The 55,909-nt window shown below is 68.1% G+C and carries 52 protein-coding genes and 1 pseudogene (2 of these 53 running past the window's edge); 14 read left to right on the forward strand and 39 right to left on the reverse strand.

What is annotated here, in order from left to right:
- The 5 genes in view from ACTPOE_RS03380 to ACTPOE_RS03400 are tightly spaced (at most 32 nt apart) and all read left to right on the forward strand, a layout consistent with a single transcriptional unit that may run on beyond the window.
- Window positions 1–1,391: the 3' portion of a PAS domain-containing sensor histidine kinase gene (locus tag ACTPOE_RS03380; RefSeq protein WP_458870800.1), read on the forward strand. The gene continues 361 nt to the left of window position 1, outside the view; only the last 1,391 of its 1,752 coding nucleotides appear in the window; its start codon lies beyond the left edge, outside the window; it ends in the stop codon at window positions 1,389–1,391.
- Complete coding sequence (locus tag ACTPOE_RS03385; RefSeq protein ID WP_458870801.1) at window positions 1,388–2,011, forward strand: response regulator transcription factor; 624 nt, start codon at window positions 1,388–1,390, stop codon at window positions 2,009–2,011. The genes ACTPOE_RS03380 and ACTPOE_RS03385 overlap by 4 nt, the downstream gene beginning before the upstream one ends.
- 1 nt (window position 2,012) lies before the next feature.
- Window positions 2,013–2,867, forward strand: coding sequence for a bifunctional methylenetetrahydrofolate dehydrogenase/methenyltetrahydrofolate cyclohydrolase FolD (gene folD, locus ACTPOE_RS03390; protein ID WP_458870802.1), 855 nt, complete (start codon window positions 2,013–2,015; stop codon window positions 2,865–2,867).
- 32 nt (window positions 2,868–2,899) lie between these two features.
- Window positions 2,900–4,987, forward strand: a complete 2,088-nt coding sequence (locus tag ACTPOE_RS03395; protein WP_458870803.1) for a M3 family metallopeptidase — start codon at window positions 2,900–2,902, stop codon at window positions 4,985–4,987.
- Window positions 4,984–5,565, forward strand: a complete 582-nt coding sequence (locus ACTPOE_RS03400) for an SCO family protein (protein ID WP_458870804.1) — start codon at window positions 4,984–4,986, stop codon at window positions 5,563–5,565. Before ACTPOE_RS03395 ends, ACTPOE_RS03400 begins: the two co-directional genes overlap by 4 nt.
- A gap of 4 nt (window positions 5,566–5,569) precedes the next feature.
- Here the strand turns inward: ACTPOE_RS03400 and ACTPOE_RS03405 are convergent, their stop codons facing one another.
- The 4 genes and pseudogenes from ACTPOE_RS03405 to ACTPOE_RS03420 form a co-directional block, all read right to left on the reverse strand.
- A complete protein-coding gene (locus ACTPOE_RS03405) occupies window positions 5,570–6,967 on the reverse strand; it encodes a dihydrolipoyl dehydrogenase (RefSeq protein ID WP_458870806.1) in 1,398 nt (465 codons plus the stop codon).
- 74 nt (window positions 6,968–7,041) lie between these two features.
- Window positions 7,042–7,242: a heavy-metal-associated domain-containing protein gene (locus tag ACTPOE_RS03410; protein WP_458870807.1), complete on the reverse strand. Its 201-nt coding sequence runs from the start codon at window positions 7,240–7,242 to the stop codon at window positions 7,042–7,044.
- An 85-nt stretch (window positions 7,243–7,327) separates the two neighbouring features.
- Complete coding sequence (locus tag ACTPOE_RS03415) at window positions 7,328–7,525, reverse strand: helix-turn-helix transcriptional regulator (protein WP_458870808.1); 198 nt, start codon at window positions 7,523–7,525, stop codon at window positions 7,328–7,330.
- A 5-nt stretch (window positions 7,526–7,530) separates the two neighbouring features.
- Window positions 7,531–7,644 (reverse strand): annotated as a pseudogene (locus tag ACTPOE_RS03420) (VOC family protein); the annotation flags it as partial.
- A 154-nt stretch (window positions 7,645–7,798) separates the two neighbouring features.
- On the opposite strand from ACTPOE_RS03420, the gene ACTPOE_RS03425 reads away from it, so the two are divergent.
- Both ACTPOE_RS03425 and cueR read left to right on the forward strand, forming a co-directional pair.
- Entirely contained in the window at window positions 7,799–10,069 is a 2,271-nt protein-coding gene (locus ACTPOE_RS03425) for a heavy metal translocating P-type ATPase (protein ID WP_458870809.1), read from the forward strand.
- A complete protein-coding gene (cueR, locus tag ACTPOE_RS03430; RefSeq protein ID WP_458870810.1) occupies window positions 10,062–10,544 on the forward strand; it encodes a Cu(I)-responsive transcriptional regulator in 483 nt (160 codons plus the stop codon). The genes ACTPOE_RS03425 and cueR overlap by 8 nt, the downstream gene beginning before the upstream one ends.
- On the opposite strand, the gene ACTPOE_RS03435 is transcribed toward cueR, so the two are convergent.
- The 9 genes from ACTPOE_RS03435 to ACTPOE_RS03475 all read right to left on the reverse strand — a co-directional run bounded on the left by ACTPOE_RS03435 (window position 10,505) and on the right by ACTPOE_RS03475 (window position 21,434).
- Window positions 10,505–11,086 carry a nitroreductase family protein gene (locus ACTPOE_RS03435; protein ID WP_458870811.1) on the reverse strand — a complete coding sequence of 194 codons (582 nt, stop codon included), beginning with the start codon at window positions 11,084–11,086 and terminating at the stop codon, window positions 10,505–10,507. The genes cueR and ACTPOE_RS03435 overlap by 40 nt on opposite strands.
- Window positions 11,087–11,105: 19 nt before the next feature.
- A complete protein-coding gene (pdxJ, locus tag ACTPOE_RS03440) occupies window positions 11,106–11,834 on the reverse strand; it encodes a pyridoxine 5'-phosphate synthase (RefSeq protein ID WP_458872742.1) in 729 nt (242 codons plus the stop codon).
- Window positions 11,831–13,258 carry an efflux transporter outer membrane subunit gene (locus ACTPOE_RS03445; protein ID WP_458872743.1) on the reverse strand — a complete coding sequence of 476 codons (1,428 nt, stop codon included), beginning with the start codon at window positions 13,256–13,258 and terminating at the stop codon, window positions 11,831–11,833. Before ACTPOE_RS03445 ends, pdxJ begins: the two co-directional genes overlap by 4 nt.
- Complete coding sequence (locus ACTPOE_RS03450; RefSeq protein ID WP_458870812.1) at window positions 13,258–16,425, reverse strand: multidrug efflux RND transporter permease subunit; 3,168 nt, start codon at window positions 16,423–16,425, stop codon at window positions 13,258–13,260. Before ACTPOE_RS03450 ends, ACTPOE_RS03445 begins: the two co-directional genes overlap by 1 nt.
- 47 nt (window positions 16,426–16,472) lie before the next feature.
- Window positions 16,473–17,759, reverse strand: coding sequence for an efflux RND transporter periplasmic adaptor subunit (locus ACTPOE_RS03455; RefSeq protein ID WP_458870813.1), 1,287 nt, complete (start codon window positions 17,757–17,759; stop codon window positions 16,473–16,475).
- 152 nt (window positions 17,760–17,911) lie between these two features.
- On the reverse strand, window positions 17,912–18,460 hold the full coding sequence (locus ACTPOE_RS03460; protein WP_458870814.1) for a TetR/AcrR family transcriptional regulator: 549 nt from the start codon (window positions 18,458–18,460) through the stop codon (window positions 17,912–17,914).
- Between the two features lie 205 nt (window positions 18,461–18,665).
- Window positions 18,666–19,460: an ABC transporter ATP-binding protein gene (locus tag ACTPOE_RS03465; RefSeq protein ID WP_458870815.1), complete on the reverse strand. Its 795-nt coding sequence runs from the start codon at window positions 19,458–19,460 to the stop codon at window positions 18,666–18,668.
- A gap of 27 nt (window positions 19,461–19,487) precedes the next feature.
- Window positions 19,488–20,375, reverse strand: a complete 888-nt coding sequence (locus ACTPOE_RS03470; RefSeq protein ID WP_458870816.1) for an ABC transporter permease — start codon at window positions 20,373–20,375, stop codon at window positions 19,488–19,490.
- A 90-nt stretch (window positions 20,376–20,465) separates the two neighbouring features.
- Window positions 20,466–21,434: an ABC transporter substrate-binding protein gene (locus ACTPOE_RS03475; RefSeq protein ID WP_458870817.1), complete on the reverse strand. Its 969-nt coding sequence runs from the start codon at window positions 21,432–21,434 to the stop codon at window positions 20,466–20,468.
- A gap of 480 nt (window positions 21,435–21,914) precedes the next feature.
- Here ACTPOE_RS03475 and ACTPOE_RS03480 point away from each other — a divergent pair, with 480 nt between their 5' ends.
- Window positions 21,915–22,952 carry an IS630 family transposase gene (locus tag ACTPOE_RS03480; RefSeq protein ID WP_458870376.1) on the forward strand — a complete coding sequence of 346 codons (1,038 nt, stop codon included), beginning with the start codon at window positions 21,915–21,917 and terminating at the stop codon, window positions 22,950–22,952.
- A gap of 18 nt (window positions 22,953–22,970) precedes the next feature.
- On the opposite strand, the gene ACTPOE_RS03485 is transcribed toward ACTPOE_RS03480, so the two are convergent.
- The 11 genes from ACTPOE_RS03485 to aroC all read right to left on the reverse strand — a co-directional run bounded on the left by ACTPOE_RS03485 (window position 22,971) and on the right by aroC (window position 35,550).
- Complete coding sequence (locus ACTPOE_RS03485) at window positions 22,971–23,678, reverse strand: phosphoribosylanthranilate isomerase (protein ID WP_458870818.1); 708 nt, start codon at window positions 23,676–23,678, stop codon at window positions 22,971–22,973.
- Complete coding sequence (locus tag ACTPOE_RS03490; protein WP_458870819.1) at window positions 23,675–25,342, reverse strand: TRAP transporter large permease; 1,668 nt, start codon at window positions 25,340–25,342, stop codon at window positions 23,675–23,677. Before ACTPOE_RS03490 ends, ACTPOE_RS03485 begins: the two co-directional genes overlap by 4 nt.
- Window positions 25,343–25,344: 2 nt before the next feature.
- Window positions 25,345–25,956 (reverse strand): TRAP transporter small permease subunit, encoded by a 612-nt coding sequence (locus tag ACTPOE_RS03495; RefSeq protein WP_458870820.1) that lies wholly within the window; start codon window positions 25,954–25,956, stop codon window positions 25,345–25,347.
- A gap of 393 nt (window positions 25,957–26,349) precedes the next feature.
- Window positions 26,350–27,168: a tRNA pseudouridine(38-40) synthase TruA gene (gene truA, locus ACTPOE_RS03500; RefSeq protein WP_458870822.1), complete on the reverse strand. Its 819-nt coding sequence runs from the start codon at window positions 27,166–27,168 to the stop codon at window positions 26,350–26,352.
- Window positions 27,169–27,239: 71 nt separating this feature from the next.
- Window positions 27,240–28,877: a type IV pilus assembly protein FimV gene (locus tag ACTPOE_RS03505; RefSeq protein WP_458870823.1), complete on the reverse strand. Its 1,638-nt coding sequence runs from the start codon at window positions 28,875–28,877 to the stop codon at window positions 27,240–27,242.
- 77 nt (window positions 28,878–28,954) lie between these two features.
- Window positions 28,955–30,085: an aspartate-semialdehyde dehydrogenase gene (gene asd, locus ACTPOE_RS03510; protein ID WP_458870825.1), complete on the reverse strand. Its 1,131-nt coding sequence runs from the start codon at window positions 30,083–30,085 to the stop codon at window positions 28,955–28,957.
- Between the two features lie 52 nt (window positions 30,086–30,137).
- Window positions 30,138–31,214, reverse strand: coding sequence for a 3-isopropylmalate dehydrogenase (gene leuB / locus ACTPOE_RS03515; RefSeq protein WP_458870826.1), 1,077 nt, complete (start codon window positions 31,212–31,214; stop codon window positions 30,138–30,140).
- Window positions 31,215–31,335: 121 nt separating this feature from the next.
- Window positions 31,336–31,992, reverse strand: coding sequence for a 3-isopropylmalate dehydratase small subunit (leuD, locus tag ACTPOE_RS03520; protein ID WP_458870827.1), 657 nt, complete (start codon window positions 31,990–31,992; stop codon window positions 31,336–31,338).
- Between the two features lie 9 nt (window positions 31,993–32,001).
- On the reverse strand, window positions 32,002–33,405 hold the full coding sequence (leuC, locus tag ACTPOE_RS03525) for a 3-isopropylmalate dehydratase large subunit (protein ID WP_458870829.1): 1,404 nt from the start codon (window positions 33,403–33,405) through the stop codon (window positions 32,002–32,004).
- 151 nt (window positions 33,406–33,556) lie between these two features.
- A complete protein-coding gene (locus tag ACTPOE_RS03530) occupies window positions 33,557–34,372 on the reverse strand; it encodes a M48 family metallopeptidase (RefSeq protein ID WP_458870830.1) in 816 nt (271 codons plus the stop codon).
- Window positions 34,373–34,491: 119 nt separating this feature from the next.
- Window positions 34,492–35,550, reverse strand: a complete 1,059-nt coding sequence (gene aroC, locus ACTPOE_RS03535; RefSeq protein WP_458870831.1) for a chorismate synthase — start codon at window positions 35,548–35,550, stop codon at window positions 34,492–34,494.
- A gap of 211 nt (window positions 35,551–35,761) precedes the next feature.
- Between aroC and ACTPOE_RS03540 the strand changes: the two genes are divergently transcribed.
- Window positions 35,762–37,414, forward strand: coding sequence for a methyl-accepting chemotaxis protein (locus tag ACTPOE_RS03540; protein WP_458870832.1), 1,653 nt, complete (start codon window positions 35,762–35,764; stop codon window positions 37,412–37,414).
- A gap of 66 nt (window positions 37,415–37,480) precedes the next feature.
- On the opposite strand, the gene ACTPOE_RS03545 is transcribed toward ACTPOE_RS03540, so the two are convergent.
- Entirely contained in the window at window positions 37,481–37,894 is a 414-nt protein-coding gene (locus tag ACTPOE_RS03545; protein WP_458870833.1) for a MerR family transcriptional regulator, read from the reverse strand.
- A gap of 199 nt (window positions 37,895–38,093) precedes the next feature.
- On the opposite strand from ACTPOE_RS03545, the gene ACTPOE_RS03550 reads away from it, so the two are divergent.
- On the forward strand, window positions 38,094–38,972 hold the full coding sequence (locus ACTPOE_RS03550; protein WP_458870835.1) for an EAL domain-containing protein: 879 nt from the start codon (window positions 38,094–38,096) through the stop codon (window positions 38,970–38,972).
- 36 nt (window positions 38,973–39,008) lie between these two features.
- Here the strand turns inward: ACTPOE_RS03550 and ACTPOE_RS03555 are convergent, their stop codons facing one another.
- Together ACTPOE_RS03555 and ACTPOE_RS03560 are read right to left on the reverse strand one after the other, a co-directional pair.
- Window positions 39,009–40,487: a protein adenylyltransferase SelO gene (locus tag ACTPOE_RS03555; RefSeq protein WP_458870836.1), complete on the reverse strand. Its 1,479-nt coding sequence runs from the start codon at window positions 40,485–40,487 to the stop codon at window positions 39,009–39,011.
- On the reverse strand, window positions 40,480–40,845 hold the full coding sequence (locus tag ACTPOE_RS03560) for a DUF2069 domain-containing protein (protein ID WP_458870837.1): 366 nt from the start codon (window positions 40,843–40,845) through the stop codon (window positions 40,480–40,482). Before ACTPOE_RS03560 ends, ACTPOE_RS03555 begins: the two co-directional genes overlap by 8 nt.
- 51 nt (window positions 40,846–40,896) lie before the next feature.
- On the opposite strand from ACTPOE_RS03560, the gene ACTPOE_RS03565 reads away from it, so the two are divergent.
- A complete protein-coding gene (locus tag ACTPOE_RS03565) occupies window positions 40,897–42,153 on the forward strand; it encodes a YihY family inner membrane protein (protein WP_458870838.1) in 1,257 nt (418 codons plus the stop codon).
- 36 nt (window positions 42,154–42,189) lie between these two features.
- Window positions 42,190–42,651: a CBS domain-containing protein gene (locus ACTPOE_RS03570; protein WP_458870839.1), complete on the forward strand. Its 462-nt coding sequence runs from the start codon at window positions 42,190–42,192 to the stop codon at window positions 42,649–42,651.
- Window positions 42,652–42,831: 180 nt separating this feature from the next.
- Here ACTPOE_RS03570 and dusA read toward each other — a convergent pair whose 3' ends face one another.
- Complete coding sequence (gene dusA / locus ACTPOE_RS03575) at window positions 42,832–43,761, reverse strand: tRNA dihydrouridine(20/20a) synthase DusA (RefSeq protein ID WP_458872744.1); 930 nt, start codon at window positions 43,759–43,761, stop codon at window positions 42,832–42,834.
- 244 nt (window positions 43,762–44,005) lie between these two features.
- On the opposite strand from dusA, the gene ACTPOE_RS03580 reads away from it, so the two are divergent.
- Window positions 44,006–44,980: a homoserine kinase gene (locus ACTPOE_RS03580; RefSeq protein WP_458870840.1), complete on the forward strand. Its 975-nt coding sequence runs from the start codon at window positions 44,006–44,008 to the stop codon at window positions 44,978–44,980.
- The gene (locus tag ACTPOE_RS03585; RefSeq protein ID WP_458870841.1) at window positions 44,977–45,759 is read left to right on the forward strand and encodes a BPSS1780 family membrane protein; all 783 of its coding nucleotides are present in this window, start codon (window positions 44,977–44,979) and stop codon (window positions 45,757–45,759) included. Before ACTPOE_RS03580 ends, ACTPOE_RS03585 begins: the two co-directional genes overlap by 4 nt.
- On the opposite strand, the gene ACTPOE_RS03590 is transcribed toward ACTPOE_RS03585, so the two are convergent.
- The 11 genes from ACTPOE_RS03590 to ACTPOE_RS03640 form a co-directional block, all read right to left on the reverse strand.
- Window positions 45,717–46,124 carry a DUF192 domain-containing protein gene (locus tag ACTPOE_RS03590; RefSeq protein WP_458870843.1) on the reverse strand — a complete coding sequence of 136 codons (408 nt, stop codon included), beginning with the start codon at window positions 46,122–46,124 and terminating at the stop codon, window positions 45,717–45,719. The genes ACTPOE_RS03585 and ACTPOE_RS03590 overlap by 43 nt on opposite strands.
- The gene (locus tag ACTPOE_RS03595; RefSeq protein ID WP_458870844.1) at window positions 46,124–46,981 is read right to left on the reverse strand and encodes a type II secretion system F family protein; all 858 of its coding nucleotides are present in this window, start codon (window positions 46,979–46,981) and stop codon (window positions 46,124–46,126) included. Before ACTPOE_RS03595 ends, ACTPOE_RS03590 begins: the two co-directional genes overlap by 1 nt.
- Window positions 46,982–47,067: 86 nt before the next feature.
- On the reverse strand, window positions 47,068–47,913 hold the full coding sequence (locus tag ACTPOE_RS03600; RefSeq protein WP_458870845.1) for a type II secretion system F family protein: 846 nt from the start codon (window positions 47,911–47,913) through the stop codon (window positions 47,068–47,070).
- Window positions 47,901–49,769 (reverse strand): ATPase, T2SS/T4P/T4SS family, encoded by a 1,869-nt coding sequence (locus ACTPOE_RS03605; protein ID WP_458870846.1) that lies wholly within the window; start codon window positions 49,767–49,769, stop codon window positions 47,901–47,903. Before ACTPOE_RS03605 ends, ACTPOE_RS03600 begins: the two co-directional genes overlap by 13 nt.
- Window positions 49,766–51,265, reverse strand: a complete 1,500-nt coding sequence (locus tag ACTPOE_RS03610) for a type II and III secretion system protein family protein (protein ID WP_458870847.1) — start codon at window positions 51,263–51,265, stop codon at window positions 49,766–49,768. The genes ACTPOE_RS03605 and ACTPOE_RS03610 overlap by 4 nt, the downstream gene beginning before the upstream one ends.
- A complete protein-coding gene (gene cpaB, locus ACTPOE_RS03615) occupies window positions 51,262–52,335 on the reverse strand; it encodes a Flp pilus assembly protein CpaB (RefSeq protein ID WP_458870848.1) in 1,074 nt (357 codons plus the stop codon). The genes ACTPOE_RS03610 and cpaB overlap by 4 nt, the downstream gene beginning before the upstream one ends.
- Complete coding sequence (locus ACTPOE_RS03620; RefSeq protein WP_458870850.1) at window positions 52,332–53,060, reverse strand: hypothetical protein; 729 nt, start codon at window positions 53,058–53,060, stop codon at window positions 52,332–52,334. The genes cpaB and ACTPOE_RS03620 overlap by 4 nt, the downstream gene beginning before the upstream one ends.
- Entirely contained in the window at window positions 53,057–53,776 is a 720-nt protein-coding gene (locus tag ACTPOE_RS03625) for a hypothetical protein (protein WP_458870851.1), read from the reverse strand. Before ACTPOE_RS03625 ends, ACTPOE_RS03620 begins: the two co-directional genes overlap by 4 nt.
- A gap of 1 nt (window position 53,777) precedes the next feature.
- Entirely contained in the window at window positions 53,778–55,091 is a 1,314-nt protein-coding gene (locus ACTPOE_RS03630; protein ID WP_458870853.1) for a hypothetical protein, read from the reverse strand.
- A gap of 1 nt (window position 55,092) precedes the next feature.
- Window positions 55,093–55,323 carry a hypothetical protein gene (locus ACTPOE_RS03635; protein WP_458872745.1) on the reverse strand — a complete coding sequence of 77 codons (231 nt, stop codon included), beginning with the start codon at window positions 55,321–55,323 and terminating at the stop codon, window positions 55,093–55,095.
- A gap of 364 nt (window positions 55,324–55,687) precedes the next feature.
- On the reverse strand, window positions 55,688–55,909 hold the end of the coding sequence (locus ACTPOE_RS03640) for a fumarylacetoacetate hydrolase family protein (RefSeq protein ID WP_458872746.1). 477 nt of this gene lie beyond the right edge of the window; 222 of the gene's 699 nt are visible here — the last part of the coding sequence; its start codon lies off the right edge, out of view; it ends in the stop codon at window positions 55,688–55,690.

Consider the following 55,909-nt stretch of genomic DNA (forward strand, 5'->3'; position numbering starts at 1 on the left):
TCGACATGCAGGGCCGTATCGCCTACGTGAATCCGGCTTTCTGCCGCATGATCGGCTGGAACGAGGCCGACCTGATCGGCCGCACCGCTCCCTTCCCCTACTGGCTGCCGGGGCGCCACGACCACCACCGTGAAACCCTGGCCCAGTTGCTGTCGGGACGCACCCCCAGCAGCGGCCTGGAAATCGAGGCCCAGCGGCGCGACGGCTCGCGCTTCACCGCGCGCATGTACGTCTCGCCCCTGCGCGACCCCAAGGGCGAGCAGATCGGCTGGATGACCTCTATGACCGACATCACCGAGCCCAAGCGCATCCGCGAAGCCTTGACCGCCGCGCACGAGCGCTTCATGACCGTGCTCGAAGGGCTGGACGACGCGATCTCCGTCGTGGCGGACACGCCCGAAGGCCTGGAGCTGCTGTTCGCCAACCGCACCTACCGGCGCCTGTTCGGCGCCCAGACCGGCGGCCACGCGGAACTGCTGGGCGGGCGCCTGGGCCGCTTCACCGACGAGACCATGGAACTGTTCTCGGCCACGGCCCAGCGCTGGTTCGAGGTCCACCACCGGATGCTGGCCTGGACCGATTCCCGCCGCGTGCGCCTGCAGGTGGCGCGCGACATCACCGAACGCCGCAAGCACGAGGAAGAATCCCGCGTACAGCAGGAAAAGGCCCAACTCACCAGCCGCCTGACCACGATGGGGGAAATGGCCTCGTCCCTGGCGCACGAGTTGAACCAGCCGCTGACAGCCATCAGCAATTACAATATGGCGGCCGTCGCGATGATCAAGTCGGGCAAGGCCTCGCCCGAATCCCTGCTCCAGGCCCTCGAAAAGGCCTCCCAGCAGGCCGAGCGCGCCGGCAAGATCATCAGCCGCATCCGCGAATTCGTGAAGCGCAGCGAGCCGCGCCGCCAAGCCGTGGGACTGGGGCGGATCGTGGAAAACGCCGTCGGCTTCGCCGACATCGACGCTCGCAAGCGCCGCATCGAGATCGTCCAGAACCTGCCCGACCCCATGCCCGAAGTCCTGGCCGACCCCATCCTCATCGAGCAGGTGCTGCTGAATCTGCTGAAAAACGGCGTAGAGGCCATGGAACACAGCGAATGTCGCAGCCTGCACGTCCGGATCACCGACCAGCATCCCCTGATCGAGATCGCCGTCATCGACCGCGGCCACGGTCTGCGCAATCCGGAAAGGCTGTTCGAGCCCTTCTACAGCACCAAGTCCGAAGGCCTGGGCATGGGCCTGAACATCTGCCGCACCATCATCGAATCGCACCACGGACGCCTGTGGGCCAGCCCCAATCCGGAAGGCGGGACCATCTTCCGCTTCACCCTGCCCAAGGCCCCGCCGCGTCCCCAGACCACGGAAATCACGGAGGAACAGCACGCATGAGCGACATCCAAATCCCCAGCACCATCTATATCGTCGACGACGACGAGGCGGTCCGCGATTCCCTGCGCTGGCTGCTCGAGGCCAACGGCTACGCCGTGCGCAGCTTCGCCGGCGCCGAGGAATTCCTCGCCGCCTACGATCCCGAACAGGTCGGTGTCCTGATCGCCGACATCCGAATGCCCGGCATGAGCGGCCTGGAACTGCAGGAATCCTTGATCGCCCGCAAGGCTCCGCTGCCCATCGTCTTCATCACCGGCCACGGGGACGTGCCGATGGCGGTCTCCACCATGAAGAAAGGCGCCGTCGATTTCCTGGAAAAACCCTTCAACGAGGCCGATCTGCGCGCTCTGGTGGCCGGCATGCTGGAACAGGCTCGCGAGCGCGTGCGCGAGGCTCACGCCCAGCGCGACCAGCAAGCCGTGCTCGGACGGCTGACGGCTCGCGAGCAACAGATGCTGGAACGCATCGTGGCCGGCCGCCTGAACAAGCAGATCGCCGGCGACCTGAACATCAGCATCAAGACCGTCGAGGCCCACCGCGCCAACATCATGGAAAAGCTCGAGGTCACCACTGTGGCCGACCTGATGAAGATCGCCCTGGCCCGCGCCGAGGAAGCCTGACATGGACGCCCGCATCATCGACGGCAAGGCCCTGTCCGCCCGGGTGCGCGGCGAGGTGGCCGAACGCGTGCGCGCGCTCAAGGCCCAGGGTGTCACCCCCGGGCTGGCAGTCGTGCTGGTCGGCGAGGACCCCGCCTCCCAGGTCTACGTGCGCAACAAGGCCGCCGCCTGCACGGCGGCCGGCATGCATTCGCGCGTCATCCCGCTGGGCGCCGACACGTCCGAAGGTGAACTGCTGGACGTGATCGAGACCCTCAACACCGATCCGGCCATCCATGGCATTCTGGTGCAGCTACCCCTGCCCGGCCACATCGACACCGGCCTGGTGATCGAGGCCATCAGCGCGGCCAAGGACGTGGACGGCTTCCATGTCAGCAACGCCGGCCTGCTGATGACAGGCCGCCCCCTGTTCCGCCCCTGCACGCCCTACGGCGTGATGAAGATGCTGGAATCGGAGAACGTCCCCTTGCGGGGCGCCGAGGTCGTGATCGTGGGCGCCAGCAACATCGTCGGCAAGCCCATGGCCATGCTGCTGCTGGCGGCCGGCGCCACCGTGACGCTGTGCAATTCCAAGACCCGCGACCTGGGCGCCCAGACCCGCCGGGCCGATGTGCTGGTGGTGGCCACGGGCCGGCCCGGCATCGTCACCGGCGACATGGTCAAACCCGGCGCGGTGGTGATCGATGTGGGCATCAACCGGCTCGAATCCGGCAGGCTCGTCGGCGACGTGGATTTCGATTCGGCCGCCACCGTCGCATCCGCGATCACCCCGGTGCCCGGGGGCGTGGGCCCCATGACCATCGCCATGCTGCTGGTCAACACCGTCGAAGCCGCCGAACGCACGCTGCAGGCTTGAAAAACGGGGGCACCGCCCCCACCTTGGCTCGCATGAACAGTACCCGAACCGCCGGCAATCCCCTCCTCGTCCCGGCCGAGGCATTCGTGGACTACGGCGCCGTCCGGCCCGAGCACATCGAACCCGCCGTGCGCGAGCTGGTCGAGGCCTCGCGCGCCGCGATCGAGGCCGCTGCCGCGCGCACGGATCCGCCCGACTGGAACAATCTGGTCGAGGCCATCGAGGATCCGTCCGAGCGCCTGCATCGCGCCTGGGCCATCGCCGGACACCTGAACAGCGTGGTGAACACGCCGGACCTGCGCGCCGCCTACAATGCCTGCCTGCCGCTGATGAGCGAGTTCTCCACCTGGGTGGGACTGCACCGCGGCCTGTACGAACGCTACCGCGCACTGGCGGCAAGCCCGTCGTTCGCCGGCCTGTCGCCGACCCGCCGCCGCATCGTCGAGCTGGCGCTGCGCGACTTCCGCCTGAGCGGAGTCGAACTGGAAGGCGCCGCGCGCGAGACCTACGCTCGCAATGCCGAGCTGCAGGCGCAGGTATCCCAGAAGTTCTCCGAAAACGTACTCGACGCGACCGACGGCTGGTCCCTGCTGATCACTGACGAGACCCGCCTGGACGGCCTGCCCGCGGACGTGGTCGCCGCAGCCGCCCAGGCCGCCAGATCGGCGGGCGAATCCGGCTGGAAGCTGACGCTGCACATGCCCTGCTACCTGCCGGTCATGCTGCATGCCCGGGACCGCGAACTGCGCCAGACCCTGTACCGCGCGCACGCCACGCGGGCCTCGGACCAGGGCAATCCGGCTTTCGACAATTCCGAATCCATCGAAACATTGCTGGCCCTGCGCGCCGAAGAAGCCGCCCTGCTGGGCCACGCCGACTTCGCCAGCCTGCGCCTGGAGACCCGCATGGCCGACAGCGCCGGCCAGGTGCTGGATTTCCTGCGCGAGCTGGCCGCCCGCGCCCGGTCCAGCGCACGGCGCGACCTGGACGAATTGCGCGCATTCGCCGCCCGCGAGCTCGGACTCGCCCCCCTTGAACCCTGGGACATCGCCTACGCTTCGGAACGCCTGCGTGAAAACCGCTATGCCTATTCCGACGAAGAATTGCGTCCCTACTTCACGGAATCCCGGGTGCTGGACGGCCTGTTCCAGGTGATTCGCACCCTGTTCGGCGTACGCCTGGAAATCACCGACGCGCCTGCCTGGCACGCCGACGCGCACATCTACCGGGTGCTGGACGCCGAAGGCCGGGAGCTCGGCCGCCTGGGCATGGACCTGTACGCCCGCCCCGGCAAGCAGGGCGGCGCCTGGGTGGACAGCGAGCGCAGCCGCCGCGCGCATGACGGACACCTGCACACGCCGCTGGCCTGGCTGACTTGCAATTTCCCCTCGCCGCAGGACGGTCGCGAAGCCCTGCTGTCCCACGACGACGTGATCACCCTGTTTCACGAAAGCGGCCACGCCATGCACACGCTGCTGTCCCGGGTGGACGACCCGGGCGCCGCCGCCTTCGCCGCCGTCGAATGGGACGCCATCGAGTTGCCCTCCCAGTTCATGGAAAATTTCTGCTGGGAATGGGATGTGCTGCAGTCCCTGACCCGCCATGCGGACACCGGCGAGCCCCTGCCCCGCGACCTGTACGACCGCATGATCGCCGCGCGCAATTTCCAGAGCGGCCTGCAGACCCTGCGCCAGGTCGAATTCGCATTGTTCGACATGCTGATCCACACGCGCTCCAGCGGCCTGTCGATCAGCGAAGTCCTGGACACCCTGGACCAGGTCCGCCAGGAAGTCGCGCTGCTGATCCCGCCCGCCTGGCACCGCTTCCCGCACGCCTTCTCGCATCTGTTCGCGGGCGGCTACGGCGCCGGATACTACAGCTACAAGTGGGCCGAGGTCCTGTCGGCCGACGCCTTCGCCGCCTTCGAGGAAGCCGCCCGGCCCGGCCCGGACGGCACGCGCGACGTATTCGATCCGGCCACCAGCCGCCGCTACCTGGACGAGATCATCGCCGTCGGCGGCTCGCGCCCGGCGGCGGAGTCCTTCCGCGCGTTTCGCGGTCGCGATCCGAGCATCGATGCCTTGCTGCGGCATAGCGGCTTGCTGGAAGAAAGCGCATGACTCCGGTCCGGCGCCTGCTGATCACACTGGGACTCTGGCTGGCCGGCACGAGCCTGGCGCTGGCCGCCGTCCATCCGGTGCGCGGCTTCCTGCCGGACCTGAAGTTCTCGCTGCAGGGCGCGGGTGGCGCGACCGTCACGCAGCGGGCCTTCGCCGGCAAGGTGGTGCTGATGTTCTTCGGCTATGCCAGTTGCCCGGACATCTGCCCCACGACCATGGCGCAGCTGGCCCAGGTAACCGAGGCCCTGGGCCCCAAGGCCGACCAGGTGCGCATCCTGTTCGTCAGCGTCGATCCCCATCGGGACACGCCCGACATCCTGCAGACCTACGTGGACCAGTTCGATCCCCATGCCATCGGCCTGACGGGCGATGAACAGGCCATCGCGGCACTCGCCCGGCGCTACCGGGTCGCCTACCAGATCGAACGTCCCGACCCTCGACATCCGGACGCCCCCTACGAGGTCGCCCACAGCCGGGGGATCTACGCCTTCGACCAGCAAGGCAAGGCCGTCTGGCTGGCCTCGGACGGCGAATCCCGGGAAGAACTGTTGGCCGCCCTGAAACCGCTGCTGAACTGAACCTTCAGGATACTTGCCGCGCGGCGTCGCGCAGCGCCGTGCGGATGCCTTCTTCAATCGTTGGATGGTAGAACGGCAGTTTCAGCATGTCCGGCACCGTCAGTTCCATCTGCAGGGCCCAGGCCAGCAAGTGGGCGACGTGCTCCGCGTCCGGCCCGACCATTTCCGCGCCCAGGAAGCGCCGATCGGATTTCCGCATGTAAACGCGCAGCAGCCCCTGGTTGCGCTGCATGACGCGCGAACGGCCCTGGCGCGTCCAGTCGACCTCGCCGATGGCGGCCGCGTCCGGATCGTCCAGCGCCGCATGGCCGCCGCCCACCTGCATGATCTGCGGATCGCTGAACACCACGGCCATGGGCGCGCGGCGCGGCAGCGCCCGCACGTCGGGCCAGGCGGCCGCGTTGCGCCCGGCCAGGCGGCCGTCGTCGGACGCCTCATGCTGGATGGCGTGTCGGCCGGTGACGTCGCCCGCCAGGAACACCGGCTGGCCATGGACCTGCAGCGTGGCCGGATCGAAATGCGGCCGGCCGCGCTCGTCCAGCGGCATCGTGGTGCGCTCCAGACGCAGCGAATCCAGGGCCGGGTGGCGGCCCGCCGTCAACAGCACGCAGTCGAAACGTTCGACGGTTTCCGGCCCGCCGTCGGCCGACCAGCCCACCACGGCCTGGTCGCCTTCGCGGCGTACCGTCGTGACCCGGGCCTGTTGGACCAGGGACAGTTCCGGCGCCAGCAAGGCCACCGCGGCCTCGCGTATCTGGGGATCGGCCAGGTGCGCGAAGCTGCCGGAGCGGTTCAGCACCCGCACCCGCACGCCCAGGCGCGCCAGCGCCAGGCCCAGTTCGACGCCGATCACGCCGGAGCCGACGACCAGCACGCTGCGCGGCAGGTCGCGCCAGTCGAACACATCGTCATTGACGATCGCCAGGTCGCCCAATGGCCGGTACAGGTCCGGCACGTTCGGCCGGGTGCCGGTGGCCAGGATGATGCGCCCGGCATGCACTTCGCGGCCGTCGGCGGCCCGCAGGACGCCATCGCGCAGGAACTCCACGGAAGCATCCAGCCGGTGCTCCGGCGGCATGGCCTCCACATCATCGACCACGAAGCCCACGAAACGGTCGCGTTCGCGCCGCACCCGGTCCATCACGGCCGCGCCGTCCACCCGCGGCGGGCCATCCATGCGGATGCCGAAGCCGTCCGCATGGCGCATGTCGGCCACGGACTGGGCCGCCGCGATCAGCAGCTTGGACGGCATGCAGCCCACGCGCGCGCACATGGTGCCATGCGGTCCGCCTTCGATCAACAAGGGTTTGAGGCCCGCCTTGAGGACCTCGCGATAAGCCGGCAGGCCCGCCGAACCGGCGCCGACGATGGCGACGTCGCAGTCAATGTGGTGTGCATTCATAGGTGGACCGCCTGCTGAGCGAAGGAGAGGAAGGCGGCAAGCCGGGAGACTTGCCCTGTGAGGGTGCCGCTCGATCAGGCCGGTTGAACGTCGTAGCCTTCCTCGGCGATCGCCGCGCGCAGCGCCGCCGCGTCCGCCGCCGATTCGATCGTGACGCGGTGCGCGGCCAGATCCGTGTGCACGGTCGCGTCCGGCGCCACGTCCTGCACGGCCCGGGTGATGGTCTGGACGCAATGGTTGCAGGTCATGTCGGAAACGATGAATTCGGTCTTCATGGGGAAGGCTCCTGGAAAGAGATGTCAGCCATCTTAAACCTTGTCCCTGTGGGAAGCTCAAGCCCCGGACGGGCGGAAGCAACGCTCAAGCCACGGCCAGCTTCAGTTTGCCCACCCCGTCCAGATCGACGTGCTGGCGCGCCACCCACAGGTCATGCGCATCCTGCATGGCAAACCAGCTTGCCGCGACGCCGAGTTTTTCGGCAAGCTCCCGGCCGCTGATGCCGTTGGGCTCCAGATAGATACCGGAGATGAACTCGCCGGGGTGCGGGGGATTGTGCATGCTCTCGACACTTCGATCAGGTTCCGATCCGGATCCCGGAAGTACACCGAGGTGATCCTGCCCGTCGCGCCCGTGCGCGGCACCGGGCCGTCGAGCACCGGCACGCCGCAGGCCCGCAGGTGGGGTGGTCGAGTCTGCCGATGCGAATCGTCATTTCTTTTCCATGAGTTTGGAGGTGCGGCACCCGGATCGGCCGGTTTCGCAATACTCCCTTGACCTTACCACAAGGTCAAGCCTCATTCTAAAATCCTCGTCATGAACCGGAGTCCGACCATGTCCGCCCTGCCCGCCCCGTCCTCCCTCGATCTGGAGGTCGAAGGCATGACCTGCGCCTCCTGCGTGCGCCGGGTCGAAACGGCTCTGTCCAAAGTCCCCGGGGTGTCCCAGGCCAGCGTCAACCTGGCCACGCGCCGCGCCCACGTCACCCTCGCGGCCGAGGGCGTCGATCCCCGGGCACTGGTCGCCGCCGTGGAAAAACGCGGCTATCAGGCGCAGGTGCTCAGCCGCGAAGCCCCCTCGCCGCCCACGGACGACGCGGGCGAGGACGCCGCCGCCGGCCGGCGCTTCTTCCTGGCCCTGCTGCTGACGCTGCCGGTGTTCCTGGTCGAGATGGGGGGGCACCTGATTCCCGCCCTGCACCACGGGATCCAGACCCTGGTCGCTCCCCGCACGCTGGCCTGGATCGAGTTCGTGCTCGCCACCGCCGTGCTGGCCGGGCCGGGCCGAGCCTTCTTCACCCGGGGGTTCAAGGCCCTGTGGCACCTGGGACCGGACATGAACACGCTGGTCGCCCTGGGCGCGGGCAGCGCCTGGCTGTATTCCTCGCTGGTGACGGCCGCGCCCGCCCTCTTCCCGGACGAGGCCCGCCACTTGTATTTCGAGGCCGCCGCCGTCGTCGCCACGCTGATCCTGCTGGGCCGCTGGCTGGAAGCCCGCGCCCGGGGCCGGGCCGGTTCCGCCATCCGCCATCTGATCGGTCTGCGACCGCGCACGGCCTGGGCGCGACGCGGCGGCGACTGGGCCGAGCTGCCGATCGATGCGCTGGCCGTCGGCGACGAGGTGCGTGTGCGGCCCGGCGAGAAGATCCCGGTCGACGGCACGGTCGTCGAAGGCGAGTCCTGGGTGGACGAGTCCATGATCACGGGCGAGTCCATGCCGGTCGCGCGCCGCGCGGACGACCGCCTGATCGGCGGCACGATGAACACGCGCGGCGGCCTGGTGATGCGCGCCACGCAGGTCGGCGCCGACACGGTGCTGGCTCACATCATCCGCCTGGTCGAGCAGGCCCAGGGCGCCAAGCTGCCGATCCAGCGTCTGGTGGACCGGGTCACCGGCTGGTTCGTGCCGGCCGTGATGGGACTGGCCGTGCTGGCCTTCCTGGGCTGGCTCCTCTGGGGGCCGGAGCCCCGGCTGACGCACGCGCTGATCGCCGGAGTGGCGGTGCTGATCATCGCCTGCCCCTGCGCCATGGGACTGGCGACGCCGATCTCGATCATGGTGGCCACGGGCCGCGCGGCCGGCCTGGGCATCGTGTTCCGCCAGGGCGACGCGCTGCAGCGCCTGCGCAACGTCCGGGTCGCGGCCTTCGACAAGACCGGCACGCTGACCCTGGGGCGCCCGGCGCTCAGCGACGCGCTGCCCCTGGATGGCCTGGACCGCTCCGCCCTGTTGACGGCGGTGGCCTCCGTGCAGAGCGCCTCGGAACACCCCATCGCGCATGCGCTGATGGAGGCGGCCAAGGCCGAAGCACTGCCCCTGACGCCGGTGGAAGGATTCACGGCGCTCACCGGCGCGGGCGTGCGAGGCCGGGTCGAAGGCCACGACTGGCTGCTGGGCAACGAGGCCCTGATGCGCGGCCACGGAGTGCCGGTCGAGGACTCCGTCACAGCGCGGGTCCAGGCACTGGCCAGCCAGGGCAAGACAGTTTTCCTGGCGGCGCGCGACGGCCAGCCGGCGGGGATTCTGGCGGTGGCCGACACGCTGCGGCCCGGCGCCCGCGAGGCCATCGACCGCCTGCATGCACTGGGATTGAAGACCGCGCTCATCACCGGCGACCACGAGGCCGCCGCCCGGGCCGTGGCCGGGGAGCTGGGCATCGACATCGTCCACGCCCAGACCCTGCCCGAGCACAAGGCGGAACTGCTGCGGGCGCTGCGGCACGATGCCGGCGCCCTGGCCTTCGTGGGCGACGGCATCAACGACGCGCCCGCCCTGGCGACCGCCGACGTGGGAATCGCCATCGGCCAGGGCACCGACGTCGCTATCGAGTCGGCCGACGTGGTACTGATGAACGAAGACCTGAACTCGGTCGCCCGCGCTGTCGCGCTGTCGCGGCTGACGCTGCGCAACATCGGCCAGAACCTGTTCTGGGCCTTCGCCTACAACGCCGCCCTGATCCCGGTGGCGGCCGGCGCCCTGTATCCCTTCACGGGGCTGCAGCTCTCGCCCATGCTGGGGGCTGGCGCCATGGCTCTGTCCAGCGTCTTCGTCGTCTTCAACGCCCTGCGCCTGAAATGGCTGCCCTTGGAGAACCGCCGTGGCTGAATTCCACCAGCGCCACGCCGATGCCCCCGTCCGGGAACTGCTCACGATCGGCGAGACGGCCGCCCGCACCGGGCTGAGCCCCAAGATGATCCGCTACTACGAGCAGGAAGGCCTGCTCGTCCCGCAGGCCCGCAGCGCCGCCGGCTACCGGCAATATGGCGAGGCCGACTTGCATGCGCTGCGGTTCATCCGCAGCGCGCGCGACCTGGGGTTTTCATTGAAACAGATCGCGGAACTGATCGGCCTGTGGCGGGACCGCGGACGCGCCAGCGCGGAGGTCAAACGCCTGGCCCTGGCGCACATCGAGTCGCTGGAGGCCAAGGCCGCCCTGCTGCGCGACATGGCGGCGACCCTGCGCGAACTGGCGCAACGCTGCCATGGTGACGACCGGCCGGACTGCCCGATCCTGGAAGGCCTTGAAGAGTGCGCGCGTGCTCAGGCGCCGGGCACGGGGGCGTGCCACTCGGATACATGATCCCGCCAGTCCGGCCGCTCGATCGGGCCGGGCGCGTCGATGGGCGTGCCGATGGCCAGGTAGCCCATGAAGCGTTCGTCCAGGGGGTCAAAGCCCAGGGCTTCGCCCACGCCATCCAGGTAGGTGCCGATGCCGGTGCTCCAGAAAGCGCCCAGGCCCAGGGCATGGGCGGCGTTGAGCATGTTCATCGCCGCCGCGCCCACGGCCAGCAGGCTTTCGTGTTCGGGGATTCGGCCGGCAGGGTCCGGACGGCAACCCAGGGCGATCACCAGCGGCACCTTGGACAGCCACTTGCGGGCATTGTCCACTTTCGACTGCGACAGGGGCTCGCCCGCGACGACGCCGGCCCGCACACCTACATCCACCAGGGAGGGCACGTCGGTGCCGCGCACCAGGACGAAGCGCCAGGGCTTGACGGCACCATGATCGGGTGCGCGCAGGGCGGCCTGCAGGATCAGGTCCAGTTGCTCGTCGGTCGGACCGGGCGCCTGAACGAACTTGACCGACCGGCGACCGAGGAGGACATCGAAGAAGGGGGACATGGGGACAGGCTCCAGGACGCTATGGACAGGATGCCCGGATCATCAGGGCCTTCATGCGCCGGATGGCCGGTTCCCAGCCGTCGAACACGGCCTGGGCGACGATGGCGTGGCCGATGTTCAGTTCCGAGATGCCCGACAGAGCGGCGATGGGTTCGACATTGTCGTAATGCAGGCCATGGCCGGCGTTGACCCGCAGGCCCTCGCCCACCCCGACGGCGATGGCGGCGCGCAGACGTTCCATCTGGGCGGCCCGCGACCCGGCGTCGGGCGCGTCGGCGTAGGCGCCGGTGTGCAGCTCGATCACCCGGGCGCCCGCGCGCGCGGCGGCGGCGATCTGATCGGCCTCGGGATCGATGAACAGGGACACGCGGATACCGACGTCGTGCAGCCGCGCCACGGCGGACGCGACTTCGTCGTAGCGGCCAAGCACATCCAGGCCGCCCTCGGTGGTCAGTTCGCGCCTGTTCTCCGGCACCAGGCAGACGTCCCGGGGACGGATGTCGCAAGCGATCGCCAGCATGTCCGGGGTGATGGCGCATTCCAGGTTCATGCGCGTGCGCAGGATCGGCCGGATGGCGCGCACGTCGGCGTCCTGGATGTGGCGCCGGTCCTCCCGCAGGTGCAGGGTGATCAGGTCGGCCCCGGCGTCCTCGGCGCGCAAGGCGGCCTGCACAGGGTCGGGGTATGTCGTCAGGCGCTGCTGGCGCAGGGTGGCGACGTGGTCGATATTGACACCCAGTTCCATCAGGATGCCCCCGACAGGTCATCGGCCGACCAGCCCCCGCCCAGCGCCTTGTACAGCTCGACGCGGTTGAACAGCGCATCGGTGCCCAGTTGGATGAACTGCTGCTGCACGCTGTACAGAGCGACCTGGGCGGACTGCACCTGCAGGAAGCTGTCCACGCCGGTCTCGTAGCGGACTTGAGCCAGCTTGAGAGCCTTGAGCGCGGATTCCTCGGTGGCGCGCAGCGCGTCGAGCTGATTGCTGTAGGTGGCCTCGCCCGCCAGGCCATCGGCAACCTCGCGGAACGCGGTCTGGATGGCTTTCTCGTAGGCCGACACGGCGATGTTGTTGCGCGCCTTGGCCAGGTCCAGGTTGCCCTTGACCCCGCCCGAGAACAGCGGCATCTGGATCTGGGGCGAGAACTGCCAGTAACGGTGGCTGCCGCCGAATAGCGCGTCGAGCTCGGGGCTGGCGAAGCCCAGCAGCCCGGTCAGGGAGATGCGCGGGAAGAAGGCCGCGCGGGCGGCGCCGATCTGGGCGTTGGCCGCCATCAGATCATGTTCGGCCCCCACAATATCGGGACGGCGCTCCAGCAGTTGCGACGGCAGGCCGGCGGGCAGCGAATGCAGCAATTGCTCGCGGCCGAACGGCCGGGGTTCCGGCAGGCCATCGGGCACCGGCGCGCCCAGGATCAGCTGCAAGGCATTGCCGGCCTGGGCCATGGCGCGCTCGGTAGCGATGCGGTCGGCGCGCACCGTATCGTACTGGGACTGGGCCTGGGCCAGGTCCAGGTCGGAGGCGACCCCCACGTCGAAACGGGACTGGACCAGGTCCAGCGTGCCCTTGCGGGCCTCCAGGGTCTTGTCCATCAGGTCGTGCAGGACCTGGGCCGAACGCAGGCGAAAGTAGGCCTCGGCGGTCTGGGCGATGAGCCCGAGCTGCACGGTGCGGCGCGCCTGGTCGGTGGACAGGTAGGACTGATAAGCGGCCTCGCTGAGATTGCGCACGCGGCCGAAGAAGTCCAGCTCGAAGGCCGTCATGCCCACGCCCGCGACGTAGCTGCGGCTGACGGACTTGGCGTCGGCGCCGCCGTTGCGCATGTCGGCCGGCGTGCGAGTGACCTGCCCCGAGCCCTGCGCGCCGATGGTCGGCAGACGATCGCTCTGGGCGATGCCGAACTGGGCGCGGGCCTCTTCGACCCGATCCACGGCGATGCGCAGATCGCGGTTGTTCTTCAGCGCCAGTCCGATCAGGGCCTGCAGCCGGGGATCCTGGAAGAAATCCCGCCAGGCTGGCAGCGCGGCCTGGTCCGCGTCGGCGGCTGTCACCGGGAAGCGCTCGGGCACCGGCGCGGCCGGCCGGTGGTAGGTGGGCGCCAGCGAGCAGGCGCCCAGCGCCAGGCTCAGCGTGGAGACGGCCAGGACACGCGCGGAGAGACGTCGATTCATCATGTCCGTTCTCCCGCGCCGGACTCGTCGGTGGAGGGGATGTGCGGCGCCTGGTGGCCCAGCAGTTTCGGTTTGGTCTTGAACAATTTCAGAATCACCACGAAAAAGGTCGGCACGAAGAGTACGGCCAGCGGCGTGGCCGCCAGCATCCCGCCCAGCACGCCCAGGCCCACGGCGTTCTGGCTGGCCGCGCCCGCGCCGCTGGCGGTCACCAGGGGCACCACCCCCAGGATGAAGGCGAAGGAGGTCATCAGGATCGGGCGGAAACGCAGCCGCGCGGCCTCGATGGCCGACTCGGCCAGGCCCGCGCCGCTGGCGTACAGGTCCTTGGCGAACTCCACGATCAGGATGGCGTTTTTAGCCGCCAGGCCGATCACGGTCACCATCCCGACCATGAAATACACGTCGTTGTCCTTGCCCATCAGGCTGCTGAGCAGCACGGCGCCCAACATGCCCAGAGGGACGGCCAGCATCACCGACAGCGGGATGGCCCAGCTTTCGTACAGGGCGGCCAGCACCATGAAGACCACCAGGATCGACAATCCCATCAGAATCGCGGACTGGCTGCCAGCCTGGATTTCCTGATAGGACAGCCCGGTCCACTCATAGCCCAGCCCGGACGGCAGCTGGGTGATCAGGCGCTCCATTTCGGCCATGGCCTGCCCGGTGGAGTAGCCCGGCGCGGCCGAACCGCCGATCCGGATGGATTCATAGCCGTTGTAGCGCACGACCTGGACCGGACCCCGGGTCCATTCCAGAGACACGAACGAAGACAACGGCACCATGTCGCCATTGGCGTTGCGCGCGTTGAGCCGCAGGATGTCGTCCGGGTTCATGCGGGCGCTCTGCTCCGCCTGGACCCAGATGTTCTGCACCCAGCCCTGGTTGGTGAACTTGCCGACATAGGCCGAGCCGATCGCCGTGGAGATCAGGCTGGCGGCCTCGGAAAAGTCCACTCCCAGGGCGGCGGCCTTGGCGCGGTCGATTTCCACCTTCAGTTGCGGGCCCGCGCCCAGGCCGGTGATGCGCGTACCGGTCAGGATGGGGCTTTGCGAGGCCAGCTGCAGCAACTGCTGGGTGGCGGCCTGCAGAGCATCGCTGCCCACGCCGCTGCGGTCTTCCAGGCGCAGGTCGAAGCCCGAGGCATTGCCCAGCGAGGAAATGGCCGGCGGCGTGATGGAAATCACCATGGAGTCCGGCAGGCCGAACAGCAGCTTGCCCATAGCGGTGCCGGAAATCGCCTGCGCCGAGTCGGCCGGCCCCTTGCGTTCGGAGAAGTCCTTCAGGGGTACGAAGGCGATGGCGGCGTTCAGGCCGTTGCCGTTGAAGCTGAAGCCCTGGACAGCGATGATGTTGGCCACCTGCGGCAGGGCCATGAAGTACTTTTCAACCTGCCCGATGATTTCCACCGTGCGGTTGGACGAGGCTCCCGAGGGCAGTTCAATATTGGCGATCACGTAGCCCTGGTCCTCTTCAGGCAGGAACGACGTGGGCAAGCGCACGAACATCCAGCCCATCACGCCCACCAGCAGGGCGAAGACCAGCATCATGCGGAACGTGCGCTTCAGGCTGCGCGTGACCCAGCGGGTATAGCCCTGCGTGGAGCGCTCGAAGCCGCGGTTGAACCAGCCGAAGAAGCCGCCCTTGGACTCATGGTGGCCCTTGGGAATGGGTTTGAGCAGGGTGGCGCACAGCGCCGGGGTGAAGCTGAGCGCCAGCAGCGCGGAGAACAGGATGGACACCGCCATGGCCACGGAGAACTGGCGGTAGATCACCCCCACCGACCCGGACATGAAGGCCAGCGGCAGGAACACCGTGGTCAGCACCAGCGTGATCCCGACGATGGCGCCGCTGATCTGCGGCATGGCCTTCTTGGTGGCTTCGCGCGGCGACAGGCCTTCCTCGGCCATGATGCGCTCGACGTTCTCCACCACCACGATGGCGTCGTCCACCAGGATCCCGATGGCCAGCACCATGGCGAACATGGTCAGCACGTTGATGGAGAATCCCAGAGCCAGCATCACGGTGAAGGCCCCCATCATCGCCACCGGCACCACCAGCGCGGGGATGAGCGTGTAGCGCACGTTCTGCAGGAACACGAACATCACCACGAACACCAGCACCATGGCCTCGAACAGGGTATGGACCACTTGCTCGATGGAGAGGTCGATATAGGGCGAGGTGTCGTAGGGAATCTGGTAGGTGATGTTGTCGGGGAAGAATCGGGACAGCTCGGCCATCTTGGCCTTGGCCAGCTTGGCCGTTTCCAGGGCGTTGGCCGAGGGCGTCAGCGACAGGGCGAAGGCCGCCGTGGGCTTGCCGTTCAGACGGGCGCCGAACTGGTAGTTGTCCGAGCCGAGTTCGACCCGGGCGACATCACGGATGCGGACCGAGGAACCGTCCGGATTGGCCCGCAGCACGATGTCGCCGAATTCCTCCGGCGTGGTGAGCTGTCCGTTGACGGTCAGCGGCGTCACCGTGCGTTGGGTGTCCGGGTTCGGAGGAGAGCCCAGGAGGCCGCCGGAAATCACCAGGTTCTGCGCCGCCAGGGCATTGTTGACCTGGGACATGCTCAGGCCATAACCGACCAGTTTCTGCGGATCGACCCAGACGCGCATGGCGCGGCTCGCGGCGAACAACTGGAATTTGCCCACGCCCTTGATTCGCGACATCGGGTTCTGGATGTTGCGCGTGATGTAATCAGCCAGGGCGTACTGGTCGACGGAGCCGTCCTTGGACGATAGCGTGACCACCATCAGGAAGCCGGAATTCGACTGGCTGACCTTCAGGCCCTGTTGCGTCACGGCCGCTGGCAGCTTGGCCGTCGCATTGGACAGGCGGTTCTGCACATCCACCTGGGCCAGGTCGGCATTCGTACCCGGCGCGAAGGTGACGGTGATCCCGGCCTGTCCGTTGGAATCGCTGACCGATTCGTAGTACAGCAGACCCTTGGCCCCGTTCAGCTCGTTTTCGATGACGCTGGCCACGCTGGTGGCGACCTCGGAGGCCGAGGCGCCCGGATAGGTGGCGTTGATGTTTACCGTGGGCGGTGCGACATCGGGGTACTGTGACACCGCCATGTTGGGAATGGCCAGGATGCCGGCCAGGGCGATGGCCAGCGCCACCACCCAGGCGAAGATCGGTCGTTCGATGAAAAACTGTGGCATGAGAGCTCGCGTGGAATCCGGAGAAGTATCGGGCGGCCGGGGCCGGATCAGTGGGTCTGGCCGTCGGCGGGCTTGTCACCCGCGGGCTTGCCGCCGGCCTGCTGATCGCCGGCGGGCTTTTCAGCGCCGGGCTGGCCGCCCGCCGCGGGCGGCTGCGCGCCGCCCTGCCCCGCCGAGCCGCCCTGGGCCTGGCCTTTCCAGGGCATGGGCTGGACCGGGGCGCCGGGACGGACCTTCTGGAAACCCTCGACCATCAACTGGTCGCCCGCCTGGATGCCTTGATAGATGATGTAGCCCTTTCCGGTGCGCGGGCCGACCTGGACCGGCGTGAAGGACGCCTTGCCGTCCTTGATCAGGACGACCGTGCTGTTGCCGTCGGCGGTACGCTGGATGGCCTGTTCAGGCACCACCAGGGCCTGCTGGTCCACGCCCTGGACCAGGCGCACGCGCACGTACAGGCCGGGCAGCAGGATCTGTTCCGGATTGGGAAACAGCGCCCGCAGGTTTACCTGCCCCGTGCCGGGATCGACGGCCACGCCCGAGAACAGCAGCTTGCCGGGATGGCGGTAGGTATTGCCGCCTTCCAGCAGGACTTCGGCCCGGGCGTCTCCGTTGGCGTCCGGCTTGACGATGCCATCGGCCATCTGGCGGCGCAGGGTGGCGATCTGCGCCACCGGCTGGGTGATGTCCACGTAGACCTGGTCCAGGCGGTGCACGGTCGCCAGCGAAGTGGCGGACGTGGCGCTGACCAGCGCCCCGACGGTGACCTGGGCCTTGCCGATGGTGCCGTCGATGGGCGAGGTGACCCGGGTGTAGTCCAGGTTGATCTTGGCCGATTCCAGCGCGGCCTGGGCGGCGGCGACCGCGGCATCCGCCTGACGCGACTGGGCGACGGCGTTGTCGTAATCTTGCTGGCTGACCGCGTGCTGCTTGATGAGCGCGGTGTAGCGCTGCGCCAGCAGGCGCGCGGTGTGCGCCGACGCCTGGGCGTTCTTCAATTGTGCGGCGGCCTGGTCGCGGGCCGCCCGGTACGGAGCGGGATCGATGGTGAACAGCAGCTGGCCGGCCTTGACCGTGCTGCCCTGCTCGAAGTCGATGGACTGGACGATGCCGTTGACCCGTGCGCGAATCTCGGCGTCCTCGATCGCCTGCACTCGGCCCGGAAGTTCCGTGTTGACGACCGCAGCCTGGGGCTGGACCTGAATCACGCTGACCGGGACCTTCATGCCTTCCATCCCCTGCTGCGGCTCGCCCGAGCAGGCGGCCAGGGTCAGCAACGACATCAGCGCCAGCGGCCGCAGGGCCCGGCCGGCGGACAGTCGATTAAAGGCCATAAGAAAAGCTCCAGAAATGTTGATTTTTCGATTGGATGAAGCGAAAGATGGCCGCCCGGTCATACGGAAGCCGGGATCACCGGCTCCGCGGGCAAGCCAAAAGTATAAAGGGAAAACCTTGAAATCCGGTGGGCTGCGCACGGACTCATGCGTCACTCTCCATCCGCCGCGAAACGGTCCACCAGGATGAGGACCCGGCGCTCCAGCACCTCCAGGCGGGGCCTGTCCTTGATCTGGCCTTCCAGGGCCAGCATGAACACCAAGGCGACCTCGATGTCGTCGAAGACCCGATTCAGGCATTCCAGCAGGCAAGCGCGGTGCTGTCCGGCAACTTCCGGGCTCAGGCCCTGGCAGACTTCCAGGAATTCGCCGGACATCGGCGCGGCTTCCATTTCGAACCAGGGTTCCAGCAGCACGCGCCGGCAGACCCCGAACAGGCGTTCTCGCGGGGATCCGGGCGCCCGCACCACGTCCATGGCCAGCGGCAGGCGCGACAGCATCCAGTCGTCGAAGACCTGCATGAAGAGGTCTTCCTTGTCCTTGAAGCTGCGGTAAAGCAGTGTGCGGGAGATCCCCGCGCGCTGGGCGATGTCGCCCAGGGAACTGCGGGAAAAGCCGAAATTCAGGAAGCACCAGCGCGCCGCGTCCAGTATCCTGGCGCGCCGCGCGGTCAAGGCTTCCGAACTCAGCTTGGGGGACATCGGCGCATTTTGACAATAAGTGCGTTTTTTGTCAATTTGATTTTAATGTCCACGTCGCCGCTTGCAAGCGGCTCCGATTCGGCAGGCACAAAAGGGTCAGCAGTGACCCTTTCTCAAGCCGGCACAGCCCTCCACGTCGCCGCTTGCAAGCGGCTCCGATTCGGCAGGCACAAAAGGGTCAGCAGTGACCCTTTTGTGTCCAGCCTCATCCAAGCAGCAGTGTATCGTCTGCGAGTTCCTCGCCGCGCACTCTCTCGAACATGGCGAGCAGGTCGGGGACTTCCAGCCCGCGGCGGGTGTCGCCCGAGACGTCGAGGACCACCCTGCCCTGGTGCAGCATGACAGTCCGGTCGCCCACGTCCAACGCCTGGCGCATGCTGTGGGTGACCATCATCGTGGTCAGGCCGTGCTCGGCCACGATGCGGGCGGTCAGGTCGAGCACGAACTGGGCGGTGCGAGGATCCAGCGCCGCCGTGTGTTCGTCCAGCAGCAGGATGCGCGAAGGGCGCAAGGCAGCCATCAGCAGACTGACGGCCTGGCGCTGGCCGCCCGACAGCAGGCCGATCCGGTCGGTCAGTCGGTTCTCCAGCCCCAGCCCCAGCATGCTCAGGCGTTCGCGGAACAGCACGCGCATTTCCTCGCGCACGGCCTGGCGCAGGCTGCGGAACTGGCCCCTGCCCAGAGCCAGGGACATGTTTTCCTCGATGGTCAGGTTCTCGCAGGTGCCCGCCATCGGATCCTGGAAGACGCGCGCGACCTTGCGCGCACGGTCCCAGACCGGCTGGCGGGTGACATCCTCGCCGTCGATCAGGACGGCGCCGCTGTCCACGCCCTGCTCGCCGGAAATGGCGTTCAGGAAAGTGGACTTCCCGGCGCCATTGGAGCCGATCACGGTGACGAACTGGCCCGCCGGGATGTCCAGCGACATGCCGCGCAGGGCCTGAGTTTCGATCGGCGTGCCGGGATTGAAGGTGAGATGCAGGTTCTGGGCGCTCAGCATGTCGGGGCCTCTTTGTGTGAACAGGCCCTAGGCCCTCTTTTTGCGCAGGCGCTGCTTGGCGAGCGGGATCACCAGGGCGACCGTGACCAGTACGGCCGTGACCAGGTTCAGGTCCTGGGCCTTCAGGCCCACGAAGTCCGCGTTCAACGCCAGCGCGATGAAGAAACGATAGAGCACGGCGCCGATCACCACGGCCAGCGTCGCCACCATCAGGCGTCGGCTGGGCAGGACGGATTCGCCGATGATGACGGCGGCCAGGCCGATGACGATGGTGCCGATGCCCATGGAAATGTCCGCCCCGCCCTGCGACTGTGCGAACAGCGCCCCGGCCAGGCCGCACAGGGCATTGGAAATCGCCATGCCCAGCAGGACCATGTTGTCCGTGCGGATGCCCTGGGCGCGCGCCATGCGCGGGTTCGAGCCGGTCGAGCGCATCGCCAGGCCCACCTGGGTGGCGAAGAACCAGTCCAGCAGCAGTTTGGCGATCACCACCAGCGCCAGCAGGATCAGCGGCCGGGCGACATAGTCCTCCAGGCCCTCGGGCTGCAGCACGGTGAAGACAGTGGGATCAGTGATCAACGGCACGTTGGGCGCGTCCATGACGCGCAGATTGATCGAATACAGGGCGATCATCATCAGGATGCTGGCAAGCAGGTCCATGATCTTCAGCCGCACGTTCAGCCAGCCCGTCACCATGCCGGCGAAGCCGGCGGCCAGGGTGGCCGCGCCGGTCGCCAGGAAGGGATCCGTACCATGGTGGATCAGGATGGCGGCCGTCGCGCCGCCCAGCGGAAAGCTGCCGTCCACCGTCAGATCGGGAAAGTTCAGCACGCGGAAGGAAATGAGGACACCCAGCGCGACCAGGCCGAATATCAGCCCGATCTCGAGGGCTCCCCACATGGAATAGATGGACATGGAATGGAAATCCCTGGATGCGGCCGAGGGAAGCCGCCATGACGGCCGGGCCGCCTGAAGGCGGCCCGGGGAGGTGAAACGCGCGAAAAGTTACTTGACGACCTGGGCGGCCGACTTGACCAGGGCGTCGGACAGGGTCACGCCCTGCCGGGCAGCCGCGCCAGGATTGACGTAGAGTTCGAGCTTGGAGCTGGTCTCGGAGGCGATGGCACCGGGCTTTTCGCCCTTCAGGACGCGCACCACGAGCTTGCCGGTCTGCACGCCCAGGTCGTGGTAGTTCACGCCCAGGGCGGCGATGGCGCCGCGCTTGACGCTGTCGGTGTCGGAGGCCACCAGGGGGATCTTGGCGGAATTGCCGACCTTGACCAGGGATTCGTAGGCCGACACCACGTTGTTGTCGGTGTTCGTGTAGATCACGTCCACCTTGCCCACCAGGCTGCGGGCGGCGGCGCCCACGTCCACGGTGCGGGCGGCGGTGGCTTCGACCAGGCTCATGCCCGATTGCGGCAGCAGCTCGCGCAGGCGTTTGACCACGACCACGGAATTGGCCTCGCCGGGGTTGTAGACCATGCCGACCTTCTTGGCGTCGGGCACGACTTTCTTGATCAGGTCAACCTGCTTTTCCAGCGACAGGGCGTCGGACACGCCGGTGACGTTGGTGCCCGAAGCTTCCCACCCCGGCACGAGCTGGGCGGCCACCGGATCGGTGACGGCGGAATAGACCACCGGAATGGTCTTGGTGGCGGCGACCACGGCCTGGGCCGAGGGCGTGGCGATGGCGACGATCACGTCGGGCTTGTCGCCCACGAATTTGCGGGCGATCTGGGCTGCGATGGCGGTATTGCCCTGGGCCGTCTGGAATTGCCATTTCAGGCCCTTGGCCTCGGTGTAGCCAGCGGAAGCCAGAGCTTCGTGCACGCCGTCCTTCACGGCATCGAGGGCGGGATGCTCGACGATGGAGGTGACCGCCACGGATTGCGCCTGGGCCTGCGCGGCGGCCAGCGCGCCGGCCACGGCGGCGGCGCCGGCGAGCTTGCGAAGGACGGAATGCAGCTTCATGAAGGAACTCCTTTGAATGGGGGCGATGCCGGGTCGTGTCCGGATCGGGCAATGCGGCGTCCAGTCTACCCGCCGGCATCAATATTTTCTGCAAGGGATATCCCTGCGGCGGCAATTATTGTAGCTTGGACACGAAATGGCGAGGCTGCTTGAGCACATAATACCAATATAGAAGAGAAAAGCAGGATCGCATGCCAAAAAACGACCGACAAGAAATTTCGACGTCAGAAAAATCCGTCTCGACCGGTGATTGATGCCCCGGGATTCGGACGCAACTCAGCGGATCCGGCGCTTTTCCAATCAGCGCCGGATAGCCCCCGGTATCCTTGTCTGACTAATTCGCACACTCGCCTTCGGCGTCTGGACTCGCCCTGCCGCGTTGCCATCCGGATCTGAGTATCCTAACTAATCGAGCAGGACACTATAGATCAGGCCCATAAATAGATTGAAATTCTGTCGATCTGATGCGATGCTTTGCGGATGGAAAAAGATGATGCAAGAAAGCTCAGTCCGGCCGAGCAGCATGAGAGGCGTCGGCAGGTGATTCGTGCGTACAAACGCGGACGAAGCAAACCTCAGATCGCCGTTGACGTTGGGCTGAGTCACACGGCGGTGAGCAAGGTGATCGCACGCTATGAGGCGGGGGGGATGCTGTCGCTGGCACCCCGTCGGCGTGGCCGTCGCCGTGGCGAGGATCGCGCACTGACCGCCGAGCAGGAACAGACGGTGTGCCGCATCATCTGCGACAAACGCCCCGAGCAGCTGAAGATGGACTTTGCGCTGTGGAGCCGTGCGGCGGTTATGCAGCTGATCGAGCGCGAGTGTGGTGTGACGCTGCATGTGCGCTCGGTGGGCAAGTATCTGGCCCGCTGGGGCTTCACCCCGCAGAAGCCGATCAAGCGTGCTTACGAGCAATCGCCCGCCGCGGTGCAAACCTGGTTGGAGGACACGTATCCGGCCATCGCCGAACGTGCCAAGGCCGAGGGCGGCGAGGTCCACTGGGGTGACGAGACGGCGCTGGTGAACACCGACGTGCGCGGTCGCAGCTATGCGCCCAAGGGCAAGACTCCGGTGGCGATGGCCATTGGCGGGACGCGGCAGAAGCTGTCGATGATCGCCAGCGTCACCAACCAGGGCAAGGCACGCTGGATGATCATTGATGGCGCGTTCAATCACGAAAAGTTGATCGAGTTCTTCGAGTCGCTGGTCCAGGATGCCGGGCGCAAGGTGTTTCTGATCCTGGACAACCTGGGCGTGCATCACTGCAAGCCGGTGAAGGCGTGGTTGGCCGCACACTCCGATCAGATGGAAGTGTTCTATCTGCCCAGTTACAGCCCCGAACTCAATCCCGAAGAACGCTTGAATGCCGATCTCAAACACGTCATCGGGCGCAAGGTTCCGATACGCACGAAGGCCAAACTACGCGCCGCTGCAGAAGAGCACATGCAAGTCGTCGCCAGCGAGCCGGCACGTGTCAAAGCCTACTTCCAAGACTTCCACGTCAAATACGCTGCGTAAAACTGTTTGAGGGCCGGATCAATAGGACGTCCGTGCGGCATCGGCGGCGCGCACCGCCCGCATGAACGCCCGGATGCGCTCCGGATCCTTGATCCCGGGCGCCGATTCCACCCCGCTGCTGACGTCCACGGCGAACGGCGCCAGGGCGGCGATCTGCGCGCCCACCGTTTCCGACTTCAGACCGCCCGACAGGATCAGGGCCGGCGCGCCCCCGCCCCGGGGCACCTCGGCCAGCAAGGCAGTGTCGAAGCCGCTGCCGCTGCCTCCATAGCCGGCGCTGTAGCTGTCGAACAGCCAGCCGGCGGCCTGGCCGTGGGCCATGCAGGCCCTGGCCAGGCCGGCCGCCGTATCCATCCCGGGCGATCCCGCCCGGAAGGCCTTCACGTGGCGCACACCGAAGCCGCCGCAGAAATCGGGCGATTCCTCGCCATGGAACTGCAGCAGGTCGGGATGCACGGCCTCGATCACCCGGTTCACCATCCCGGCGTCGGGATTGACGAACAGGGCCGTGACACTGACGAAGGCCGGTACCCTGACGCGCAAGTCGGCCGCCAGGTCCGGTGTCAGACAGCGGCGGCTGGGCGGGTAGAAGACCAGCCCGATGGCGTCGACGCCGGCCTCCACGGCCGCGGCCAGGTCCTGCGGACGGGTCAGCCCGCAGACCTTGACGCGCGTGCGCCGGGATCCGGCCACGGCGCTCCCGGGCGATGCGACCGGCGTGCTCATTGGAACGCGGCCCCCGCGTCGCCCGATCCGTAGCCGTCCTGGCCGTAGGCGCTGTCCTGGCCGAAGGTGACGCCGGCCGGATCGACGGTGGGCGCATCGCTCTTGTAGTGGGTCACCATGCCGGGGAAAGCCAGCACCGCGCCCACCATCAAGACCTGGATGATGATGAACGGAATCGAGCCCCAGTAGATCTGGGCCGTGGTGACTTTCGGGATCAGCGCGCCGGTGACTCGGTCGCGGTAATCTTCCTTGGGCGCGACGGAGCGCAGGTAGAACAGCGCGAAGCCGAACGGCGGGTGGATGAAGGAAGTCTGCATGTTCACCGCCAGCAGCACGCCGAACCAGATCAGGTCGATACCCATCTTGTCGGCCACGGGTCCCAGCAGCGGCACGATGATGAAGGCCAGTTCGAAGAAGTCCAGGAAGAAGGCCAGGAAGAAGGTCATCACGCTGACCACGATCAGGAAACCGACCTCGCCGCCTGGCACGTGCAGCAGCAGTTGTTCAACCCAGAGGTCGCCGTTGATGCCCCGGAAGCTGAGACTGAAGACTGTCGAGCCCACCAGGATGAATACCACGAAGCAGGACAGCCGGGCCGTGCTTTCCATGGCCTGGCGCAACTGCCTCATGGAAAAACGGCCGCGCGACACCGCCATGATCAGTGCCCCGATGGCGCCCATCGCGCCGCCTTCGGTGGGCGTGGCCACGCCGATGAAGATCGTGCCCAGCACCAGGAAGATCAGCGCCAGCGGCGGAATCATCACGAACACGACCCGCTCGGCCAGGGCCGACAGCAGCTTCAGGCGCAGGAACCGGTTGGCCAGGGCCATCGCCAGGGCGGCGGCGCCCCAGATCAGCAGCACGATGACGACGCGTTCGTCGACCGGCACGTCGGTGTGGGCGCGGAAATAATAGTCCGAGCCCCAGTAGGCGGTCGCGGCCGCGATCAGGGTCAGGAAGGCCAGGGACCGCAGGCCGCGCCGCCCACGCGCGTCGACGAAGCCGCGCGCCTCCGGCGGCAGAGCCGGCACGTGGCCGGGCCGCACGATGGCCACCAGGAAGATGTACACCATGTAGGCTCCGGCCAGCAGCAGGCCCGGCAGCATGGCGCCCCGGTACATGTCGCCGATGGAGCGCCCGAGCTGGTCGGCCAGGATGATCAGCACCAGCGAGGGCGGAATGATCTGCGACAACGTCCCGGACGCGGCGATGACGCCGGAAGCCAGACGCCGGTCATAGCCGTAGCGCAGCATGATGGGCAGCGAGATCAGGCCCATGGAGATGACCGATGCCGACACCACCCCGGTGGTCGCCGCCAGCAGCGCGCCGACGAACACCACCGCGATCGCCAGCCCGCCGCGCAGCGGGCCGAAGAGCTGGCCGACCGTGTCGAGCAGGTCCTCGGCCATGCCGGACCGCTCCAGGATCAGGCCCATGAAGGTGAAGAAGGGCACGGCCAGCAACGTGTCGTTGCCGACGATGCCGAATACCCGCTGGGGCAGCGCCTGGAAGAGCAGCGGGCTCATCAGGTTCAGATCGATGGCCACCAGGCCGTAGAGCACGCCGGTGGCAGCCAGGGAGAAGGCGACCGGAAAGCCCAGCAGCAGGAACACGATCAGGTTGAAGAACATGATCGGCGCAAGATTGTCGACGAGGAATTCCATGCTCAGCGTCCCCGTGCCGGTTGTTCGAGGTCGGCCCGCCGCTGGGCCAGGATATCTTCCACCAGGGCTTCCTCGTCGCTCTTGCCGCTGGAGACTTGCATCGGATTGGGGCATAGACCGCGCAGAAAACCGATGCACTTGACCAGATGCGACAGCCCCGCCAGGATCAGCAGGGCGAAGCCGACCGGGATCAGGAGTTTCGCCGGCCAGCGGATCAAGCCCTCGGTGTTCGAGGACAATTCATGGGTGATCCAGGATTCCCAGAAGAAAGGGATCGACAGCCAGAACACCAGACAGGCCGCCGGCAACAGGAAGAACAGCACCCCGAAGATCTCGATCCTGACCTGGGTGCGCTCGGGCAGCTTCTGCGACAGGACGTCCACCCGCACGTGCTCGTTGCGCAGGAAGGTGTAGCCCGCCGCCAGCAGGAAGATGGCCCCGAACAGATACCACTGCAATTCCAGCCAGGCATTGGAGCTGAGGCTGAACAGCTTGCGCATTACGGCGTTGCCGGCGCTGACCACGGCCACCACCAGCACCAGCCAGGTGATGGCCTGGCCGACGAGCGTGTTCAACGCATCGATCCACCGGGATATCGTCAGGAGAGGTTTCATCGTGCTTCCATGAAACAGGGAACGGAACGGCGCGGGCTTGCCCCGTTCGCAATCAAATCGCTCAATTCTATACGAAGCACCAAACAGGCCACCTCGGGAATCGCCCGGATGAGATTGGACATGAAATGGTCCCTGCGGACCATTTCATGCCTATCGAATCCGAGCGGCATGCAGGCCGCGAGGTGGGGAGATGCCACGGCTGAAGAATGGTCCCTGCGGACCATTTCATGCCTATCGAATCCGAGCGGCATACAGGCCGCGAGGTGGGGAGATGCCACGGCTGAAGAATGGTCCCTGCGGACCATTTCATGCCTATCGAATCCGAGCGGCATGCAGGCCGCGAGGTGGGGAGATGCCACGGCTGAAGAATGGTCCCCGCGGACCATTTCATGCCTATCGAATCCAAGCGGCATACAGGCCGCCCAGGTGGTGGCACAGAGCTTCCCGAGCCATGCGCTGCGGCAGCACCGTATCCGGATACTCCGCATGAGCCAGATACAGGCCATCGGGCATGAAGGTGGGCGCGGCCCGCCGCCGGTCGCGGTCGTGCAGCAATTCGGCCACCCATTCGGGCGGGCGGCGACCTCGCCCCACCATCACCAGCACGCCCATCAGGTTGCGCACCATGTGGTGCAGGAAGGCATTGGCGCAGAACTCGAACACCAGGAAATCCCCGCTGCGCCGGATCTCCAGAGCCCGCAAAGTGCGCACCGGGCTGGCCGCCTGGCACTCGGACGAGCGGAAGGCGCTGAAATCGCGCTCGCCCACCAGCAGGGCGGCGGCGGCGCGCATGGCGTCGTCGTCGAGCCTGTCGTGCACCCAGCCGACCCGGCCGTGCAGGATGGGAGAACGAACCGGAGCGCTGCGCAGTATGTAGAAATAGGTGCGGGTGCGGGCATCGAAGCGGGCGTGGAAATCGCCGGGGACGGCGCAGGCCCACTGCACGGCCAGACTGTCCGGCAACAGGGCGTTCAGCCCCCGCACCCAGGATTCGTCGCGCCGAACGGCCGCGGTGTCCAGGTGCACGACCTGCTGCAGCGCATGCACGCCGGCGTCGGTGCGGCCGGCACAGACGGTCGGCACGGCGGGCGCTGCCAGGAATCGGCGCAACGCCGATTCCAGGGCGTCCTGCAAGGTCCGGCCGCCTGGTTGGGTCTGCCAGCCCTGCCAGCCCCGGCCGTCGTAGCTCAGCCCGAGCGCGATGCGTCCCATGAGGATCGGTTTCCGATGTGCGCGGCGGTACGGATGGACGGCCGGCGCGGCCGCCCATCGCGCGCCTCCGGTCAGCTCTGCGGCGGGCGCGATTCGCCCGATTCGAGATTCAGGTCGATGTCCTGGATCCGCTCGCGCACCATGGACTCCGTCACCCGGGGGCTGGCGTCGGCCTCGTCCCGGGCGGCGTTGGCCCGACGCAGCAGCCAGGCAATGATGAGCACGATCAGGGCCAGCAGGCCCGTCATCACGCCCAGCAGATGATCCTGGAGCCAGGAGGCCCGGTGCTGGGCGCGCTCGGAAGGCCGCAGCTCGGCAGCCTGGACAGTCGGACTGGCCGCGTCCGCGGCGGCGGAGCCCGCCGAAGCGGAGGAAGCGGCGGGGGCCGCGCTCCCGGAGCCCACCGCGACATTCGCGGGCGCGCCCCCCGAAGTGGAGGCGGCTCCGGAGCTGGAAGCGGCCTGAGTCCCCGCCCCGTCCGCGCGAGCGGCGTTCTGCTTCGAGGCCGCCGCGCCGGACGAACCGGAAGCTCCGGCTTCCCCGCCCGCCGCGACCGCACCGTCGGCCTGAGCGGCGGCTTCCTGGCTGGCCTCGCTGATCGCGCTGGCGATCTCCTGGATCGAATGGCCGATGGCCTCGGCCCCCTGGGCAGCGGCGTTGCGCGCGGCCTCGCCCTGGGACTGGAGGGCCTGGTTCAGGTTCTGCACGTTGCTCTGGAGTTGATCGACCCGGGATTCGGCATCCTTCAGGGCATGCCCCCGGGCCGTGCGGGCATCGACGGCCGCGTCGGCGCCATTGCGGCCGGATTCGGTCAGGCGCAGGCGATCGCCCGTCGCACCGGCAGACCTGGCGTCGGTCCGGGATTCGTCCCGCGAGACGGCGCCCGCCGAGGCCTGGCCCGCGTCCGCAGCGGCCGCCGTTCCAGCCAGGCGCCCGCGCATCCGGGCGAAGGCGGCGGCCTGAGCCTGAAACTGGCGCCGGGCTTCGGCGTCGGAAATCGACAGCATGTCGTTGACGTCCGGCACCGTCAGCGATGCGCCCGCGCGCACCAGGTTGACGTTATCGTGGATGAAGGCTTGCGGATTGGCGCGCTGCAGCGCCATCATGAGCTGGTAGATGGAGACGCCATCGACCGCGTGGCGGCGGCTGATGGCGAACATCGTGTCGCCGCGGCGCACAGTGATGGCGCCGGCCGGCACCCGCCGGGTGCTGGTGTGCGGCGCGGCGGCTCCCACCGCGGTCGTCGACGCCCCGCCCTGTTCCGCTGGCTGCACGGCGGCGGACGAGGTAGCGGCCCGGGCCGGCCCGGGCGCCACCAGGGACACCTGGTAGCGCTGGTCGCCGGTGGCCGTGCGCACGTCCAGCAGCAGATCCGCCAGGTTGCCGGAGAAGGCCTGTCCCGAGCCGACGCGCAGGACGCGGCGGCCACCGGACCGGACGTCCGCGCCGACAGAGACGGACAGGCTGTCGAGCGACACCGGCGGCGTGAGCCCCGCCTGGACCCAATCGGCGGCCGGCGCAGGCCGGGCGGACAGGGCCTGCAGGTCGGCGTCCGTCAGGCCGGATACCGGCACCAGGATCAGCAGCGGCTCGCCCGCTCCCGAGGCCAGGCGCGCATGGCCGAATGTCGCGGCCTGGACCACCCCGCCCGTCAGGAAGGCCAGCGCCAGGGCGCCGGCCGCCAGGCGGCCCGCGGAAGTCCGGCGCATCACGCGCGCCGGGTTCGGGAGGTTTCGGATCGAAGGGGCGGCGTGGGCATGGGGGTTTTTTTCCATTCTTTTATCGTTCAGAGTTCGCCCAGGGCGATGCGCAACATGCGGCGCAGGGGTTCGGCGGCGCCCCACAGCAGCTGGTCGCCGACCGTGAAGGCGCTGAGGTATTGGGGACCCATCGACATCTTGCGCAGGCGCCCCACGGGGATGTCCAGCGTGCCGGTCACCGCCACGGGAGTCAGATCCCGCATGGAGGATTCACGATCATTGGGCACCAGACGAGCCCAATCGGTGCCGGTGCGCACCGCGTCGTTGATCTCATCCAGGGGAACATCGCGCCGCAGCTTGATGGTCAGCGCCTGACTGTGGCAGCGCATGGCGCCGATCCGCACGCACAGACCGTCGACCGGCACCGGATCTGAGCCGAAGCCCGGGCCACGCCCGAGGATCTTGTTGGTTTCCGCGCCGCCCTTCCATTCTTCGCGCGACATGCCGCCGCCCAGATCCTTGTCGATCCAGGGGATCAGGCTGCCGCCCAGGGGCACGCCGAAATTTTCCCGGGGCAAGTCGGCGGATTTCTGGGCCTGCAGTACGCCTCGGTCGATGTCCAGGATGGCGGACGCCGGATCGGCGAGCTGATCGGCCACGGCCTGGTTCAGCAGGCCGAACTGAACCAGCAGCTCACGCATGTGGCGCGCGCCACCGCCCGAGGCGGCTTGGTAGGTCATGGAGGTCATCCATTCGACCATGTCGGCCTTGAACAGGCCCGCCAGACCCATCAGCATGCAGCTGACGGTGCAATTGCCACCGATGAAGTCGCGCACGCCGCGCTGCAGGGCGGCGTCGATCACCGGACGGTTGACCGGGTCGAGGACAATGATGGCGTCGTCCTTCATGCGCAGGGTGCTGGCGGCGTCGATCCACAGGCCCTTCCATCCGGCGGCGCGCAGCTTCGGGTAGACCTCGGTGGTGTAGTCGCCGCCCTGGGCGGTGACAATGATCGGCAACTGGCGCAGGGCCTCGATGTCGTGCGCGTCCCGCAGGGAACCCGCACCCGACGCCCAGGCAGGCGCCGCGCCGCCCGCGTTGCTGGTGGAAAAGAAGACCGGTTCGAACAAATCGAAGTCCTTTTCATCGCGCATGCGCTGCATGAGCACCGAGCCGACCATCCCGCGCCAACCGACCAAACCGACTGCCTGAGCCATAAATCCCTGCCTGAACCGTAAAAGTGGATGTTTGAACGCCTAGTTTAATGCTTCAGTTTAATGCCTTCAGCACGGCATCGCCCATTTCCGAAGTCGAAACCCGCGTGGTACCGACCTCGAAGATATCGGCCGTGCGCAATCCCCGGGCCAGCACCGCCTGCACGGCGGCCTCGATCCGGTCGGCTGCGGGGGCCGCGTCCAGGGAATAGCGCAGCATCATGGCCGCCGACAGGATGGTCGCCAGGGGATTGGCGATGTTCTGACCGGCGATATCCGGCGCCGAGCCGTGGCTGGGCTCGTACAGGCCCTGCCGGCTGGCGTTCAGCGATGCCGAGGGCAGCATGCCGATCGAGCCTGTCAGCATGGCGGCCTCGTCCGACAGGATGTCGCCGAACAGATTGCCAGTCACCACCACGTCGAATGCCTTGGGTTCGCGCACCAGCTGCATGGCGGCGTTGTCCACATACATGTGGGACAACTCTACCTTGGGATATTCGCGGGCCACGTCGATCATGACGTCGCGCCAGAACTGCGAGGTTTCCAGCACGTTGGCCTTGTCCACGCTGCACAGCCGGCCCTGGCGTCCCGCGGCCGCCTGGAAGGCCACGTGGGCGATGCGGCGGATCTCGGACTCGGCGTAGTGCATGGTGTCGTAGCCCTGGCGCTCGCCCGCGAACGGACCGTCCTCCAGCGTGCGCACGCCGCGCGGCTGGCCGAAATAGATATCGCCCGTCAACTCGCGCACGATCAGGATGTCCAGACCGGCCACCACCTCGGGCTTGAGCGACGAGGCATTGGCCAACTCCGGATACAGAATCGCCGGACGCAGGTTGGCGAATAGCCCCAGGGCCTTGCGCAGGCCCAGCACCGCCTGCTCCGGGCGCAGGGCGCGTTCCAGATTGTCGTATTTCCAGTCGCCCACGGCGCCGAACAGCACGGCGTCGGAGCGTTTGGCCAGGGCCAGGGTGTCCTCGGGCAGGGGGTGGCCCTTGGCGGCGTAGGCGGCGCCGCCCACGGGCGCTTCGGCCAGTTCCAGGTCCAGGTCCAGCGCGCGCAGCACGCGCACCGCCTGCTCGACGATTTCAGGGCCGATGCCGTCGCCCGGCAGAACTGCGATGCGAGAAGTCATGAAGGATTCCGATTCGTGAAGGCCCGCCCCATGGCGCGCGAACGGATTCGCGCATGCCGCGGGCCGGGCCGGAAGGCGCCGCTCGCCCGCGACGCCATGGGGTTGAGGAAGGAATGGAAAATCAAAGGCCGCCGGGGTTCTGGCGCTCCAGCCAGGCGTGCTGCGCCAGGCGCCGCGCCTCGAAGGCGCGGATCTCGCTGGCGTGCAGCAGGGTCTGGCCGATCTCGTCCAGGCCCTTCAGCAGCGATTCCTTGCGGTAGGCGTCGATCTCGAAGGACCAGGATTCGCCGTCGGGCGCAACCACCCGCTGTCCGGCCAGGTCCACGGTCAGTTCATAGCCAGGAGCGGTCTCGACGGCCTGGAACAGGCACGCCACTACATCCTCGGGCAATACGATGGGCAGAAGGCCATTCTTGAAACTGTTGTTGAAAAAGATATCGGCGTAGGACGGCGCGATCAACGCGCGGAAGCCATACTGCTGCAGAGCCCAGGGCGCGTGTTCGCGGCTGGAACCGCAACCGAAATTCTTGCGGCACAGCAGGACCGAAGCCCCCTGGTAGCGTGACTGGTTCAGCACGAAATCCGGGTTCGGCGGCCGGCGGCTGTTGTCCATGCCGGGTTCGCCGTGATCCAGGTAGCGCAGTTCGTCGAACAGGTTGGGACCGAAGCCCGTGCGCTTGATGGATTTCAGGAACTGCTTGGGGATGATCAGGTCGGTATCGACGTTTTCCCGGTCCAGGGGGGCCACCAGGCCCCGGTGCGTGGTGAAGGCTTGCATGTTCGAATCCTATTGAAAAGTGCGCACGTCGACGAAATGGCCAGCCACGGCGGCAGCGGCGGCCATGGCGGGACTGACCAGGTGAGTGCGGCCGCCCTGCCCCTGGCGGCCTTCGAAGTTGCGGTTCGAGGTCGAGGCGCAGCGCTCGCCCGGCTCCAGACGGTCGGCGTTCATGGCCAGGCACATCGAACAGCCCGGCTCGCGCCATTCGAAGCCGGCGTCCAGGAAAATGCGGTCCAGACCTTCGCGTTCGGCCTGTGCCTTGACCAGGCCGGAGCCCGGCACGATCATGGCCAGGCGCACGTTGGGCGCCACCCTGCGGCCTTTGGCCACGGCGGCGGCGGCACGCAGGTCCTCGATGCGCGCGTTGGTGCAGGAGCCGATGAAGACCTTGTCGATGGCGACCTCGGTCAGCGGTGTGCCGGCCTTCAGGTCCATGTACTGCAGGGCGCGCTCCATGCCCTTGCGGCGCACGGCATCGGCTTCGGCGGCTGGATCCGGCACCCGCGCGCCGACGGCGGCCACCATTTCCGGCGAAGTACCCCAGCTGACCTGGGGCTCGATGTCGGCCGCGTCGATCTCCACCACGCGGTCGAAGGTCGCGTCCGGATCGGAATGCAGAGTGCGCCAGTATTCCGCGGCCTGGTCCCACAAGGCGCCTTCAGGAGCATAAGGACGGCCCTTGAAGTAATCGATGGTGGTCTGGTCCACGGCCACCATGCCCGAGCGCGCGCCGGCCTCGATCGCCATGTTGCAGACCGTCATGCGGCCTTCCATGGACAGGGCGCGCACGGCGCTGCCGCCGAACTCGATGGCGTAGCCGGTGCCGCCCGCCGTGCCGATGCGTCCGATCACGTACAGGATCAGGTCCTTGGCCGTACAGCCAAAAGGCAGTTCGCCTTCCACGCGCACCAGCATGCTGCGGCTCTTTTTCATCAGCAACGTCTGCGTGGCCAGGACATGCTCGACTTCGGACGTACCGATGCCGAAGGCCAGCGCCCCCATGGCGCCATGCGTGCTGGTGTGCGAATCACCGCAGACCACGGTCATGCCCGGCAGAGTGGCGCCCTGCTCCGGCCCGATGACGTGGACGATGCCCTGACGGCGATCGTTCATGCGGAATTCAGTGATGCCCCAAATGTCGCAGTTCTTGTCCAGGGTATCGACCTGAAGGCGCGAGACCGGATCCTGGATACCCTCGCTGCGCGCCGTGGTGGGTACGTTGTGATCGGCCACCGCCAGATTGGCGGAGATCCGCCACGGCGTGCGGCCAGCCAGCTCCAGGCCCTCGAATGCCTGCGGACTGGTGACTTCGTGGACGAGATGACGGTCGATATACAGCAGACAGGTGCCGTCCGGGCCCTGGTGCACCACATGGGCATCCCAGAGCTTGTCGTACAGGGTTTGGGGCATGATCATGGTCTCGAAAATCGGAAAATGGACGCCGCCCACGCGTGTCGCGGGCGCGATGAACCCATTATGCCAGTGCGATTTTCCCGGACAAGACCAGCATTTATCCTAGTATTGGATGTAATAGATACCAGCTTGAACCCGCCTTTTCGAGCTAGCCTTTCTTTCCCTGATAGAGCGGCAGCACGATCTCGGAAGCCTGCTTCAAATCTGCGATCCTGCTCTGAGACGATGGGTGCGTGGACAGGATTTCGGGCTGCCCCCCGTCTCCCGCGCGTTCCATCTTCTGCCACAGCGTAATCGCGGCGCGCGGGTCGTAGCCGGCGCGGGCGGCCAGTTCCGCGCCCATACGGTCGGCCTCGGTTTCGTTGGAGCGGCTGTTGGGCAGGGTGAACATGACCTGCGTCAGCGAGGAGCCCAAGTCGGCCACGGCCTGGTTGCCCGTGACGGCCGACAGGATCGACAGGCCGACATTGGTGGCCATCTGGCGCGAAACCTGCTCGCGCGCGTGCTCCCGCAGGGCATGCGAAATCTCATGTCCCAGCACCGCCGCCAGTTCGGCGTCGGTGGGCTGGATCTTATCGAGCAAGCCGGTGTAGACCGCGATCTTGCCGCCCGGCATGCACCAGGCATTGACCTCGCCGGACTTCAGCAGGTGGATTTCCCAGGCCCAGTTGCGCGCGTCCGGACGGAAGACGCCGACCTGGGCGATCAGTTTGCGGGAGATCGCCTGGACGCGCTGAGTCTGCGCGGCCGGGGTGTCCAGGGCGCCCTGGGCCTTGGCCTGGGACAGGATCTGGCGATACTGGGTCGCCGCCTGTTGGTCCAGTTCGGCCTCGGACACCAAGGTGGACATGGTCTGGGTACGGTTCACCCCCACCAGCCCAGACTGGGTCGTCTGCACCTGGGCGCAGGCCGTCAGCAGGACGGCCAGGCCGGTCACGGAAAAATTTCGGATGGCCCGGATCATGATCATTCCTTTCCACGGCGCGGCCCGCAGGCCGCTTCGATTCTCCACGGCGCGGCCCGCAGGCCGCTTCGATTCGACCGGCATGAAAGAGTCCGCAGGGGACTCTTTCATGTCCGGTCTCATCCACACTGTCCCCGGTGGCGCAGCGCATGGTCCATCAGCACGATGGCCAGCAGCGCCTCGGCGATGGGCGTGGCACGGATCGCCACGCAGGGATCGTGGCGACCCAGCGTCTGCACCATGACCGGTTCGTTGGCCCGGTTCACGGAGCGGCGTTCGACCAGGATGCTGGAGGTGGGCTTGATCGCCAGCGACACCCGCAACGGCTGGCCGGAGGAAATCCCCCCCAGCACGCCGCCCGCGTGGTTGCTCATGAAGCCGTCGGGGCCGATTTCATCGCCATGCTCCGAACCGCGCATCGCGACACAGTCGAAACCCGAACCGATCGACACACCTTTGACGGCATTCAGCCCCATCATGGCGTGAGCGATGTCCGCATCCAGCCGGTCATAGACGGGTTCGCCCCAACCGGCGGGCAAGCCCTCGGCCGTAACTTCGATGCGGGCGCCGATGGAATCGCCATCATGGCGCAACCGGTCCATGAAGGCTTCGAGTTCGGGAACGATATCGGCGTTGGGCGCGTAGAACGGATTGTCCGGCACGGCATCCCAGGACACGAAGGGAATCGGGATCGGTCCGAGCTGGCTCATGCAGCCGCGGATGCGCACGCCGTGCTCCTGCATCAGCCATTTTCGCGCCACCGCGCCCGCCGCCACGGTGGGGGCCGTCAGGCGTGCCGAGGAACGCCCGCCGCCCCGGGGATCGCGCACCCCGTATTTCTTCCAGTAGGCGTAGTCGGCGTGGCCGGGGCGAAAGGTGTCGGCGATGTTGCTGTAGTCCTTGCTGCGCGCGTCGGTGTTGCGGATCAGCAGACCGATGGGCGTGCCGGTGGTGACGCCCTCGAACACGCCCGAGAGGATTTCCACCGTGTCCGGTTCACGACGCTGGGTGACGTGGCGCGAAGTGCCCGGCCGGCGCCGGTCCAGTTCCGCCTGGATGTCGGCCTCGGACAGCGCCATCCCCGGAGGGCAGCCGTCGATCACTGCGCCAATGGCCGGACCGTGCGATTCGCCGAAATTGGTGACACGAAACAGCTTTCCAAGGGTATTGCCAGACATGAGGGGTTCTCGTAAGGGCCCACGAGGGCCTGGAGGAAGGGTGCGCATGCGCGGGGCCGGCGCATGCGTCGGTCGATTATCGCATCTTTGACATCCCGCGGGCCGCGGCCGGAGGCCCGGACAGCGGAAGCCGCACACAGGGCTTGACTCCGTAGCCGGGTACGGAGCATAGCCTTCAGCGAACAAACATAATGCTTCCGAAGGAGCCCCCATGATGAAGCACCAGTCTTTGCGTGTATCCACCCAGCTCATCTGCGGCTTCCTCATCGTCAGCGGCATCGCCACCCTGATCGGCCTGCTGGGCCTGTACTCCACCCGCACGGTCAACCGCATGGCGGAAACCATGTACCACCGCGACATCGTGGGCCTGCGGGATACGGCTCAGGCCAATCAGCAACTGCTCATGAACGCCCGGGCCATCCGGATCGCGGCACTGGCCCCCACCGCGGAAATCCGGGATGCCCAGTTGCAGGCCGTCCAGCGGCACCTGAACAACCTCGACGCGAATCTGGCGCGCGTCGCGCAATCGCTCACCACGCCCGAGGAACGCCGCCTGCTTGCCGAGGCCGAGGAAACATCCCGGGAATACCGGAAGCACATCGCGCGAGTGGTCGACATCCTGCCGACCGAGCCTTTGCAGCAACCGCGCCAATCCGTCGGCATTCTGTATGGCCAGGTCGTCCCCACGGCCAACCGGCTGGACGCGCAGATGGCCCAGCTCATCGAGCACCGCATCACCCAGGCTGACGCGCTCAGCCAGGAAACCGCTTTGCTCTACGCGCGCATGGTCTGGCTCATCATCGGGCTGACCCTGGGCGGTACGCTCCTGGGGCTGGTCATCGGCCTGTTCCTCACCCGCAATCTGAAACGCGCCCTGGGCGGCGAACCCCAGGACGTGGCGCAGGTGGCCCGGAACGTAGCCAACGGCGACCTGAGCACCATGCTCGACACCTCACGCTCCCACCGCGACAGCGTGATGCAGGCCATGGCCCACATGCAAGAGTCCTTGCGTGGAATCGTAGGTACGGTGCGGGCTGGCAGCGACAATATCGCCAGCGGCTCTGAACAGATCCGCCTGGGCAACACGGACCTGGCTCAGCGCACGGAACGTCAGGCAGCCGACATCACCGAAACGGCCGCCGCCATGGATCAACTCTCGAGCACCGTGGCCACGACGGCGCAGGCCATGCGCCAAGCTGCGCAGTTTTCCTCGGACGCCAGCCAGGCGGCGGAACAGGGCGGGCAGCGCATCGAATCCATCGTCCAGACCATGCAGGGCATCCAGGAAGTCTCACAGGAAGTGGCCGGCATCGTGCAAGTGATCGACAGCATCGCCTTCCAGACCAATATTCTGGCCTTGAACGCTGCCGTCGAGGCCGCTCGCGCCGGCGAACAGGGCCGCGGCTTCGCCGTCGTGGCCGGCGAGGTGCGCGCCCTGGCGCAGAAAAGCGCTCTGGCCGCCCGTGAAATCACAGCGCTCATTACCAAAAGCGCCGAACGCACCGATGTCGGCGCCCGAACGATCGAACAGGCGGGCTCGGAAATCCGGTCCCTGGTGGACAAGATCCGGCAAGTCGCTCAGCTCATCGATTCCGTGGATGCCGCCACCACCGAACAAACCTCGGGCCTGAGCCAAATCAACGCCGCCGTGGGCCAGCTCAATGACATCACCCAGGAGAATGCGGCGCTGGTGCAGGAATCGGCTACCGCCGCCGCCAGCCTCAGCGACCAGGCGCGGCAATTGCTGGACGTCGTGCACCAGTTCAGGATGGAAAAGGACATGGGGCCGGCATCGATCACCGGGCACGCGACCGACGGCGTCCTGCGAGCCCTGGAAGCGACGAGCCTGCCCTCCCCTGGCTGACGCCGGCCTGCGGCGGAGCCCCGGATCGACTTGCGCATGCCGTACCACCGGTCCACAGGCTCCCGATCAGGAGGACGGCATCAGGATATCCGATGACTGACAGAACGCATAGGCCCGCAGCGGACACTGGGCGCAGCCTGGATGTCCGCGGCATTGTTCCAGCATGGTTTCCAGTCCCCTGACCATCCTGCCCAGGTCCCGCATCTGATTATGCAGAACATGGATCTTCTCCTGTACCAACTCCTGCACCTGCACGCATTGCACCGCCTGCGGAGGCTGCAGCAACAGGGCGATTTCGTCCAGAGAGAAACCCCAGGCCTGAGCCCGCTTGATGAAGCGGATCCGTTCGACGACATCCTGGGAATAGCGCCGATGGGAACCCAGGGGCTTCGCCGGCACCGCGACGAGGCCGCGGCGCTGGTAGTAGCGGATGGTCTCCACGTTCACGCCGGCCAGTTTCGCGGCACGACCGATGTTCAATGCATCACCTCATGAACTCCTTGACTCCGTACCCGGGTACGGACATTAGATTGCCCCTGGCAATCAGGAATTCATGAATGCCGCGAACCGACATGCCACCCATGCAGATCGGCCGCGCTTCCACCTCTATTTGATGAACGACTATGTTATCCGTAACAAAACCATTTGCCTAGAATCGAAACATCAAAGGCCGCGCCGCATGGAAGAAACTGCACCAGGACAGGAGATCGGAGGCTTTCCATACATCCCCCCTCAGATCAGCAACGATCTGGGCGCCGCCGCGGAAGATTCGAGTCCGGTCCTTCAAGCCGCCTTGCGACATGCCCTGGAACAGGATGAATTCCGCCTCGCCTATCAGCCCATCGTCGATTTGCGCAACCACAGGACCATCGGCGCGGAAGCGCTGATCCGCTGGCCCCGGACGCTCATCGGGCCGGACATCTTCATCCCTGTGGCCGAGCGCGTCGGCCTGATCCGGGACATCACGAGGCAAGTCTGCCAGCTGGCCGCCAGCGACCGCATCACACAACGGATTCCAGGCTCCATCCGACTATCGATCAACCTGTCGGCGGCGGATGCGGAAACCATGGAGACGGCCTCGCTGCTCTCGAACCTGTCCCGGGAGCTGGGCAGCCCGGCGGCCCTGAGCGTGGAACTGACCGAGCGCTGCCTGCTGACGCCCGAACGCTGCAGTCCCGTCATCCAGGCGATCCGCGCCCAGGGCATCCAGGTGCACCTGGACGATTTCGGCACCGGCTATGCCAATCTCCAATCCCTGGTCGAGCTGTCCCTGGACGGGATCAAGATCGATCATCGTCTGACCCGGCGCGTCGATGGCTCACGCACCGCCCGGGAAATCGTCCGCCATCTCGGCCGGCTGGCCGGTGCGCTGGGTCTTTCAGTCACGGCCGAAGGTGTGGAAACCGAGGCCCAGGCACGATGGCTATCGGTCCTGGGCATCCGCCGGGCGCAAGGCTGGCTGTTCGGCCGGCCCCGATTCATCGAGGACTACCCCGCCCACACAGTCCCGGACGCCGGCCCCCGCGCCGGACACAAGGTGTCCGGACAGCACGGCTGACAGGCTCCCCTCTTCCATCCGCACGAAGCGCGAAAATCAGGAAGAGCAACTCACGGCCACCGCCGGCTCGTCGGCGGCGGGCGGCCGTGCATAGAACTCGAAGCCGGGACGTTCCGTGTACGGGTCCCGCAGCAGGACGAGCAAGCGACCGATTTCCGAGGCGTCGCTCCGCTGTGCGGCCTCGATGGCGCGCTGCGCCAGGTGATTGCGCAGCACGTAGAGGGGATTGGCGCGATCCATGGCGGCGCGCCTCGCATCGGCGTCACCGCCCTGCCCGGCACGCCGGGCCAGGTAGTGGTCCAGCCAGGCGCGCGCCGGCGCGGCATCCGCGAACAGGGCCAGCCAGGGTCCGGCATCGCGGTCGACACCGGCCAGCCGGCGGAAAGCCAGGGTGAAATCGGCCCTCTGCGCGTGCAGCAGGTTCCACCAGTCGTCCTCCAGCGCCGCGTCGTCCGGCCGCCAGGCGTCCAGGCCCAGCTTGCGTGCCAGGCTGGCGCGGTAGATCGCCAGGAACTCGGCCTCGAAGGACGCCAGGCTCGCCTCCAGCGCAGAGGCCTCGCAGCCCAGCACCAGCAGGCTGCCCGCCAAGCGATACAGGTTCCAGCGGGCCACGGCCGGCTGGGCATTCCAGGCGTAGCGTCCCGCCGTGTCGCTGTGATTGCAGACATGATCCGCCTGGAAGGCGTCCATGAAGCCGTAGGGACCGTAGTCCAGCGTCAGGCCCAGGATGGACATGTTGTCGGTGTTCATCACCCCGTGGCAGAAACCCGCGAGCTGCCATCGTGCGATCAGGCGCGCCGTGCGCCGCGTGACCTCGGCCAGCAGCCGGCAGGCCGTGACGGGCGTGTCCGTCTCGCCGCCAGCGATTTTCCGACATTCGGGATACCAGTGCTCGACGACGTAGTCCAGCAGGGCCTTCTGTTCGTGATGCGAATGGCCCCAGTGCTCGAAGTGGCCGAAGCGCACGAAGCTGGGCGCCAGGCGGGTGACGATGGCGGCGGTCTCGACGGTTTCGCGCACGACCGGATCGTCGGAAGCGGCCAGCGCCAGCGCCCGGGTCGTCGGGATGCCCAGGCCGGCCATGGCCTCGCTGGCCAGGTATTCGCGCACGCTGGAGCGCAGCACGGCCCAGCCGTCCCCCATGCGGGAGTACGGCGTGCGGCCCGAGCCCTTCAGCTGGACCTCCCAGACGCCGTCGGAAGTCCGGACGTCGCCCAGCAGATGCGCGCGGCCATCGCCCAGCTGTCCGGCCCAGACGCCGAACTGATGCCCGCTGTAGACCGTGGCCAGCGGCGGGATGTCCCCCAGCCGGCCGCCGCCGGAACACAGGGCCAGAAACCCGGGCGATCGCAGCGCCTCGGCGTCCAGGCCGATCAGGGCCGCCGCGTCCGGATTGGCGTGCAGCAGGCGGGGTTCCCGCAAGGGCCGGGGATCCACCTGGACGTAGAAGTCGCGCGGCAGAGACGCGAACGAGCAACCCGCGCGCAACCCGGCCAGGGACGACGGTTCAGCCATGGCGCACCGCCCGCTTGGCGGGACGCACGTACAAGATGGCGCCCAGGTACAGGCCCAGAGACAGGAGGATTTCCAGACCGGCCAGCGCCGCCGACACGGGCGAGACGTCGGACCAGGCGCGCACGACGCCTTCCATCAGATAGAGCAGGCTGAGCATCGACACCCATTGCAAAGTGTAGAGCCGGCGCCGCAGCATGCCGCTGACGGCAAACAGCAAGGGCACCGCTTTCAGGGCCATCAGCGTGCCACCGGGCCGCAGAGGCGCCCACCACAGTTCCCAGCCCACGCACAGGACGATCAGGCCGAACAGACAGGCGCACGCCAGGCCGTGCAGGCCTGGACTGAATTTGATTTCCACGTTTTCCATGCTGGTATTATGGCTCGAAACCTCGCGTCCGCTCCACGCCCCATGACGACACTGCAGACTCCCGCCCCGTCCCTGACCGAACGCCGCAACCGCGCGCTGGACATCCTGCGCTTCACACTGGACTTCGCCGGCCACCGCAAGCTGACCCGGGTGGCCTCCAGCCTGACCTTCACCACAGTGCTGGCGATCGTGCCGATGCTGGCCGTAGTGCTGGCGCTGTTCACCGCCTTCCCGCTGTTCGCCGAATTCCACAAGGCCCTGGAAACCTTCCTTGGCGAAAGCCTGCTGCCGCCCTCGGTGTCCGACACCATCATGCGCTACCTGAACCAGTTCGCAGCGCAGGCGTCGGGCCTGACGGCAGTGGGCGGCGCCTTCCTGGTCGTGACTTCGATCCTGCTGATCATGACCATCGACGAGGCTTTCAACGAAATCTGGAACGTCGCCCGCCAGCGCCCCATGCGCCAGCGGCTGCTGGTGTACTGGGCGATCATTTCCCTGGGGCCGATCCTGATGGGCGCCAGCCTGTGGGCCAGCTCGGTGCTGGCGCGGGAATCTCTGGGCTACATCGGCAACCTGCCCGAAGGCATCGGCCTGCTGCTCAACCTGGTACCCCTGCTGATGTCGGTGCTGGGCTTCACCGCCTTGTTCGTGTTCGTGCCCAACTGCCGGGTACTGTGGCGCGATGCCGCGCTGGGCGGCCTGGGCACGACGGCAGTGCTGGCCGTGATGAAGGCGGGGTTCACCGCCTACCTGACGCGCTTTCCCTCCTACACCGTCATCTACGGGGCCTTCGCCACGCTGCCGATCTTCCTGCTGTGGATTTACCTGTCCTGGCTGGTAGTGCTGATGGGGGCCACGGTGGCCTCGCTGCTGCCGGCCCTGCGGCTGCACCGCTGGGTGCTGCAGCGTCAAGTCGGCGCCCAGGCTGTCGACGCGTTGGGAATTCTTCGCGTCCTGTGGCGGGCGCGCGGCGCTCAGCCCCCGGGGCGCAGCCTGGGCTACCTGGAAAAACACCTGCGCGTCCACCCAGACGCCCTGCGCGACATACTCGGCGCTCTCCGCGAACTGGGCTACGCCGTCCCGGTCGCCGACGGCGACCAATGGGTGCTGGCTTGCGATCCTGCCCGGGCCGACATCGGCCCGCTGGTGGACCGGCTGCTGATCGACCGCACCCAGGCGGGGCTGCGGCCCGGTACCCTGGAATCCCTGTCGAGCGCCCTGCTGGGCGCTCCCCCCGTCCTGGACGCGCTTTTCAGCGGTGACGCTACCGAAAACCAGGACGATGATGCACAATACTGAACAAACGGCCGGACCACGGCGCCACTGGGAATCGACATGCTGAAAGTCAATGAAATCCTACGCGTGAAGGGGCACACGCTGTACACAGGGACGCCCGACATGCCGGTGCGCGAGGCCATCGCCACCATGAGTCAGCTCGACATCGGCTCGCTGGTCATCATGGACCACGGCCGGCTCGCCGGCATGCTGACCTTCCGCGAAATCATGAATCACCTGAACGCCCACGACGGCCAGGCCGGCGACTACACGGTGCGCAGCATCATGGACGACGCGCCCGTCAGCGTCACGCCCAACACCGACGCCGACGAGGTCCAGCGCCTGATGCTCGACAAGCACGCCCGCTACATCCCGGTGATGGACGGCCCCACCCTCATGGGCGTGATCTCGTTCTACGACATGGCGCGCGCCATCGTCGAAGCCCAGCAGTTCGAGAACGACATGCTGAAAGCCTACATCCGCGACTGGCCCGCCGACACATCGGATACGCCGACCCGCTGATGTCCTGTTTTGGATGCACGGACTCGTCAGGCAAGGCGCAAACCGCAGCGATAGCCCAGCTATCGCGAGGATGAGTCCGGGCATGGGGCAATCCCTGCGGACTGCCTCGTGCCTGACGAGTCCGAGCCGCTTGCAAGCAACGACGTGGCCTGCAACGCAGTGGGCGAGTCCAGGCGCCGCTCAGGCAAGCACTTGCCAGGCGCGGCGCAGGATGCCAGGGCCTTCGGCCCGCAGCAGCGCGGGATCCGACAGCATGCGCCGCCATTGCCGCGCCCCGGGACGACCGGTGCGCCAGCCCAGCACACCGCGCAGCAGGATGTGCAGCGGCACGCCGCGCGCGTGCTGCGCGGTTACGTAATCCACCCAGGCGTCCAGGATGACCGCCAGGCCGGGACGTGCCTCGCCCGGCGCCATGCGCCGGTCCAGTTCGGCCAGAATGTCCGGATGATGCCAGGCCGCCCGGCCCAGCATCACGCCATCCAGACGCTCCATCCAGTCCAGGCAGGCCTCGACGTCGGCCAGCCCGCCATTCAGCACGAACGCCGCATCCGGAAAATCCCGTTTCAGACGTACCGCGTCGGCGTAGCGCAGCGGCGGCTTTTCCCGGTTGTCCTTGGGCGACAGCCCCTTCAGGACCGCGTTGCGTGCATGGACGATGAACACCCGACAGCCGGCTTCGTGCAGAATGCCGACGAAATCGCGCACGAAATCGTAAGACTCGTCGTAATCCAGGCCCAGGCGGTGCTTCACCGTCACCGGCACCGACACGACGTCCAGCATGGCGCGGACGCAGTCGGCGACCAGGCGCGGCTCGGCCATCAGGCAGGCCCCGAAGGCGCCGCGCTGGACTCGTTCGGACGGGCAGCCGCAGTTCAGGTTGATCTCGTCGTAGCCCCAGCGCTCGCCCAGCCGCGCGGCCCGCGCCAGCGCGTCCGGTTCGCTGCCGCCCAGCTGCAGAGCCACCGGGTGTTCCGCCGGGTCGAAATCCAGATGCCGGCCCACATCGCCGTGCAGCAGGGCGCCGGTCGTGATCATCTCGGTGTACAGGCGGGCACGGGGCGCGAGCAAACGATGGAAATAGCGGCAATGCCGATCCGTGACATCGATCATCGGCGCCACGCACAGGCGCCAGGGCCTGGGTTCCGGATCGGCGGAAAAGGCGGATGGCGCGGCAGGTTCGGCATCGTGCCGGACGCCGGGTGAGGACTGGGACATACGGGACATTCTCCGGCAATCCACCATTTTAGCCGGGTGCGAAATGGCCGTAAGGAAGCGGCGGCCGGCTTTTCGTCTAAAATTCCCGCTGACCGATCCCGATCCGAACCCGGCCTTTCGCGGCCGCATGCGTATTCCCATGGCCGTATTCACCCCCGTCACCGAAGACGACGCCCGCGCGCTGCTGCTGCGCTACCAGCTGGGCGAGCTGGTCGCCCTGCGCGGCATCACCGCCGGCATCGAAAACACCAACTACTTCCTCGACACCACGCGAGGCGCCTACGTCCTGACCCTGTTCGAGGTCCTGACCGCTGAACAGCTACCGTTCTATATCGAGCTGATGCACCATCTGGCGGGACGCGGCGTGCCCGTGCCCGAACCCCAGACCCTGCTCGACGGCACCCGCCTGACCTCCCTGAACGGCAAACCGGCCGCGATCGTCACGCGCCTGTCGGGCGGCTACGAGCCCGAACCCGGCCCGGCCCATTGCACCCTGGCCGGGCAGACCCTGGCGCGGGCTCATCTGGCGGCGCGGGACTTCCCCATTCGCCAGCCCAACCTGCGCGGCCTGGAATGGTGGAAGGCTACCGCGCCGGCCCTGGAGCCCTTTCTGGACGCCGGCCAGGCCGCGCTGCTGCGAAGCGCGCTGGACGAGCAGATCGCCTTCGCCGCCGCGGAAACGACCGCGCGCCTGCCCTTCGGCCCCGCGCACTGCGACCTGTTCCGCGACAATGTACTGTTCGACGGCACTTTCGAGTCGCCCCACATGGGCGGCTTCATCGACTTCTATTTCGCCGGCTGCGACACCTGGCTGTTCGACGTGGCGGTCAGTGTCAACGACTGGTGCATCCACCGGACGACGGGGGCCTTCGTGCGCCGCCGCCTGGAGGCCTGGCTGCAGGCCTACCACGCCGTGCGCCCCTTCACCGGGGAGGAGCGCACCGCCTGGCCCGTGATGCTGCGCGCGGCGGCCCTGCGCTTCTGGATTTCCCGCCTGTACGACTTCCACCTGCCCAGGCCGGCCCAGACGCTCAAGCCGCACGATCCGCGCCACTTCGAGCGTATTTTGCGGCTGCGCACCGAGCAACTCGCGCCCCCCCTGCCCCGCCCATGACACCCCTGCAAGCCGCCATCCTGCCCCCCGGCGCCGGCTGGTCCTGGATCGCCCAGGGCACCCGGCTGTTCCGCCGCCAGCCCATGGCCATGCTCTTCTGGAGCATCACCACCAGCTTCTTCATCAACGTCGGCGCTCTCGTCCCGGTGCTGGGCCAGACCGCGCTGGTGCTGCTGACCCCGCTGCTGACCTTTCTGACGCTGTGCGCCTGCCGCAACCTGGACCAAGGCGTGCGGATGATGCCCGGCCTGTGGCTGCAGCCGTTGCGGACGCCCGGCGTCACGAGCGCGCTGCTGAAACTGGGCCTGGCCTATCTGGGCTGTTCCTTCATCGCCGCCCTCGCCGCCGTGCTGCCTTTCCTGTCCTCGATGCTCGAGACCCTGGGCACCGCCGAGCAGCCCGATTTCCCCGTCCTGGCCCAGGCCATGCAGGGTCCGCTGATGGTATTCGGCCTGTTCTACGTGCTGTTGTCGGCCCTGTTCTGGCACACACCGGCCCTGGTCGGCTGGCACGGGCTTCCGCTGCGCCGGGCGTTGTTCTACTCCATGATCGCCTGCTGGCGCAACAAATACCCCATCACCGTGTACGTGGCGACCTGGGCCGCCGTGTTCTTCGGCTTGCACGGCCTGCTGGACGGGCTGGCCTCGGCCGGGGTGCCTACCGGTCTGCTGGCCTGGTTCGCCCTGCCGCTGGACATTGTGGTCACGGCCCTGCTGTACTGCAGCTTCTACCCTGTCTATACGACGATCTTCCGCCCCAGCCAGGCGGCCTCGACCTGAGCCTGCCAATCCTGCCGGGCGCAATAGCCCGCGGGCAACTCCACGACAGCCCGGGCGCGCCGGCGCAATACGCAGCGCCACGGACCGACCCGGGACGCCATCCCCACGACCCGGCCCTCGGCATCCAGAAATACCAGATCCACGGCCTGAGCCAGGCCCAGCGTGTGCACGGCGCGGCACTCAGGCAGCAGCAACCCCCTGGGCCGCCCGCCCCAGCCCGGCCACAGCCGCAGACCGAGCAGGCGCGCGACAAAGGAACGCGCACAATACAGGCGCAGGGGTCGGGTGGCATACAGCCAGGATGCCGGTTCCCGGGGACCGCTCCAGGTCGGCCGCCGGTTGGGCCGCATCCGCCTGCCCATCATCAGAACCCCGCGTCCAGCAGCTTCATCGCCACGGGAAAACCGATGACCAGGAAGGTACAGGGGAAGATACACAGCACCATGGGAAACAGCATGCGCACGGGCGCCTCCAGCGCCAGCTTCTCGGCGCGCAGAAAGCGTTCGCCGCGCTGGCGCTCGGCCTGCGCCCGCAGCAGGGGCCCCAGGCTCATGCCCAGACTGTCGGCCTGGGCCAAGGCCGTGACCAGATTGCGCACGCCGGGCACATCCGCGCGATCCGCCCAATGCAGCAGCCAGCGCGGCCTGTCCATGCCGGTACGCTCCATCGCGGCCGCGTCCCGCAGGCTCTGGCGCAGCGGGCCTTCCGGGGCGTGACCGGCCACCTGGTGCAGAGCCGCCGGCAGGCTCAGACCGGCCTCCACGCACAGGGTCAGCAGGTCCAGCATGAAGGGCAACTCCCGCATCATCCGCAGCCTCCGCGCGGCGGCGCGGCGCCGCAGGGCCTGGTCCGGCCAGACGAAACCCAGGGTGGCACCCGCCAGCGCCGACAGGACGCCGATGCGCACAGGCGCGGAGGCCATCAAAGCCCCCGCGCCAGCCAACGCGGCACCGCTGCCGGCGGCCAGCACGCAGGCAGCCAGCCAGCGATCGGCCTGCCAGTGCGGCGCGAGGCCGGCGCGAGGCCCCCAGCGCCGCAGTTCCCGGCGCATGCGCCAAGTGACGAAGGGCGCGCACCAGGGCGCCAGCGCCAGCACCCAGGGCCACCAGAACGCGGGAGGACGGACTTCGCCACGCGCGGCGGCCCAGGGCCCGCCCAGCGCCCACAGGCCCAGGCAGGCCGCCGTCGCCGCCAGGCACAAACCGATCCAGAACCACGCCATCCCGCCTCCCATGCCGATCGCCAATCGATCGACGACTCATCGTCCCCGGGCGGAGCCCGGCGTCCACCCGCTCCGGCCGAAGACCGCTACACTTCGACCGCGGTCACCCGCCGGATCCAAAGGATGCCCAGGCCCTCCAGCGCCAGGATCGCCGACAGCACGATCCAGCCATACCAGGTCTGCCACAGCAGCGCCATGACCTCGGGCTCCAGGCGGCTGAGCGCCAGAATCAACACCACCGGCAGGCCAGCCATGATGCGGCTCTGCATGCGACCCTGGGCAGTCAGCGCCTCGACACGGCCCAACCAATGCTGCCGCGCCCGCAGCGTCTGGGCGATGCTTTCCAGCGTGTCGGCCAGTCCGCCGCCCGTGCGGGCGGCGATGCCCAACGCGGATACCACCAGGCCGCAGGATTCGGTCGGCATACGGGTGCGCAATTGCTGCAGGGCATCCTGGAAGCCCAGGCCCAGACGCTGTTCGCGCAGCAGCAGGCCGAATTCCTGGGACAGCGGCGGGCTGGCCTGGGCCACGAGATGCCGCAGGGCGGGCTGGACTCCAGCTCCGGCGCGCAGCGCCCCCGCCAGCGCCTGGACCAGGTCGGGCAACTGGGCGTCGAACCGCCGTGCCCGGCGGCGGCGCACGTGGCGCAGGATCAACGGGGGCGCGCACAGCAGTCCGACCAGCACGGGCAGCACGCCCCACCAGCGGCCCGCCAGCCAGGCCACTGTCAGCATCAGGGCCAAGCCCAGCCCGGCCGCGGCCGGCCGCAGTTGGGCCATGTCCAGGAAGAGGAAGGAAGCGTCCAGCGTGCGCCGGGTCTCGTCCCGCATGCGATCCTCGTAACGCGTCCAGGCGCGGTCCGCCTGCCCGAGCAGCCACCAGGCGGCCAGCGCGATGCTGCCCGCGAGCATCGAGAAGATCAGGATCGACACGGCGCGCCCTCCGGCGACGGAGGCTCCCGGAATGGCGGGACGGACCGCGGGGCATCGACCCACGGCCTGTCGCCCTGCGGGGCCTCGGATGGCATGGCCTCGTCCAGCGCCGTCCGGCCCTGGACGACCGTTCGGCCTGAAAACAATGCGGCATCCAGCGCCGCCACGCCCTCGAAACCATCGGGTGGCAGGCCGCAGCCGGCGAATACGGCGGGTGGCCCGGCGCGCCCCAGGAACAGGTCCTGCAGCTGGATGCGTCCACCTTCCTGGCCCGCCACCTGGACGATGGCGCTCACCAGGCGCCGGCCGTCGGCGGCGCGCACCAGCTGGACGATGAAGTCGATGCTGGAGGCGATATGCTCGCGGATCGCGGCCAGCGGCAAGTCCATGCCCGCCATGAGAATCATGGTTTCCAGGCGGCCCAGGGCATCGCGCGGGCTGTTCGCATGCAACGTGGTCAGCGAGCCCTCGTGCCCGGTATTCATGGCCGCCAGCATATCAAAGGCTTCACCGCCCCGGCATTCCCCCACGACGATGCGATCCGGACGCATACGCAGAGCATTGCGCACCAGGTCGCGGATCTCGACGCGACCCCGGCCCTCGGAATTGGGCGGCCGGGCTTCCAGGCTGACCAGATGGGCGTGGTTCAGGCGCAGTTCGGCCGCGTCCTCGATCGTGATCACGCGCTCGCCTGCGGGGATGGCGTTGGACAGGACGTTCAGCAGGCTGGTCTTGCCCGAGCCCGTCCCTCCGGAGACGATCAGATTCTTGCGATGGCGCACGCAATGCGTCAGGAACCGCGCCATGGCCTCGTCCAGGGCGCCGACGGCCAGCAGGTCGGGCATGTCCAGGCGCCGGGCGGGAAACTTGCGGATCGTCAGGCTGGCGCCGCGCAGAGCGATGGGCGCGATCACGGCATTCACCCGGGACCCGTCGCGCAGGCGGGCATCGACCATGGGCGCGCTTTCATCGATCCGCCGCCCCAGCGGCGCCACGATGCGGTCGATGATCCCCAGCACCGCCTGCTCGCCGCTGAAGCTGGCGGCGGCGCGCGTCAGACGTCCGCCGCGCTCGACAAAGATTTCATCGTGGCGATTGACCATGATTTCCGTGATGCCCGGGTCGGCCAGCAACGGTTCCAGCGGTCCCAGGCCGACGGCCTCGTCCACCAGCTCCCTGACCAGCGCCTCCCGGTTCAGATCCAGAGGCAGGGCCTCGTCGGTCGCGATCAGGCCGGACAGCACGGCGGCGGCCTCGGCCCGCAGCGCAGCGTCGCTCATCCCGCCGATATCGCGACGGCGCAGCTGCAACGCGGCGATCAGGCCCTCGTGCAGGCGGCGCCGATGGACCTGACCACCGGATCCGGCGCCGTGGATCGGCGGCGCCACCGCCTCCCCCGGACGCGCTCCGTCCGCAGTGTCCCCGGCAGCGGCCCGATCAGCCGGACCGGCACGAAGGCATGCGTCGCTGGTCCCGGCCGCCGCCACGACGCCTGCCGCGATGCCGTCCGATGCCGCTCCAGCCGGCTTCGCATGCCCGGCGGCATCCGGGGCGGCATCCGTTTCCGCGGTCAGGACGCTCAACAGGCATGGACCGATGACCACCTCATCCCGCTCCGTCAACGGACCGTATGCGGCGACCCGGTCCCCGTTGACGGCGGTGCCGAACAGGGAGCCCAGATCCTCGATCCAGAGCTCGTCCTGGCGCAGCAGCAGGCGCGCATGCCGGCGCCCGACCCGCCAGGCGCGCACGACCAGGCCGCAGGTCGCTTCGCGGCCGATCAACAGGGGCAAGGCATGCCGCTCGCGCCGGCGGCTGCCATCCTCGAAGCGCAGGTCGAGATCGACGGTGTTCATGGCGCCGCCTTGGCGCGGCGCGCCATCCCCTCATGGGGGAATTCGGTCGCGGCCGGCGCGGCGGTTTCCGTAGCGGCCTCCTCCGGCATGCCGGCGATCCCTCGCCACTGAGAGCCGGGGCCGACCGCGCGCGGATTCCAGCCCGGTCCGGACTCCCGGACGGAGGCTGGGGGCGCAGCTCGGACGGGCGCCAGCATCACGGGTTCGGCCGGAAACGCTTGGTCCAGGATCGCGCCGGCGCGCCGGACGCGCAGGCGCAGATCGGGATGGTCCGCCGTCACCAGCTGCGGCGTGACCAGGATGGCCAGTTCCGTTTCGTTGCGCTGGAAACGCGTGGATCGGAACAACGCACCCAGGACCGGCAGGTCGCCCAGACCCGGAAGACGATCCACGTTGCGGGCCGTATCCCGCGACAGGAAACCTGCCAGCACCAGGGTCTGTCCGGAGCGCACGTTGAACTCGGTGGCCGTCCGCCGGGTCTTCAGGGAAGGCCCACCCGGCACCGACAGCGACGGATCGATGGCGCTGACCTCGACCTCCAGGCGCGAGCGCACGGCGCCGCTGCGCTCGATGGACGGCGTGATGCGCAGCGACACTCCGTAGGGCTTGAAGGCCGTCTGGGTGTTGCCGTTGCCGTCCACCGTGCTGTAGGGCACTTCGCCTCCCGCCAGGAATTCAGCGGTCGCGCCGCTGCGGGCCAGGAGTTGAGGCTGGGCCAACACCACAGCCCGTCCGTCCTGGGCCAGCAGGTCGATACGCGCCGACAACAGCGCATTGATGCCGAAGTAGCCGGCCACGCGGGGAGACGGAAAAGCCAGGGGCAGCACGGTCTCGCCTGGTCGATCGGCATAGCGGCGGGAACCCCCGTCCCAGCTCAGGCCCGCGTTCACGCCTCCGATGCTCTCGCTGCCCCAACGCAGGCCGACCTCGCGCAGCAGGGAACGAGGCACCTCGACCACGCGCACGTCCAGCAGCACCATCTGATCCCAACCGACCGTGCCGGTGAAATCCAGCAGTTGCGGGTAGCGGCGCCCCAGTTCGGCCAGACGCTGGCGGTCACCGTCGGACAGGTCGTCGCCTTCGACCAGCAGCTTGTCGCCCAGGGAGGTCACGCGGGCGCCCGGAATGCGTTCCAGCAGGCTGCGCAGTTCGTCCCGCAACTGGCGCGCGCCTTCGGGCGCGACCTCGACGACATACCGGTGGGCCTGACCGTCCGCCGTCCAGGCATGCAATGTGCTGAAGCCGGGCTTGCGGGCGAACACGATGACCTCGCGATCGTCGGTGCTGACGGCATTCAATATCTTGCCATCGCCCACCGCCACCCGGGCCACGCCGGGAATGCCCAGCACCCGGACCTCGCCCGCCTGGAGCGCCAGAGGAGTTTCGGCGAGAGGGGCCGGAGCGTCGGCGGCCGCCGACAGGATCGGGGTTGCCAGTCCCCAGAACAGGCACAAGACCGGACACAGGCCGCGGGCGGAAAACAGGCGCGGGTTCATGGTTGCTCCTCGCCTTCGAACTGTCCGGGCCGCGTCGCCGGACTATCGTCCTCTTCGCCAGTCGGCCCGGCCTCCGGGCCGGTCCATGCCGCCAGGTTTGCCGACTCGTCGGCCGCGAGGACGGCCGGATCCCTATCAGCCATCGACGCGTCCGGCGCCGCCTGCCCGGCGAGGGCGCGCATCCAGGCGCTGGCCAGGGCCTGCCCCCCCGGCAGATCGAACCAGCCATTGCCGGACCGCGCGGGCAACCCTTCCGTATCGGCCCAGCCCGGCAAGGAGCGAGCACCCGAAGAGCCATACAAGATGACAGCCCGTCGGGCCGGCGCGCGCGGCGGGTCGCCCACACCCAACAGGGACGCCAGGTCGCCCCGGGCCGCCCGTCGATCGGCGCGCGCATCGCCGGGATGACGCAGAATGGCGGTCAGCGTCCCCGCCTGGCGGGCGGCGACCAGCTTCACCACATCCTCGGGCGCCGCATCGAGCGTCACCGTGGAATAGGCGGATTCCTCGGCGCCGGCCTCGGAAGCCCGGGTCTCGCGGCCCGTCGCCAGCACCAGCACGCCCTGGAGCAGCGGTGCCGTCAGGCGCTTGCGCCGGTGGTCGAAGGACACGTACAGGTCGATCAGGTCGCCGGGCTGCAGCAGGCCGGACAGGGAATTGACCTGGTCCACCGGCAGCGTGATGGCGCGCCGCCCGGGAGCCAGGTGTTCCGAGAAGGCGGGCTGGGGACGTATGGTGTGCGCCGGCACCAGCGCGTCGCCCGCCCGCACAGCCGCCGTCAGGACCCGGCCTTCGAGTTCGCCCAGCCGGGCCAAGGGCAGCGTGTCGCCGCCCACCCAGCGGACGGGGAAGCCACGCACGGCCAGATCGCCCGATGCCAGCCGGGTGCCGGCCGCGAGGTCCCTGGCGGCCACGATGCGTTCGACCATGTCCAGGCGGGCCCGGTCCTCGATCTGCCGCTCGCGCTCGCGCATGTGCAAGGTCAGGGCGCCCGCCGCCAGCAGGCCGGCTCCCAGGGCCAGCACCCCCAAGACGGCGGATCGGGGAATGCGCGGAAACGGGAACATCATGAGGGCTCCTTCGGACGATGCCAGAACGTCAGGGCGACAGCGTCGGCCCGAGGATGCAAATGGACTGTCAGGCGGGCGCCGTCCGGCCGCGCCCATTCCCCGGCCACCGGCGCCGCCAGGTCCTTCGCGGGTCCGGAAGTCTCCCCGGCCGCCGCCACCGGCCGCCAGCGCCGGTCCCACAGGGCGTGCTGCACAGCGGCGGCCACACGTGAATACGGTCCCGGACACAGATAGCTGGCCAGCAGGCGGGCGCCATCGGTCTGGCGGCTGGAAGCGCGCAGCACGGGCCGCGCGCCGGAAGGCACGAGTTCCTCCGGATCGAAGCCGGCGTCGCGCCGGTCCCCTGATCCCAGGCTGGACAGCAGGCCTATCGTGCCAGCGCCGTCATCCGCCGGCCGCAACTGCGCCAACCAGTGCAGTCCTTCATGGATGCCCGACAATGACAGCACGGCGCCGGAGAACTGTAGCCGGTCGAATCGGAATTCCCCCGCTCGCGCCAACCGCCGCGCCGCATCCACCGGCGCCATCGGCGCCCGGAAACGCCGCATCCGCAGGCGAGCGCCCGGCAGGTCGAAAGCCAGGGGCGCCGTCCAGACCCACCCCGCCAACGCCTCGGACCGGGACGGATCCCAGGACCCAGGGATGGCGCGGGCCGAACCAGCGCACGACATCAAGACCGCCGCCAGCAGCGCGGTCGAACATGCGCCCGACACGAACGGATTCATGGCCGCCTCCAGGCTTGCAGATGCGGACTCGGCACACTGCCCGTCCAGGGTCCAATCCAGTCCCAATCGGGCAAGGCACGGCTCCAGGCGGCGTCCACGTCCCGAAGACGGCCCAGCACCGCCCGGCCCGCCGCACGGGACGCCGAGGCGGCCGCGTCCCAGGCACGCGGGCTGGCCGCCAGGGTCGATTGGGCGTCGGCATCGTCCGCCGCCGCGCCGTCGCCGCTCAGGATCGCGGTGTGACGGCGCAGGTCGAGTCCCAGCCGGTCGAAATCGGGCAGGGATCCAGTCGTCGATGCATCACCGGCGGTCCGGCCCCGGGCGCCGGCACGCCAAACGGTCGGATCGCCCAACCGCAGTTCCCGGCGCAAGTCCGCCGCCCCGGCCACGGGATCGCCGGCCTGCCGGCCGGTCGCGGGGCCCAGCGATTCGACTTCCAGATGCGCCGACCCGGCCAGGAAACTCCGGCCCCGCCGGGTCCGCCAGAGATGTCCCGGAGCATCCAGATAGCCATCCCCGCCGGATGCCAGCGCCTCGGGCGGCAGGCCCTGGTGGGCATGGGCGAAAGCGGCGCGGCGGCTGGCGTGAGCCAGTTGCAGGCCGATATCCTGCAGGCGTCCCAGCCAGGCGATGCCGAGCCACAGACTGCCCAGGACGATGAGCACGGCCAGGGTTTCGACGAGGGCCTGGCCGCCCTGCTGCGCATGAATGGACATGTCAGTCTCCTGGCGCGTCCGACAGCCCGGCGGCCAGGCGCGCATGCCAGTAGGGATGAAACAGACTGGGGGTTTCATCCAGGCCGTCCAGACGCCGAACGGGCCGGGAAAACAGGCTTTCCGCCGCGCTGCGGGCCCGAATCGGGATGCCGGACGCATCCGGCAGCTCCATGCGCACGACGAACCCCGAAGCGGCGTCCGGCCCGGCCCCGGTGGCGACGTCCAGATAGCTCCCCAGACCACGCGACATCCAGGTCTGCCGGTCGCGCAAGGCATAGGAATTGGCCAGGGGATTGTCCCGGCCGCCGACCAGGTCCCATTGCGTCGCCGCCCGCACCCAGCGCCAGAAGTCCTGGTCGGCGAAATCCTCCGGCGGCGCATCGACATGATCGGCATCCATCGCCTGGCCGGGCTGCGCCGGCATCCAGGCCCAGCCCATGGCGTATTCGCGGTAGTAGCAGCCGATCCAGCGGTTGGAACGCACCGCGTGGAAGGACTGCGTGTCCCCCGCCTGCCAGCGGCCGGCATCGTCCAGCGCGGTGCCGCCGCGCCGCCGCAATTCGTGGCGCAGGTGCGGGCAACGGCCGCTGACAGGCCAAGGATTGCGTGCCGTATGGTCCCGGGAGTCGAGAAAGGGGTACAGACCGGCCAGATGCCGCGTCCAGTCGAACAGGGGCGCATCCGGCGTGCGGCGGCGCAGAAGGCCGGACCAGGCGTCATCGGCCACCACGGGCCTCAGATCGCCGGAGGCGCGTTCCGGATAATGACCGGCCAGCACGGCCCGCATCGCATCCAGGCGCGCCTGGGGCAGATCCCGGACCAGGGCGCGAGACAGGTCCGCCGACAGTTCGTGCACGAAACGTTCGTGCACAGCGTAGGCCCGACCCAGCGAGCCTCCGGCGCGCGCCTGGACCTCCAGGCCGGCGGCTGACGCCGCCGCCAGGTAGGCGCGGCCATGATCGGCACCGAACAGCATGCCGATCAGGTGAGCCGGCGGATTGCCCTGGATCAGGCGGCGCGATTCCATGCCGGCGTAGTGCGCCCAGCTGCCCAGCGTGACCAGGTGCGCCATGGACAGCTGGTGCGCCATCCGGGCACGGTTCAGATAGGCCAGGAAATTCAGGGTGCGGGCCTGGACCAGGGCGCCGCTGTAGGCGGCGGCATCCAGACCGTGAACCAGCCGGGTCTTGGCCGCCAGGACTTGGCCGGTGGCGAAATAGCGCATCCAGGCCAGACCCAGCACGGCCGCCAGCAGCATGCCCAGCACCAGCACCTGGCCTTGCTGGCCCCGGTGGGAGCGACGAAGACCGGCCATGTCACTGTCCCGCCGCCGCATTGCCGGTGAAGGACTTCAGCGATTTGGCAGCCGCCTGCGCGGCGGCGGATTCGGCCGCCGACTGGGCGATGCGTGACTGCTCGGAACCGTCCTCGCCGGCGATTTCCCGCGCCATGGCCGCCGTCTGGGCGCGGATCACTTGGCCGAACAACTGGTAGACCGCGATAGCGGCCACGGCCACCAAGGCAACGACCACCACATACTCGACCATGGCCTGCCCGCGCTGTGCGGCCCGGGTGGCCGGATCGGACCGGAGCGCCAGGAGCACGGGCGCATTCGGAGCCCCTGGCCGGATCGGCTCGCGCACGGCGCCGGAAGATGGCGCGCCAGGAAGGAGGCGACGGATGCGGCTGGAAGGCGGGCGGGCGCGGCGCGACAGGCGAAGGAAAGCGGACATGGCGGGCTCCGGGAAAAGGATGGAGCCCAGTGTGCCCCGCCCTCGCCCGCCCGCCTATTCGCACTTCCCGTCTTGGCTGAAAGTGTCCTGTCCGCCACGGGGGCGCGTGAAACCCCGCCGGTCCGCCGTCCGAACCCCGGGCCAACCCGGAGCGCAAGACCGGAGGCGTGGCGGAGGGTCAGCCGATGCGCACGCGCAGAGCGCCCAGCCCCTCGATGGCGCCTTCGAGCCGGTCGCCGGGCACGACGGCGCCGACTCCGGCCGGCGTGCCGGTGTAGATCAGGTCGCCGGCCTTCAGTTCGAACAGAGTGGACAGGTAGGCGATGGCCTCAGGCACCGACCAGAGCATGTCCGACAGATCGCCCGACTGGCGCGGCTGGCCGTTGACCGACAGGGTGAT

This window comes from Castellaniella sp. WN (assembly GCF_054457555.1).

Excerpts from the sequence above, each read along its gene's own strand:
- ACTPOE_RS03385 (WP_458870801.1), top strand. The coding sequence starts at position 1,388 with ATGAGCGACATCCAAATCCCCAGCACCATCTATATCGTCGACGACGAC.
- folD (WP_458870802.1), top strand. The coding sequence starts at position 2,013 with ATGGACGCCCGCATCATCGACGGCAAGGCCCTGTCCGCCCGGGTGCGC.
- ACTPOE_RS03395 (WP_458870803.1), top strand. The coding sequence starts at position 2,900 with ATGAACAGTACCCGAACCGCCGGCAATCCCCTCCTCGTCCCGGCCGAG.
- ACTPOE_RS03400 (WP_458870804.1), top strand. The coding sequence starts at position 4,984 with ATGACTCCGGTCCGGCGCCTGCTGATCACACTGGGACTCTGGCTGGCC.
- ACTPOE_RS03405 (WP_458870806.1), bottom strand. The coding sequence starts at position 6,967 with ATGAATGCACACCACATTGACTGCGACGTCGCCATCGTCGGCGCCGGT.
- ACTPOE_RS03410 (WP_458870807.1), bottom strand. The coding sequence starts at position 7,242 with ATGAAGACCGAATTCATCGTTTCCGACATGACCTGCAACCATTGCGTC.
- ACTPOE_RS03415 (WP_458870808.1), bottom strand. The coding sequence starts at position 7,525 with ATGCACAATCCCCCGCACCCCGGCGAGTTCATCTCCGGTATCTATCTG.
- ACTPOE_RS03425 (WP_458870809.1), top strand. The coding sequence starts at position 7,799 with ATGTCCGCCCTGCCCGCCCCGTCCTCCCTCGATCTGGAGGTCGAAGGC.
- ACTPOE_RS03435 (WP_458870811.1), bottom strand. The coding sequence starts at position 11,086 with ATGTCCCCCTTCTTCGATGTCCTCCTCGGTCGCCGGTCGGTCAAGTTC.
- ACTPOE_RS03445 (WP_458872743.1), bottom strand. The coding sequence starts at position 13,258 with ATGAATCGACGTCTCTCCGCGCGTGTCCTGGCCGTCTCCACGCTGAGC.
- ACTPOE_RS03450 (WP_458870812.1), bottom strand. The coding sequence starts at position 16,425 with ATGCCACAGTTTTTCATCGAACGACCGATCTTCGCCTGGGTGGTGGCG.
- ACTPOE_RS03455 (WP_458870813.1), bottom strand. The coding sequence starts at position 17,759 with ATGGCCTTTAATCGACTGTCCGCCGGCCGGGCCCTGCGGCCGCTGGCG.
- ACTPOE_RS03460 (WP_458870814.1), bottom strand. The coding sequence starts at position 18,460 with ATGTCCCCCAAGCTGAGTTCGGAAGCCTTGACCGCGCGGCGCGCCAGG.
- ACTPOE_RS03465 (WP_458870815.1), bottom strand. The coding sequence starts at position 19,460 with ATGCTGAGCGCCCAGAACCTGCATCTCACCTTCAATCCCGGCACGCCG.
- ACTPOE_RS03470 (WP_458870816.1), bottom strand. The coding sequence starts at position 20,375 with ATGTCCATCTATTCCATGTGGGGAGCCCTCGAGATCGGGCTGATATTC.
- ACTPOE_RS03475 (WP_458870817.1), bottom strand. The coding sequence starts at position 21,434 with ATGAAGCTGCATTCCGTCCTTCGCAAGCTCGCCGGCGCCGCCGCCGTG.
- ACTPOE_RS03480 (WP_458870376.1), top strand. The coding sequence starts at position 21,915 with ATGGAAAAAGATGATGCAAGAAAGCTCAGTCCGGCCGAGCAGCATGAG.
- ACTPOE_RS03485 (WP_458870818.1), bottom strand. The coding sequence starts at position 23,678 with ATGAGCACGCCGGTCGCATCGCCCGGGAGCGCCGTGGCCGGATCCCGG.
- ACTPOE_RS03490 (WP_458870819.1), bottom strand. The coding sequence starts at position 25,342 with ATGGAATTCCTCGTCGACAATCTTGCGCCGATCATGTTCTTCAACCTG.
- ACTPOE_RS03495 (WP_458870820.1), bottom strand. The coding sequence starts at position 25,956 with ATGAAACCTCTCCTGACGATATCCCGGTGGATCGATGCGTTGAACACG.
- truA (WP_458870822.1), bottom strand. The coding sequence starts at position 27,168 with ATGGGACGCATCGCGCTCGGGCTGAGCTACGACGGCCGGGGCTGGCAG.
- ACTPOE_RS03505 (WP_458870823.1), bottom strand. The coding sequence starts at position 28,877 with ATGCGCCGGACTTCCGCGGGCCGCCTGGCGGCCGGCGCCCTGGCGCTG.
- asd (WP_458870825.1), bottom strand. The coding sequence starts at position 30,085 with ATGGCTCAGGCAGTCGGTTTGGTCGGTTGGCGCGGGATGGTCGGCTCG.
- leuB (WP_458870826.1), bottom strand. The coding sequence starts at position 31,214 with ATGACTTCTCGCATCGCAGTTCTGCCGGGCGACGGCATCGGCCCTGAA.
- leuD (WP_458870827.1), bottom strand. The coding sequence starts at position 31,992 with ATGCAAGCCTTCACCACGCACCGGGGCCTGGTGGCCCCCCTGGACCGG.
- leuC (WP_458870829.1), bottom strand. The coding sequence starts at position 33,405 with ATGCCCCAAACCCTGTACGACAAGCTCTGGGATGCCCATGTGGTGCAC.
- ACTPOE_RS03530 (WP_458870830.1), bottom strand. The coding sequence starts at position 34,372 with ATGATCCGGGCCATCCGAAATTTTTCCGTGACCGGCCTGGCCGTCCTG.
- aroC (WP_458870831.1), bottom strand. The coding sequence starts at position 35,550 with ATGTCTGGCAATACCCTTGGAAAGCTGTTTCGTGTCACCAATTTCGGC.
- ACTPOE_RS03540 (WP_458870832.1), top strand. The coding sequence starts at position 35,762 with ATGATGAAGCACCAGTCTTTGCGTGTATCCACCCAGCTCATCTGCGGC.
- ACTPOE_RS03550 (WP_458870835.1), top strand. The coding sequence starts at position 38,094 with ATGGAAGAAACTGCACCAGGACAGGAGATCGGAGGCTTTCCATACATC.
- ACTPOE_RS03555 (WP_458870836.1), bottom strand. The coding sequence starts at position 40,487 with ATGGCTGAACCGTCGTCCCTGGCCGGGTTGCGCGCGGGTTGCTCGTTC.
- ACTPOE_RS03565 (WP_458870838.1), top strand. The coding sequence starts at position 40,897 with ATGACGACACTGCAGACTCCCGCCCCGTCCCTGACCGAACGCCGCAAC.
- ACTPOE_RS03570 (WP_458870839.1), top strand. The coding sequence starts at position 42,190 with ATGCTGAAAGTCAATGAAATCCTACGCGTGAAGGGGCACACGCTGTAC.
- dusA (WP_458872744.1), bottom strand. The coding sequence starts at position 43,761 with ATGATCGATGTCACGGATCGGCATTGCCGCTATTTCCATCGTTTGCTC.
- ACTPOE_RS03580 (WP_458870840.1), top strand. The coding sequence starts at position 44,006 with ATGGCCGTATTCACCCCCGTCACCGAAGACGACGCCCGCGCGCTGCTG.
- ACTPOE_RS03585 (WP_458870841.1), top strand. The coding sequence starts at position 44,977 with ATGACACCCCTGCAAGCCGCCATCCTGCCCCCCGGCGCCGGCTGGTCC.
- ACTPOE_RS03590 (WP_458870843.1), bottom strand. The coding sequence starts at position 46,124 with ATGATGGGCAGGCGGATGCGGCCCAACCGGCGGCCGACCTGGAGCGGT.
- ACTPOE_RS03595 (WP_458870844.1), bottom strand. The coding sequence starts at position 46,981 with ATGGCGTGGTTCTGGATCGGTTTGTGCCTGGCGGCGACGGCGGCCTGC.
- ACTPOE_RS03605 (WP_458870846.1), bottom strand. The coding sequence starts at position 49,769 with ATGAACACCGTCGATCTCGACCTGCGCTTCGAGGATGGCAGCCGCCGG.
- ACTPOE_RS03610 (WP_458870847.1), bottom strand. The coding sequence starts at position 51,265 with ATGAACCCGCGCCTGTTTTCCGCCCGCGGCCTGTGTCCGGTCTTGTGC.
- cpaB (WP_458870848.1), bottom strand. The coding sequence starts at position 52,335 with ATGATGTTCCCGTTTCCGCGCATTCCCCGATCCGCCGTCTTGGGGGTG.
- ACTPOE_RS03620 (WP_458870850.1), bottom strand. The coding sequence starts at position 53,060 with ATGAATCCGTTCGTGTCGGGCGCATGTTCGACCGCGCTGCTGGCGGCG.
- ACTPOE_RS03625 (WP_458870851.1), bottom strand. The coding sequence starts at position 53,776 with ATGTCCATTCATGCGCAGCAGGGCGGCCAGGCCCTCGTCGAAACCCTG.
- ACTPOE_RS03630 (WP_458870853.1), bottom strand. The coding sequence starts at position 55,091 with ATGGCCGGTCTTCGTCGCTCCCACCGGGGCCAGCAAGGCCAGGTGCTG.
- ACTPOE_RS03635 (WP_458872745.1), bottom strand. The coding sequence starts at position 55,323 with ATGGTCGAGTATGTGGTGGTCGTTGCCTTGGTGGCCGTGGCCGCTATC.